Source organism: Algoriphagus aquaeductus (assembly GCF_003253485.1).
Classification (GTDB): Bacteria; Bacteroidota; Bacteroidia; order Cytophagales; family Cyclobacteriaceae; genus Algoriphagus; species Algoriphagus aquaeductus.
In genome coordinates this window covers 1-57,671 of the sequence record NZ_QKTX01000012.1, presented here as the reverse complement: position 1 = coordinate 57,671, position 57,671 = coordinate 1, and the positions used below count along the sequence as shown (strand labels likewise).

At 43.6% G+C, this 57,671-nt stretch carries 54 protein-coding genes and 2 tRNA genes (1 of these 56 running past the window's edge); 16 read left to right on the top strand and 40 right to left on the bottom strand.

Annotated features, from left to right (window positions below):
* The 6 genes from CLV31_RS15680 to CLV31_RS15655 all read left to right on the top strand — a co-directional run.
* On the top strand, positions 1-325 hold the 3' portion of the coding sequence (locus CLV31_RS15680) for a TolC family protein (RefSeq protein WP_181452650.1). Its footprint begins 1,190 nt before the window's first position; 325 of the gene's 1,515 nt are visible here — the last part of the coding sequence; its start codon lies beyond the left edge, outside the window; the stop codon is at positions 323-325.
* A 6-nt stretch (positions 326-331) separates the two neighbouring features.
* On the top strand, positions 332-2,101 hold the full coding sequence (locus tag CLV31_RS15675) for an efflux RND transporter periplasmic adaptor subunit (RefSeq protein WP_111393855.1): 1,770 nt from the start codon (positions 332-334) through the stop codon (positions 2,099-2,101).
* A gap of 146 nt (positions 2,102-2,247) precedes the next feature.
* Positions 2,248-2,823: a DUF3347 domain-containing protein gene (locus CLV31_RS15670; protein ID WP_111393854.1), complete on the top strand. Its 576-nt coding sequence runs from the start codon at positions 2,248-2,250 to the stop codon at positions 2,821-2,823.
* A 54-nt stretch (positions 2,824-2,877) separates the two neighbouring features.
* Positions 2,878-3,324: a CHY zinc finger protein gene (locus CLV31_RS15665; RefSeq protein WP_111393853.1), complete on the top strand. Its 447-nt coding sequence runs from the start codon at positions 2,878-2,880 to the stop codon at positions 3,322-3,324.
* 24 nt (positions 3,325-3,348) lie between these two features.
* On the top strand, positions 3,349-3,930 hold the full coding sequence (locus tag CLV31_RS15660) for a DUF2911 domain-containing protein (protein ID WP_111393852.1): 582 nt from the start codon (positions 3,349-3,351) through the stop codon (positions 3,928-3,930).
* A gap of 18 nt (positions 3,931-3,948) precedes the next feature.
* A complete protein-coding gene (locus tag CLV31_RS15655; protein ID WP_111393851.1) occupies positions 3,949-4,635 on the top strand; it encodes a PepSY domain-containing protein in 687 nt (228 codons plus the stop codon).
* Positions 4,636-4,712: 77 nt separating this feature from the next.
* On the opposite strand, the gene CLV31_RS15650 is transcribed toward CLV31_RS15655, so the two are convergent.
* Together CLV31_RS15650 and CLV31_RS15645 are read right to left on the bottom strand one after the other, a co-directional pair.
* Positions 4,713-5,729: an alkaline phosphatase D family protein gene (locus tag CLV31_RS15650; protein WP_111393850.1), complete on the bottom strand. Its 1,017-nt coding sequence runs from the start codon at positions 5,727-5,729 to the stop codon at positions 4,713-4,715.
* A gap of 142 nt (positions 5,730-5,871) precedes the next feature.
* Complete coding sequence (locus CLV31_RS15645) at positions 5,872-6,843, bottom strand: tryptophan 2,3-dioxygenase family protein (RefSeq protein WP_111393849.1); 972 nt, start codon at positions 6,841-6,843, stop codon at positions 5,872-5,874.
* A gap of 116 nt (positions 6,844-6,959) precedes the next feature.
* On the opposite strand from CLV31_RS15645, the gene CLV31_RS15640 reads away from it, so the two are divergent.
* Positions 6,960-8,165, top strand: coding sequence for an acyl-CoA dehydrogenase family protein (locus CLV31_RS15640; protein ID WP_111393848.1), 1,206 nt, complete (start codon positions 6,960-6,962; stop codon positions 8,163-8,165).
* A gap of 55 nt (positions 8,166-8,220) precedes the next feature.
* Here CLV31_RS15640 and CLV31_RS15635 read toward each other — a convergent pair whose 3' ends face one another.
* The 4 genes from CLV31_RS15635 to CLV31_RS15620 are packed head-to-tail and all read right to left on the bottom strand — an operon-like array spanning position 8,221 to position 14,406.
* Positions 8,221-8,610: a hypothetical protein gene (locus CLV31_RS15635; protein WP_111393847.1), complete on the bottom strand. Its 390-nt coding sequence runs from the start codon at positions 8,608-8,610 to the stop codon at positions 8,221-8,223.
* Between the two features lie 48 nt (positions 8,611-8,658).
* The gene (locus tag CLV31_RS15630; RefSeq protein WP_111393846.1) at positions 8,659-9,540 is read right to left on the bottom strand and encodes a hypothetical protein; all 882 of its coding nucleotides are present in this window, start codon (positions 9,538-9,540) and stop codon (positions 8,659-8,661) included.
* 9 nt (positions 9,541-9,549) lie between these two features.
* Complete coding sequence (locus CLV31_RS15625) at positions 9,550-13,281, bottom strand: T9SS type A sorting domain-containing protein (RefSeq protein WP_111393845.1); 3,732 nt, start codon at positions 13,279-13,281, stop codon at positions 9,550-9,552.
* A gap of 42 nt (positions 13,282-13,323) precedes the next feature.
* Complete coding sequence (locus tag CLV31_RS15620; protein WP_111393844.1) at positions 13,324-14,406, bottom strand: DUF1573 domain-containing protein; 1,083 nt, start codon at positions 14,404-14,406, stop codon at positions 13,324-13,326.
* 70 nt (positions 14,407-14,476) lie between these two features.
* On the opposite strand from CLV31_RS15620, the gene trpS reads away from it, so the two are divergent.
* On the top strand, positions 14,477-15,454 hold the full coding sequence (gene trpS, locus CLV31_RS15615; protein WP_111393843.1) for a tryptophan--tRNA ligase: 978 nt from the start codon (positions 14,477-14,479) through the stop codon (positions 15,452-15,454).
* Positions 15,455-15,485: 31 nt separating this feature from the next.
* Here trpS and CLV31_RS15610 read toward each other — a convergent pair whose 3' ends face one another.
* The 4 genes from CLV31_RS15610 to CLV31_RS15595 form a co-directional block, all read right to left on the bottom strand.
* Positions 15,486-16,340, bottom strand: coding sequence for a PIG-L deacetylase family protein (locus tag CLV31_RS15610; RefSeq protein WP_111393842.1), 855 nt, complete (start codon positions 16,338-16,340; stop codon positions 15,486-15,488).
* Entirely contained in the window at positions 16,337-19,750 is a 3,414-nt protein-coding gene (locus tag CLV31_RS15605; RefSeq protein ID WP_111393841.1) for a HEAT repeat domain-containing protein, read from the bottom strand. The genes CLV31_RS15610 and CLV31_RS15605 overlap by 4 nt, the downstream gene beginning before the upstream one ends.
* A 181-nt stretch (positions 19,751-19,931) precedes the next feature.
* A tRNA-Glu gene (locus CLV31_RS15600) sits at positions 19,932-20,003 on the bottom strand.
* 54 nt (positions 20,004-20,057) lie between these two features.
* Positions 20,058-20,129: transfer RNA gene (locus CLV31_RS15595), tRNA-Glu, on the bottom strand.
* Between the two features lie 202 nt (positions 20,130-20,331).
* Between CLV31_RS15595 and gap the strand changes: the two genes are divergently transcribed.
* Entirely contained in the window at positions 20,332-21,327 is a 996-nt protein-coding gene (gene gap, locus CLV31_RS15590; protein ID WP_181452649.1) for a type I glyceraldehyde-3-phosphate dehydrogenase, read from the top strand.
* Here gap and CLV31_RS15585 read toward each other — a convergent pair.
* From CLV31_RS15585 to CLV31_RS15570, 4 genes are all read right to left on the bottom strand, one after another.
* A complete protein-coding gene (locus CLV31_RS15585) occupies positions 21,324-22,382 on the bottom strand; it encodes a VOC family protein (RefSeq protein ID WP_111393840.1) in 1,059 nt (352 codons plus the stop codon). The genes gap and CLV31_RS15585 overlap by 4 nt on opposite strands.
* Positions 22,375-23,079: a TIGR04283 family arsenosugar biosynthesis glycosyltransferase gene (locus CLV31_RS15580; RefSeq protein ID WP_111393839.1), complete on the bottom strand. Its 705-nt coding sequence runs from the start codon at positions 23,077-23,079 to the stop codon at positions 22,375-22,377. The genes CLV31_RS15585 and CLV31_RS15580 overlap by 8 nt, the downstream gene beginning before the upstream one ends.
* Positions 23,076-23,621, bottom strand: a complete 546-nt coding sequence (locus CLV31_RS15575) for a DUF6134 family protein (RefSeq protein ID WP_146250909.1) — start codon at positions 23,619-23,621, stop codon at positions 23,076-23,078. The genes CLV31_RS15580 and CLV31_RS15575 overlap by 4 nt, the downstream gene beginning before the upstream one ends.
* 91 nt (positions 23,622-23,712) lie before the next feature.
* Positions 23,713-24,345 carry a TIGR04282 family arsenosugar biosynthesis glycosyltransferase gene (locus tag CLV31_RS15570; RefSeq protein WP_111393837.1) on the bottom strand — a complete coding sequence of 211 codons (633 nt, stop codon included), beginning with the start codon at positions 24,343-24,345 and terminating at the stop codon, positions 23,713-23,715.
* A gap of 267 nt (positions 24,346-24,612) precedes the next feature.
* Between CLV31_RS15570 and CLV31_RS15565 the strand changes: the two genes are divergently transcribed.
* Positions 24,613-25,248, top strand: coding sequence for a peroxiredoxin (locus CLV31_RS15565; RefSeq protein WP_111393836.1), 636 nt, complete (start codon positions 24,613-24,615; stop codon positions 25,246-25,248).
* A 32-nt stretch (positions 25,249-25,280) separates the two neighbouring features.
* Here the strand turns inward: CLV31_RS15565 and CLV31_RS15560 are convergent, their stop codons facing one another.
* From CLV31_RS15560 to CLV31_RS15540, 5 genes are read right to left on the bottom strand one after another with little or no spacing between them, the layout of a single operon-like run.
* Entirely contained in the window at positions 25,281-26,579 is a 1,299-nt protein-coding gene (locus tag CLV31_RS15560; protein ID WP_111393835.1) for a TRAP transporter large permease, read from the bottom strand.
* A gap of 2 nt (positions 26,580-26,581) precedes the next feature.
* A complete protein-coding gene (locus CLV31_RS15555) occupies positions 26,582-27,055 on the bottom strand; it encodes a TRAP transporter small permease (RefSeq protein ID WP_111393834.1) in 474 nt (157 codons plus the stop codon).
* A complete protein-coding gene (locus CLV31_RS15550; protein ID WP_111393833.1) occupies positions 27,055-28,035 on the bottom strand; it encodes a TRAP transporter substrate-binding protein in 981 nt (326 codons plus the stop codon). Before CLV31_RS15550 ends, CLV31_RS15555 begins: the two co-directional genes overlap by 1 nt.
* Positions 28,036-28,037: 2 nt before the next feature.
* Positions 28,038-28,706, bottom strand: coding sequence for a beta/alpha barrel domain-containing protein (locus CLV31_RS15545; protein WP_181452648.1), 669 nt, complete (start codon positions 28,704-28,706; stop codon positions 28,038-28,040).
* The gene (locus CLV31_RS15540; protein WP_111393832.1) at positions 28,706-29,698 is read right to left on the bottom strand and encodes a sugar kinase; all 993 of its coding nucleotides are present in this window, start codon (positions 29,696-29,698) and stop codon (positions 28,706-28,708) included. Before CLV31_RS15540 ends, CLV31_RS15545 begins: the two co-directional genes overlap by 1 nt.
* Before the next feature lie 48 nt (positions 29,699-29,746).
* Here CLV31_RS15540 and CLV31_RS15535 point away from each other — a divergent pair, with 48 nt between their 5' ends.
* The gene (locus CLV31_RS15535) at positions 29,747-31,375 is read left to right on the top strand and encodes a UxaA family hydrolase (RefSeq protein ID WP_111393831.1); all 1,629 of its coding nucleotides are present in this window, start codon (positions 29,747-29,749) and stop codon (positions 31,373-31,375) included.
* 56 nt (positions 31,376-31,431) lie between these two features.
* On the opposite strand, the gene CLV31_RS15530 is transcribed toward CLV31_RS15535, so the two are convergent.
* Together CLV31_RS15530 and CLV31_RS15525 are read right to left on the bottom strand one after the other, a co-directional pair.
* A complete protein-coding gene (locus tag CLV31_RS15530; RefSeq protein WP_146250908.1) occupies positions 31,432-32,085 on the bottom strand; it encodes a hypothetical protein in 654 nt (217 codons plus the stop codon).
* Between the two features lie 140 nt (positions 32,086-32,225).
* Positions 32,226-32,507 carry a DUF1330 domain-containing protein gene (locus CLV31_RS15525; RefSeq protein ID WP_111393829.1) on the bottom strand — a complete coding sequence of 94 codons (282 nt, stop codon included), beginning with the start codon at positions 32,505-32,507 and terminating at the stop codon, positions 32,226-32,228.
* 44 nt (positions 32,508-32,551) lie between these two features.
* Here CLV31_RS15525 and CLV31_RS15520 point away from each other — a divergent pair, with 44 nt between their 5' ends.
* Positions 32,552-33,862, top strand: coding sequence for a tagaturonate reductase (locus tag CLV31_RS15520; protein ID WP_146250907.1), 1,311 nt, complete (start codon positions 32,552-32,554; stop codon positions 33,860-33,862).
* Between the two features lie 6 nt (positions 33,863-33,868).
* Here CLV31_RS15520 and CLV31_RS15515 read toward each other — a convergent pair whose 3' ends face one another.
* The 6 genes from CLV31_RS15515 to CLV31_RS15490 all read right to left on the bottom strand — a co-directional run bounded on the left by CLV31_RS15515 (position 33,869) and on the right by CLV31_RS15490 (position 39,844).
* Positions 33,869-35,263 carry a TolC family protein gene (locus CLV31_RS15515; RefSeq protein ID WP_111393827.1) on the bottom strand — a complete coding sequence of 465 codons (1,395 nt, stop codon included), beginning with the start codon at positions 35,261-35,263 and terminating at the stop codon, positions 33,869-33,871.
* The gene (locus CLV31_RS15510) at positions 35,260-36,615 is read right to left on the bottom strand and encodes an HlyD family secretion protein (protein WP_111393826.1); all 1,356 of its coding nucleotides are present in this window, start codon (positions 36,613-36,615) and stop codon (positions 35,260-35,262) included. Before CLV31_RS15510 ends, CLV31_RS15515 begins: the two co-directional genes overlap by 4 nt.
* Before the next feature lie 6 nt (positions 36,616-36,621).
* Positions 36,622-38,319: a peptidase domain-containing ABC transporter gene (locus tag CLV31_RS15505; protein WP_111393825.1), complete on the bottom strand. Its 1,698-nt coding sequence runs from the start codon at positions 38,317-38,319 to the stop codon at positions 36,622-36,624.
* Positions 38,319-38,990: a TetR/AcrR family transcriptional regulator gene (locus CLV31_RS15500; protein WP_111393824.1), complete on the bottom strand. Its 672-nt coding sequence runs from the start codon at positions 38,988-38,990 to the stop codon at positions 38,319-38,321. The genes CLV31_RS15505 and CLV31_RS15500 overlap by 1 nt, the downstream gene beginning before the upstream one ends.
* 96 nt (positions 38,991-39,086) lie before the next feature.
* A complete protein-coding gene (locus tag CLV31_RS15495) occupies positions 39,087-39,455 on the bottom strand; it encodes a DUF2237 family protein (RefSeq protein WP_111393823.1) in 369 nt (122 codons plus the stop codon).
* Positions 39,452-39,844: a DoxX family protein gene (locus CLV31_RS15490; RefSeq protein ID WP_111393924.1), complete on the bottom strand. Its 393-nt coding sequence runs from the start codon at positions 39,842-39,844 to the stop codon at positions 39,452-39,454. The genes CLV31_RS15495 and CLV31_RS15490 overlap by 4 nt, the downstream gene beginning before the upstream one ends.
* A 413-nt stretch (positions 39,845-40,257) precedes the next feature.
* Between CLV31_RS15490 and CLV31_RS15480 the strand changes: the two genes are divergently transcribed.
* On the top strand, positions 40,258-40,659 hold the full coding sequence (locus CLV31_RS15480) for a hypothetical protein (protein ID WP_111393821.1): 402 nt from the start codon (positions 40,258-40,260) through the stop codon (positions 40,657-40,659).
* 38 nt (positions 40,660-40,697) lie between these two features.
* A complete protein-coding gene (locus tag CLV31_RS15475) occupies positions 40,698-41,582 on the top strand; it encodes an HAEPLYID family protein (protein ID WP_111393820.1) in 885 nt (294 codons plus the stop codon).
* Positions 41,583-41,742: 160 nt separating this feature from the next.
* On the opposite strand, the gene CLV31_RS15470 is transcribed toward CLV31_RS15475, so the two are convergent.
* Positions 41,743-41,946: a hypothetical protein gene (locus CLV31_RS15470; RefSeq protein ID WP_111393819.1), complete on the bottom strand. Its 204-nt coding sequence runs from the start codon at positions 41,944-41,946 to the stop codon at positions 41,743-41,745.
* 3 nt (positions 41,947-41,949) lie between these two features.
* Positions 41,950-42,465 carry a DUF4920 domain-containing protein gene (locus tag CLV31_RS15465; RefSeq protein ID WP_111393818.1) on the bottom strand — a complete coding sequence of 172 codons (516 nt, stop codon included), beginning with the start codon at positions 42,463-42,465 and terminating at the stop codon, positions 41,950-41,952.
* Positions 42,466-42,682: 217 nt separating this feature from the next.
* Here CLV31_RS15465 and serA point away from each other — a divergent pair, with 217 nt between their 5' ends.
* Positions 42,683-44,575 carry a phosphoglycerate dehydrogenase gene (gene serA, locus CLV31_RS15460; protein WP_111393817.1) on the top strand — a complete coding sequence of 631 codons (1,893 nt, stop codon included), beginning with the start codon at positions 42,683-42,685 and terminating at the stop codon, positions 44,573-44,575.
* 55 nt (positions 44,576-44,630) lie between these two features.
* On the opposite strand, the gene rfbB is transcribed toward serA, so the two are convergent.
* The 6 genes from rfbB to CLV31_RS15430 form a co-directional block, all read right to left on the bottom strand.
* A complete protein-coding gene (rfbB, locus tag CLV31_RS15455; protein WP_111393816.1) occupies positions 44,631-45,686 on the bottom strand; it encodes a dTDP-glucose 4,6-dehydratase in 1,056 nt (351 codons plus the stop codon).
* Complete coding sequence (locus CLV31_RS15450) at positions 45,679-46,740, bottom strand: NAD-dependent epimerase (RefSeq protein WP_111393815.1); 1,062 nt, start codon at positions 46,738-46,740, stop codon at positions 45,679-45,681. Before CLV31_RS15450 ends, rfbB begins: the two co-directional genes overlap by 8 nt.
* Positions 46,741-46,779: 39 nt before the next feature.
* Positions 46,780-47,946: a glycosyltransferase family 4 protein gene (locus CLV31_RS15445; RefSeq protein ID WP_111393814.1), complete on the bottom strand. Its 1,167-nt coding sequence runs from the start codon at positions 47,944-47,946 to the stop codon at positions 46,780-46,782.
* Positions 47,947-48,056: 110 nt separating this feature from the next.
* Positions 48,057-48,257 carry a helix-turn-helix transcriptional regulator gene (locus tag CLV31_RS15440; protein WP_111393813.1) on the bottom strand — a complete coding sequence of 67 codons (201 nt, stop codon included), beginning with the start codon at positions 48,255-48,257 and terminating at the stop codon, positions 48,057-48,059.
* Positions 48,258-48,260: 3 nt separating this feature from the next.
* The gene (locus CLV31_RS15435) at positions 48,261-48,707 is read right to left on the bottom strand and encodes a hypothetical protein (RefSeq protein ID WP_111393812.1); all 447 of its coding nucleotides are present in this window, start codon (positions 48,705-48,707) and stop codon (positions 48,261-48,263) included.
* 12 nt (positions 48,708-48,719) lie between these two features.
* Positions 48,720-49,139, bottom strand: a complete 420-nt coding sequence (locus tag CLV31_RS15430) for a hypothetical protein (protein ID WP_111393811.1) — start codon at positions 49,137-49,139, stop codon at positions 48,720-48,722.
* A 182-nt stretch (positions 49,140-49,321) separates the two neighbouring features.
* Between CLV31_RS15430 and proC the strand changes: the two genes are divergently transcribed.
* Complete coding sequence (gene proC / locus CLV31_RS15425) at positions 49,322-50,122, top strand: pyrroline-5-carboxylate reductase (RefSeq protein WP_111393810.1); 801 nt, start codon at positions 49,322-49,324, stop codon at positions 50,120-50,122.
* 382 nt (positions 50,123-50,504) lie between these two features.
* Here proC and CLV31_RS15420 read toward each other — a convergent pair whose 3' ends face one another.
* The 5 genes from CLV31_RS15420 to CLV31_RS15400 form a co-directional block, all read right to left on the bottom strand.
* Positions 50,505-51,617 carry a TlpA disulfide reductase family protein gene (locus CLV31_RS15420; RefSeq protein WP_111393809.1) on the bottom strand — a complete coding sequence of 371 codons (1,113 nt, stop codon included), beginning with the start codon at positions 51,615-51,617 and terminating at the stop codon, positions 50,505-50,507.
* Between the two features lie 4 nt (positions 51,618-51,621).
* Complete coding sequence (gene gatB / locus CLV31_RS15415) at positions 51,622-53,082, bottom strand: Asp-tRNA(Asn)/Glu-tRNA(Gln) amidotransferase subunit GatB (RefSeq protein WP_111393808.1); 1,461 nt, start codon at positions 53,080-53,082, stop codon at positions 51,622-51,624.
* 18 nt (positions 53,083-53,100) lie between these two features.
* Positions 53,101-55,725, bottom strand: a complete 2,625-nt coding sequence (alaS, locus tag CLV31_RS15410) for an alanine--tRNA ligase (RefSeq protein ID WP_111393923.1) — start codon at positions 55,723-55,725, stop codon at positions 53,101-53,103.
* A gap of 190 nt (positions 55,726-55,915) precedes the next feature.
* A complete protein-coding gene (locus tag CLV31_RS15405) occupies positions 55,916-56,878 on the bottom strand; it encodes an MlaD family protein (RefSeq protein ID WP_111393807.1) in 963 nt (320 codons plus the stop codon).
* Positions 56,875-57,600, bottom strand: coding sequence for an ABC transporter ATP-binding protein (locus tag CLV31_RS15400; protein WP_111393806.1), 726 nt, complete (start codon positions 57,598-57,600; stop codon positions 56,875-56,877). The genes CLV31_RS15405 and CLV31_RS15400 overlap by 4 nt, the downstream gene beginning before the upstream one ends.
* Between the last annotated feature and the right edge of the window lie 71 nt (positions 57,601-57,671).

Here is a 57,671-nt window from a genome sequence, read left to right as displayed (position 1 = left end):
GGAATACCTCAAAGAATCAGCCCAATTGGATCGCCAAAAAACGGAAAATCTCCTCGCAATGGAATGGGCAAATGCCTTCAGGACTTGGGAGGAAAGCGAGCGAAATTTTCGACTTTACGAGGACCAAATCCAGCTGGTCAATCAGCAAATACGGCTTTTGGAGACTTCCTTTATCAGCAATGCCACCGGTCTCGAAGAGGTGCTTCGGGCTAATCAGCAGCTTTTGGACTATCAGCAAAAGCGTATCAACGCACTTAATCAACAGCAGCAAAGTCTTGCCCAACTGGAAGCTTTGGCAGCTACTTCACTCACCTTTCAACCGTGAATTGAAATGAAAAAAATACTTGAAAATAAATTAGCCCTGATCCTCGTGACCTTGGTCGTCGGAGGATTGATTGGATGGATACTCAAACCATCCTCCTCTGAATCCCATGAAGGACATGCCCATGAAAATGAATCCGGTGTTCCTACACTTTGGACCTGTTCCATGCACCCGCAGATTAAGTTGGGCGAACCGGGAGACTGTCCGATTTGCGGGATGGATTTGATTCCTGCCTCCCAAGCAAGTTCGGGAAGTGACAATCCAATGGTCTTTGAAATGACTCCTGAAGCAGTGGCTTTGGCACAAATCCATACCACCAAAATCGGAGGAACCAATGGATCCGGAGAACTTTTCCTTACCGGAAAAATTCAGGCTGACGAACGTGAAAATGCAGCCATAACGGCTAAATTTCCAGGTCGAATCGAAAAACTCTTCGTGACCTTCACTGGAGAGAAAGTCAAAGCAGGTCAGCGGCTTGCTACGATCTATTCCCCGGAATTGCTCACTGCACAGCGGGAATTGCTGGAAGCAGTAAAGTCCAAAGCCTCATTCCCTCAACTCTATGCTGCTGCCAAGGAAAAACTCAAACTCTGGAAATTGACCGATGGTCAGATCACGGAAATCGAGCAAAGCGGAACGGTTCGGGAACAATTTGACATCCTTGCCGATCAATCCGGTGTAGTGACTCAGCGAAATATCGCGGTGGGAGATTATGTGAGTACGGGTTCGGTCTTGTTTAATGTGGTCAATCTCAACAAGCTTTGGGTGCTCTTGGATGCCTATGAGTCAGATTTGCCGCTTCTTTCCACCGGAAATGAAATCAGTTTTACCGTGGCCGGAATGCCGGAGGAAAATTTCAAAGCAAAAATCTCCTTTATCGATCCGCTTCTGAATGCCAATACCCGTGCAGCCTCTGTGCGGGCGGAAATCACCAATTCGGGTGGAAAGCTAAAACCGGAAATGTTTGTCACCGCCAAAATCCAAACTGCAAAGAAACCAAGTTCGGCAGGTGTTACAATACCCCGAACAGCCGTTTTATGGTCAGGAAAGCGCTCCGTGGTGTATGTTAAAGTCCCCAATTCTGAAATGCCGGGATTTGAGATGCGCGAGGTGACCTTGGGTAACCGTATGGGAGACAATTACCTGATCGAATCCGGTCTTCAGGCGGGTGAAGAGATCGTGACCAACGGAGTTTTTGCCATCGATGCCGCTGCTCAGCTTTCAGGACAATACAGCATGATGAAGCGTCCGCAAACCAAATCCTTGGAGGTTTCGGAGGAATTCAGAAATCAAATCACGGCAGTGGCGGATGCCTATTTTCAGGTAAAAAATGGTTTGGTGAAAGATAAGCTAGATGAATCACAAAAGGCTCTTGCAGCAATCGAACAAAGCCTTTCCAAAGTAAATATGGGTTTGGTGAAAGACCAGGCCCATGATAAATGGATGGAGATCCTAAATGGAATGAAAGATGCCCGGGCAAAAATGGCTTCGGCAAAAGATATCGAAGAGGCCCGAAAGCATTTTTCCATGCTTTCCTTTCATGTCTTGGAAATGACTGAGACCTTTGGCATCAACAAGGATGTGGTGTATAAAGATTATTGCCCGATGGCTTTCGGAGATCAGGGTGCGTATTGGCTGAGCGAGCAAAAGGATATCACCAATCCTTATTTCGGAGCCTCCATGTTAGCCTGTGGAGAAGTGAAACAAACCTATCTGAAAGGCCAGCCGGTAATGGATCTTTCAGGCACTTCTTCAGCTCCTGCAACACATAAACATTGATTTACCTATCCAGACCTGTCAGATTTTCAAAAACGTGGCAGATCTGAATTTAAAAATGTCGCCCCTGTGAGTGCCTGCCTGTCCAGAAGGCAGGTCCCCACTCACAGGTTGAAAAAGAAAATTCAAAAAACAATATCTATAAACTCATGAAAAAGACCCTTTTATTTGCTTCTCTCATTTCTCTCGCCCTTTTCTCCTGCGGAGAAAAATCAACCAACTCAGAAACTCAAACCGAAACTCACGCATCTGGTGATGCCTCATCTGCCAGTTCGGTTTCGGTAAATAGCTCCAAATCTACCAGCGGAATTATCGATGCTTATTTGGCTGTGAAAGATGCCTTGGTCGCAGATGATGCTGCCACGGCAGCTGCAAAAAGTGCTGACTTGGTGTCAGCCCTGAAGACTTATGATATTGCCGGTTCCCAAGCCAATGATCCAGAGGAATTGGAAAGACTGCAAGTGGAAGCCACAGATTTTGCCGAAAAACTTGCCACAGCTGACATCGCAGCCCAGCGGGAAAGTTTCCAGGCCTTGAGTGTAGTAATGAAAGACATGCTGAAAATTGCAGGAACTGACCGCACGCTTTACCATCAATATTGCCCGATGTACAAAGGAAACACCGGTGGGATGTGGCTGAGCGCCAACGAGGAAATCAAAAACCCGCTGTTTGGCAGCTCCATGTTGACTTGTGGTCGAGTGGAAGAAACTTTGGCATTGAACTGATTTCATTTCAAAGGCGGGTACTAACTTGTACTCGCCTTTTGATTTATACACCAAATGAGAAAATACTTTCTATTCACCCTTAGCCTTCTTCTGCTTTTCTCCACGAATTCATTTTCCCAAGAAAAAGTATTGGAACCGCTCAAAGTATCCCAAATCCGTGGAATCAATGTGTTTGGAAAGCCGGTGGACAACCAAACCCGCTGCGTGCATTGGCATTCCGAATTGGATATCATTGCCATCAAATTCAAGTGTTGCGACAAGTATTATCCCTGTTTTTCCTGTCATGAGGAAGAAGCAGACCATAAGCATCAGGTTTGGCCTAAAGCCGAATTCGATCAAAAAGCCATACTGTGTGGGGTATGCGGCAACGAACTGAGCATCAAAGATTACATGGCCTCCAACAATACCTGTCCGCATTGCAAATCAGGTTTTAACCCCGGTTGCAGTAAGCACTATCATCTGTATTTTGAGACGGAGGAAAAAAAAGAATTCCCGAAATAACCCAAAACCTTATATCACCCAGAAATGAAAAAGTTTATCTACACCCTTTTGATCCCCATTTTCATCTCCAGCTGTACGGGGAAATCCGAAAATCAAACCTCAACTACCGAAGACCACAGTCAACATCAGCCTGCCGAAACTTCACCCGCAGCGTCAAAAAGCCCCCGAACTTCTGCCATGGCCCTAGTGGATGGGAACCACATTCATATTGATTACTCCTCTCCCAGCGTAAGAGGAAGGCAAATATTTGGAGGCTTGGTTGCTTTTGGAGAAGTATGGGTTACTGGCGCACACAAGGCTACCTCCATTCAGTTTGACAAGGCCGTGAAAATCGGTGAAAAAGAAATCCCTGCCGGGAAATATGGGCTGTTTACCATCCCCGGAGAAACGGAATGGACCTTGATTATCAACCAAGTTTGGGATATGCATTTGGCAGATGACTATGATGCGGGTAAAGATTTGGTCCGGATATCCCTGACTCCAGAAGCCTTGCAAGAAACGGTCGAATCACTTACCTACACGGTTGAAGAAACCTCAAAAGGAACTGCCCTAATCTCTATAGCTTGGGATAAAACCAAGATCAAATTTGAAGTGAAGAACCTCTAAGTCCCCCCACCCAGCCTTATGAGAAAAAACAATCAATATTACACCCGGAGAATCCATCGGTTTCTGGGTGTATTTATAGGAATCCAGTTTCTGTTTTGGACGGTTTCGGGCCTTTACTTTTCTTGGACCGATATCGATGAGATTCACGGAGATCATTTTCATCAGGATCACATGATGCACTTGACTGCCAACAATCTGGTGGATCCATCCAGCTTGGATTCGACCTTGGAAGTGGCCAACCTGGAACTTCGATTCGTCAACCATCAGCCCTATTATTGGATCAATCAGGAGAAACTATTCCATGCCCAAACCGGCGAAGCCCGGGGAGAAATCACCGAGGAAGAAGCTAAGCAAATTGCCATGATCTATATCAAAGGAGATTTTGGGATCGAGTCAGCGGAATACTTGACCGAAACAGGTTCGCACCATGAATATCGTGGACGTCCCCTACCTGCTTGGGCCATTCACTTTGACCATCCCGAAAAACTGACCGCCTACATCGATGCGAAAAGCGGGAATTTCGAGCGTGTTCGCCATCGCAACTGGCGCTGGTTTGACTTTCTCTGGATGTTTCACACCATGGACTATGCCGGCCGGGACAATTTCAACAATCTGCTGCTGAGAGCTTTTTCGCTCTTTGGCTTGGCTACGATCGTTTCTGGTTTTACGCTGTTTTTTATGACTACGAAAAAGTCCAAAAAATAATTTCAGATCTAAGCAGCTCCCCAATGTGGAAGCTGCTTAGATCTGATCTCACTTAGTATCTTGTGGAATACTTTAAATCATTGTATTTCAATGGATTGACCTGCATACAAAACTCCATTCTCTCCTTTAATTTGAAAGGTAACCCGGCTATTTTTCCAGTCAAACTTTGCTACTCCGTAATTAAGTTTAGCAATCAACTCATTAATTCTGAATCGGTTAGGCTCTTCTTGGATCGTTTTCCAAGTATGAGTCAATCCACTGGAGGTGATTTCATAAAGTCCATTGGGAAATCTTTCGTCCTCGAGTTTCATTATTTCGGCTATATGTCGATCCCCGCTAAGAAGAATCGGAGTTTTGGCACCCGAGATCGCAATCACATTCAGTAGTTTTTCCCGCTCTTTTGGAAAATTTGCCCACTTTTCATGAGGATGTTCAGTAGGGAGCATTTGAATACCGGATATAATCAAATTTACCTTTGCCGAACTTGAACGTAATTCATTTTCGAGCCAGGTCCATTGAGTTTCTCCTAAAATTACACCGGTTTCATTAGGCAGATAAACGCGATCGGCCCGAATCAAAGTATCCCTAAAGTACCGGGCATCTAACAAAATCACTTTGACCAAATTCTCCCCGCTCCCAAATATATGGGAAGAGTAAGCGCCTTCTCTTGCTCTCTCTTGTGCGCTATCGGGAACGCCTAAAAAGTCAAACATGAGGTCTCTGGAAGCTTTTTTCTGGGCATAATTTTTACCTCCGTCATTGATTCCATAATCATGGTCATCCCAAATCCCAATAATTGGAGTAGAAGCTTTAAGTTTTTGGTATCCTGGATTGGCATTTTGGCGGGCATATTTAGCGCTCAAGGTATCCATGACAGGAGAATCCCCATAAATATTGTCTCCCATCCAGATCCATAAGTCTGGGTTCTCGGAAACAATCGGATCCCAAAGCGGCTGAGGCAAATCTTGTCTGTTGCAGGAACCAAAGGCAATGACTTGAATGGAGTCAGAATCAATTGTTACTTCTTCTTTTTTGCAAGAAGCCAAAAGGACTAGCGATAGGAATGAAAAACTGAAAATGGTTTGAAATTTCATGTTCGATTTTTTTGCAACAAAAATGCAAAAGCAAGACAAATTGAAAACACCCACTGATCAAACTTATCAATTTCTTCATATTGGAAAGGAAATAGAGCGGGGATTAAAATCAAAACCAAAAAGTCAACTCTTTTGCCAGAACTTACCCTTTTTGAATTTCATCACCAAAAATTTCCTTGACCACCCAGCCTTTGCCCCATTCCTCCATCTCTTTTTCCGTCCAGAGTTCGGGGAAAAAGATCACTTTCTGAAAACGGGGAGGAAGGTATTTTTGCCAATTCGTGCCCCCTGTAGCAGCAATATCCACCGGATCTCTCTGAAGATAACGGACAGCAGATTTATAATGCGCCAATGGCCAAAACACATTGGCTTTCAAATCAAATAAGCGCATCAACTCCGTCATTTCCCCGGAAGGGTTTTCCAACTCCATGTACTTCTGCCAAAGATTTTTACGGCGGTAATCTTCGATCAATTCGATGAGTCTTTTTCCGTATTTGGCTTCGAAATTTTTCAGTGTCAAGGTTTTTTGACCTGTGGCAAGCTCGATGGCCCCCTGTTGCCAATACAAATGAGCGAAAAGATCATCAGCAGGACTGTGGTAATCGAATTCAGCTCTTTTGCTCAGTGTAATCAGGTGAAATGCATCAGTAGCCATCAATTCAATCTCTCTAAACTGAGCACTTTGAAACCCAGAGGATGGAAGAAGAGACATTCTAAATTTAAGAAACTGCTCTTTTTCCATTCCTTTCCACATCATGGCAAAAGAACTGATCAAATGATCAAAGTACATCAGAATCCGCTCCAACCGTGCACGGAAAAAATCCTCTGAAACGGGGTTCTGATCAGCGATCTGTTCCATCTCAGAGATAATCAGTTTGAAATACAACTCCGTGATCTGATGGTAGATGATAAAAATCTTTTCATCCTTGAAACTGGTTTTGGGCTGCTGTAAAGACAGCAGCGTATCCAGGTTGATGTATTCCCAATATGTAAGGTAGTCCGCATACAGCAGGCCTTCCAGGTAAGAAAGCATATCCTGACCAGAAGCTTTAAATTTTTCCTGAAGCTGATGGATTTTGTCTAATATCTTTGGATCAAATTGGGATTCGTGCATGGGAATTTTTAGTCAAAAAGGTAGTTTTTTCAGCGCCTTTCTCCTTAATTTCGGGCGGCTGTCGGCTTTTCTTCGCGGCAAAAATGACTGATTCCCAAAAATAAACCAAATATATCATGGAGGCTGTTGAAATTCAGAAATCCCTAAAACAGGATCTTTTTGAAGGAGTGGATTTTCTAGACTTGGACGATTTGCTTACCGAGGAGCAGAAACTGATCCGATCTTCAATCCGGGATTTTGTAAAAAAAGAAATCTCTCCCTACATCGAGGACTGGGCTCAAAAGGCGCATTTCCCTTATGAAATAGTCAAGAAATTCGGGGAAGTGGGTGCTTTTGGTCCTCAGCTTCCGGTAGAATACGGTTGTGGGGGATTGGATTACATCTCTTATGGATTGATCATGCAGGAGATTGAGCGGGGAGATTCAGGAATGAGATCTACGGCTTCTGTACAGGGATCCTTGGTGATGTATCCTATTTACAAGTTTGGAACCGAAGAGCAGCGCCTAAAGTACCTTCCCAGACTTGCCTCCGGTGAATTGCTCGGTTGCTTCGGGTTGACCGAGCCAGACCACGGTTCCAATCCCAGCGGGATGGTGACCAATTTTAAGGATATGGGCGATCACTACTTGCTCAATGGAGCCAAAATGTGGATTTCCAATTCTCCCAAAGCCGATATCGCTGTCGTGTGGGCAAAAAATGAAGAAGGAAGAATTCAGGGACTGATCGTGGAGCGGGGAATGGAAGGCTTCTCTACTCCTGAAACACACAACAAATGGTCGCTTAGGGCCTCTTGTACCGGCGAGCTGGTTTTTGACAATGTGAAAGTGCCGAAAGAAAACCTACTTCCGGGCAAAACCGGTTTGGGTGCTCCGATGATGTGTCTGGATTCAGCAAGATTCGGCATTGCTTGGGGAGCAATCGGTGCGGCTATGGATTGCTACGAATCGGCACGTCGCTATGCCGCTGAGCGTATCCAGTTTGGAAAACCAATTGGTGGCTTTCAGCTGACGCAAAAGAAACTAGCAGAAATGCTCACCGAAATCACCAAAGCCCAGCTTTTGGCTTGGAAAGTCGGTAAAATGATGAACGAGGGAAAAGCCAAAACAGTGCACATCTCCATGGCCAAGCGCAACAATGTGGAAATGGCGCTGAATATCGCCCGAGAAGCCAGACAAATTCACGGAGGAATGGGTATCACCGGCGAGTATCCTATTATGAGACACATGATGAACTTGGAGTCTGTGATCACCTACGAAGGTACTCACGACATTCACCTGTTGATTTTGGGTAATGAGATCACTGGCATCCAAGCGTTCAAATAAATAAAAAGTTAATCCCGGTTTAGGCCGGGATTTTTTTTGACTTGAGCTTCCGAGTTCAGCAGGGACTTTCACTCCAAAAAGTGGCCACTTTGGTTGGGACCGGAAAAGGGGCAAAAATTGCCTGGCAAATCGTGGCATACTGATTAGCTAGCTGTTCATCCCTCGTTGGATCAAATTCTCTGAGTTGGATAAAAGCCTTGCCAGAGCTTGAAATTGTAACTTCGGAATAAATTCTAATTACATTGGAATAAGTATTCCCGTCAAAATAGCGAATGGTATTTCCAATCATCTTCTTGCTTTTCACCGAGACGATGGTTCCCAAGGTACATTGCTCGGGACCTAGAATCTCTACTTCGAGGCATGAGGGTTCACTTTCGTTCTGGCAACTTACTAATGCCAAAACCACAAGAAGAAACACCAGATTTGCAGAAATTAAGTTTCTCATAACTGGGTAACGAAACCACCCTGTAACCCGCTACATAAAATTGGGGGGCTATTTGAACTTCCCGGGGTTTTCTAAAATTTCTCTGACATCCTCAGGACTCGTTTTTTGCTTTCCTGTAAGTAGGTAAATGATCATTCCTGCATCCGACGGGTCAAACTCCTCCCCTTTTTGGGCCGCTTCCAGTCTACTGTAAAGCCAATCCCAAGATCCTTTTTGGAAAGGTTTGGCATCTTTTCTAGGCGAAGTTTTGATCCAGTCATATTTGGATTTATCCGCTTTAAGTCCTTCATAATCTGTGCCCCCGTTTTGATCCAGGATATGGTCCATCTTGAGTCCTTTGGATTCAAAATTTTCTCTGATTTTTTCCCATGTCCAGCCCTGATGGGTTTCCCATTCGTAAGGCTTGTCGGCATGCTCGTCATTCCAGGTTGAATGCGAGATTAGTCTTACAAATTGCAATTTATCCGCCTTAGCTTCATTCAAAGCCGTCCCGATAATTTCCATGGGACCTGCCGCTATGATAGTCAAGGGATTTTTGGCAGAACTTTGATTGATCTGAAGGGTCAATTCGATGATGGCATAATTTGGCGCTGCTACCCCTTCAATAAATTTGGTCTTCTTGAAGCCAAACTGCTTTGCTCCAATGAAGGCACTTTCTCTCATTTGAGCATCAGCTCCCGGTTTCTCTTTGTTTGAGCCCCACGTGTGATCACTAAATACATACACCGCTACTTTATCCTGCAATCCATAGGACGAAAGCAATGCCAAGGAAAGTGGGGTTGCTGCCCAATCGTCCTCATCATGTTCATTACCGTCTGCACTGATGATGATTCGGCCGGTAGAAAAGGGAATAGTTTGCCCGAAGGTTGGCTCAAAAGAGAACAAGGCACCAATCAGAATCAGAGATAAATAAAATGGGGTAATCTTCATGGATAAAATTTATTTCACAATGACAAATTTTCCTAAATAGGAATTTTGAGAGTCTCCAATAATCCAAACTAAATAGGCGCCCGAAGCTAGGGAAGATATAGACAACTCGGCTTGGCGTTCGGAAACTTTAACCTTTGACACCAACTCAGAGACTTTTTTTCCTTCCATATTATAAATCTGAATTGCCGAAACATCAATATCCGTATCACCGGGAAGTTCGATATAAACTTTGGAAGAGGCCGGATTGGGGAAAATCTTCAGTTCTATCGGTTTTTTCACCCAACTGCTTCCTAGCCCAGAAATAGTCAGCGTAACGGGTGCTAACTTACTGGTACACCCAGCCTGAGAAGTCATTTCGACGGCATATTCCCCCATCAGGTCCACGGTCAACACCCGATTGGTCGCCCCATTGATTTTTTCTCCATTTCTGAACCATTGATAGGTAAAATCTCCCGCAGGAGCCCGAAGAATATTTCCATCCACTTCGATTTGTCCAGATGGAAGAGGATTGACTTTGACTTCAAACTCTACTGTCTCCGAGAGGCAAGCCCCTGGGTAACGAATAACCGCATGGTATTTTCCGGGTTCGGATACTTCGAGTGTTTTACCGGTCTGACCCGATACTTCTACCCCATTTCTTCTCCATCTGACCACTTCAAATGCTTGGGAAGAAGTTAAAGTCAATATTCCTTTTTGGCCTTGACAAAGTTGATCTGTCCCTGAAATCGTCACCTTTTGATTTTCTACCCGATTGACTGTAAGCTTGGAAGTTGCCTCAGAGACATTGCCTGAAGCATCCACAGCCCGGATGGCGATGGAAAACTCTTTCCCCAAGTCCTCACAGGAAATACTTGTCTTAGAGATGGTTAGCTCCTTTACGGAGCAATTATCACTGAAAGCAGTCAGAAAATCCTCCGGCTTGAGGGAAATGGAACCTTGAGTAATATCATAATTAACTTCCAGGTTTTTAGAGGTCAAAAGTGGGGCTGTATTATCCTGAATTTTAACAAAGGTTTTTTCTTCCCAAGTCTGTCCTGACTGATTTTTTATAGTCACGACCACTTGCTTTTCTCCCAAGTCCGAGCAGGCAAATTCCGACTGGCTCAATTTGATATCCAAATTGGGATCAGCAGGTGGCCAAGAGGAAAAGAGATCCTGAGGCTGAGTGGTAGCTTTTCCGGAAGTATTAAGGGAAACCTCAATACTTGATTTTAGAGGTGGAAAAGGTTTTTCAGAAAAAGTAACCGCTACTTTTTTCGTCTCCACCTCACATCCTCCATTGGGGACAACTTTAGCCCAATAAGTTCCTGATTGGGTTACTAAAATAGATTTCCCTTTTTGGTTTGCTATGGGCTGTCCATCCCGAATCCAGGAATCAACAGTGTAGGGAAACTCTTCCCCTAACTTTATCTCCAAAGATTCCCCTACCCTTCCCTGAAAAGATTCAGAAGGATAAATGGAGATTGTCTTGGACTCAATGGGATTGAGCGTGACCTTGCTGGATTTTGTACTTACATTTCCTGACCGATCGGTAACTGAAATTTTCACCTCTATAGGTTGATTTGTCAAATCGGCGCAAGTCAGCACCTTTTTATCCAATTCAATGGTAAATGCCCCGAAACCTTGACAATTATCGAGAATCGATTCCTGGCTAACTGAAAAAGTCTGTGGAGTCAATTCCAATTTTCCAGATACCTTATCAAAGGTCAACACCACGTCTTTGGGCTCAAAAACTGGAGGCCTTTTATCCAAAACCCTAACTATGACCACCTTTGTCCAGGAATTCCCCTTAGAGTCAGTTACTTTCAATTCGTTCTCAGTTCCATCCAAGTCGGCACAAGTGTATTCGTTGCTTCGAGAATAGTCTACCTTCCAATCTTGTTGCACCTCATTTTGCAGATAATCCTGGAGTTTTGTCAAAATTTTTCCTGTTTGATCAAGTTCGACAGCCAGTTCGCTTTTAAAAATAGGGGCTACAACCGCATCAGCCAGTTCGACCATGATCCTCAGCGGATCATTGTATACCCTTCTTTCCACTCGCTGTAACTGATATTGGGAATTCATCACCGGGAACGCGTAAACCGGCTCAAAATCAATCTGAGCAAAAGTTTTGTTTCCATCCTTGACTTTTTTCACATTGATTTCAAGGTGCCCATAATGCTTTCCTCCATCCAAAAGGACAGGATTCGAACCTGAATTATCCCAAACTTCTATGGAGTTTTGATCCGCTGTCCATTTGGAAAAAGAGTTATAATTCAGGGTTTGAAGGGGAGATGAAATCCAATTTCGCTTGACTCCTCTCATCCCATCTCCTGCCACCCCAACATCATAATAATGCACGCCTTTACCATCCCCATCCTCATCCACAAAACTCCGCTCAAACAACTCATCATGACCGGCAAATACTGCAATCACACCAAACTTCTCAAACAAAGGATTCAAAATCCGCATGGGAACCCCTCCTTGCCCTGTAGCCAATTCATGATTGATCGGAACACCATGCTCACCAGAACTGTAGGGAATGTGGTGGAATTGAACGAATACCAGTCTTCCTTGTGATTGAGCAAGCTCTAGATTTTTCTCAAGCCATTGGTATTGTGGACTTCCCGGTCCAAACCCCGATAGATCAGATCCGCCGGCCGAATTATACTCTGCTTGGGTATAATTTTCCTGAGTATCTGTTCCAATCTCTGTCATCTCTTTGTTTTTCACCTTCTGAGAATCAGAGAAATCCGAACGTTTTTGATCGGGAGTTCCATTAGAGGAGTCTAAAGTCAGAATAGTCACCGGACCGTAGTCTGTCCTATAATAGCTTTGCCGGTGTTTTTGGTCCTGATCTTCTGACGGAAATTCAAAAAAACGATGAAATCTCAATCTGCCCAAAACAGGATTGAATACTCCCCGCTCATTGAAACCATAGCTGCCATTTACTCCACCAAAGGCCTCCCAGTTTCCCAGAGCAGGTATAATAGGAAACCTATCGAAAATTTGATCCAATTGACCGGACGTATGTCTCCAAAATTCATCCCATCCCGGCATATAGGCACCACCCTGAACCAAATCCCCTGGCATCAATACAAAGTCAGGATTTCTGGACTTCAGGATTTTAAGATTCTCAGCAAATCCCTTTTCCTCTGAAAGCATGTAATTGGGAAGTTCAAATCCCTCTTCAACCGTAGTTCCAAATGCGGACTTCCAAGCAGAAGGAACCGGAAAAAGGCGAATCAGGGGGTTGCCTGGATACCAAGCTCGATTGGTCACACGACCTCGGGGCTCTGTCTCAGAATCCGAAAGCGCGATGAATCGAACTGATTCCCAATCAGATAGACTAGGAGCTGTTTTGAAACTTGATGAAAAATTCTGTCCGCCCAAGTTGACCGTATATTGGTAGGATTTGCCGGCTTGGAGAGAAATTACTTTTTCATACTTAAAATAGGTGTCTGCACCGATCCAACTTTGGTTGGCCAATCCTGAGATACCCTGGTTCTTTTCCGCTTGAGTATAATAAAACTCTGGCACCTCCACCGCCGAAATGGCACCCGAAAATACAACCGACCCGGAATTGTCCTTTATTTCCAAAGTGGAGGGTAGGTTTTCAGATCCAAACCATCGGATTTGGACCTTTTGCTGATTCACTTGTAGGTAAGGGAAAATCCTAAAACTAGATTGTGAAAACCCATTAATCTGACAGAAAAAAAACACAAAAATCATCAAAACCATCAGTCGACCAAAGATTTTCATAGTACTAGCCGTTTTATCCATTCATTAAAAAACCTATTTCAGTTACTCAATCCTACTTTTCATCACAATCAACTGAACTGGATTCAATGGATCATTGGTGAAAATATAAATATTTCGTTGATCAATTCCTTTTCTGCCAATCGGATCAAACACCAAGCGGAGGTCCATGCTTTCTCCAGGTTCCAACGTTGATTTTGAAGCTTCGATGGTCAGGCATTCGCAATTTCCTTGAATCTTTCTGATTTCAAGTGGCTTTTTTCCTCGATTTGAAATCGTCACAGTCCTTCTTACTATGGATTTAGCGCTAATTTCTCTCAAATCCACTTCTTTTTGTTGAATATACAATTGGGCTACTTCATTCAATTGATCTTTGGGTATGGGAGGAAAATAATTAAACAAGTCAGCCATTACTTCAAGGGTGATAGCCTTAGCAGCCGATTCTTCCCATCCGATCGTAACACTATCCTCAAAAAATCCCAGATCTTTTCTGGGTCTGGAGTCATAAATTAACTTCAAAAGCCCCCGCTCATTCGGACGGACAAACTCCTGCACTTGCTCAAGTTGAATAAAAGAAGGCGCATCTACTGAAAGCTTTCTTTTTTCAAGCAATTCGTCCCCAAAATTGAAAAACTCAATGAATTTGACTTTGGGCTCATTATCAAACACGTCTCCCATATTTACTTTTCTCATCCTAAAACCAAGGTTTCCTATTTTCACAGGATAGGCTCGGGGCAAGTTAGAGGGATAAGGAATTGCTGTTCCATCCAAAAACAAAGAGTCAAGAACACCTGGTCCCCGTACAACAATCAGTTTGGAGAAAAACCCTGCCGCAGAAGAGGGATCAAAGGAAATCTTTACTTGGCCACTTTCTCCCATTTTCAATGTATCCTTGGTATACTCAAAGGAAGTACATCCGCATTCGGGGATGATTTCTTGAATAAAAAATACTGAATCCTGATTATAGGTAAATTCAAAAGCCACAGTTTGGATGCCTTGCTCCTCCAATACAGTACCGATATCAATCCGGTTTATTTTCCAAACAATTTTAGGTACAGGAGTCTCCTGAGCCCGAGCGAAATAGCCCGATACGGTAAGAAAACAAAGGAAAGAAAGCATTTTATTCATACTTGCAATTAACACATAATTTAGCCACGATTATACCCTGTTTTAGTTAATTTGCGCCAAAATTGAGCAAATGGCAAGAGTATTAACAGGAATCCAAAGTTCCGGAAGACCCCACTTGGGAAACATTTTGGGCGCTATCGTGCCGGCAATCCAATTAATCGAACAAAACAGTCAGGAGGAGTCCTTTATTTTTATCGCAGACCTTCACTCCCTGACCACTCAAAAAGACGGAGAAATCAGAAAAGCCAACACCTTGGCAGTTGCCGCGGCATGGCTGGCGTTTGGATTGGATATCCAAAAAACGGTTTTCTACCGACAGTCTCGAATCCCGGAGGTAGCCGAGTTGACTTGGTATCTCAATTGCTTCACCCCATTTCCCATGCTGGCCAATGCACACAGCTTCAAGGATAAATCTTCCCGTCTGGCAGATGTCAATGCAGGCTTGTTCACTTATCCGGTCCTGATGGCCTCAGATATTTTGCTGTATTCTGCCGATTTGGTTCCGGTCGGAAAAGACCAACTCCAACATTTGGAAATGACCCGTGATATTGCCAGTACTTTTAACCGAGTGATGGAAGAAGAAATTTTGACAATTCCTGAAGCAAGAATCAGCGAAGAGGTAATGACTGTGCCCGGTACAGATGGACAAAAAATGAGCAAATCCTATCAAAACATCATTGATATCTTCCTATCAGACAAGGAATTGAAAAAGAATGTCAATGGGATCATCACGGATAGTACGCCTTTGGAAGAACCAAAAGATCCGGATACTTGCACGGTTTTCAAACTGTACAGCTTACTGGCATCTGAAGCCCAAACAAAAGAAATGAGAGCGAAATATCTTGGGGGAAATTATGGCTATGGCCACGCCAAAAAAGAATTGCTAGACCTGATTTTAACCAAATACAGCAAAGAAAGAGAGCTCTTCAATTTTTACATGACTCATCCGGAAGAAATAGAAAAAAGGTTGGTGGAAGGGGAAGAAAAAGCAAAAAAAGTCGCCTATCCCTTACTTCAAAAAGTACGGTCTAAGTTGGGGTTCAACTAAGCAAAATGGTGCGGTTTTCCCGGACCATTTTTTATTTCACTTCACGGAAATACTCCCGATCAAAAACCCTGGAATAAATCCAGGCTGGAACCTTATCATGAAAGGGCATCAAATCTTCCAAGACCTTTTGCTGGGTTTCATGTGCCTGCATGACTTGAAGGATCTGGGAGAAATAAGGTCGTGTGGGAATTGAAAAATCCGGTTCAGGCAAGCCCATTTCAGGATTTTCAGGATAGTTTCTCTGAAATCCCGAGGAAAGTTTCATGGCTACATCAACTTGTTTTTTACGCAGCGTAACTTGGTACAAACTTCTGGGTTGAAAACCTTCTTTTCCTTTATGGTGCAAAAAAACTTTTTCTACTGCTTTTCCTGTCAGGCGGTGATCGGGATGGCCATAAAGACCAACTTTGGAATCGTAAGAAATTAAAATATCAGGCTCAAGGGCAGTGATCAATTCCAAGACAACTTTCTTGAGACTATCCATCCCCAAATCCTCTATTCCACTGTCAGGTAAATCTGAAATAATCAATTGATCCACTCCGATCAAATCCGCACTCTTCTCCATTTCGGATGTTCTCAACCTAGCCAATTCTACCTCATCTTGAATCCCAGAAGATTTCCCTTTTTCTCCCCTGGTAAGGCAAGCCAGAGAGATCATATGACCTTGTTTTTTGAGTTTCATCAGGGTTCCGGCCACTGTGACCTCATCATCCGGATGGGGAAAGATCGCCAAAACCTTTTGCCCGGGAGAATCGGGAATCAATTGTTCCCTTTGGGGAATATCATGATCATGCAACTTATTTCTACCTACTAGGATTAAAACCCAAGGCAAAGCAAGTAGGATCACCACTATAATCCCCAAAGAAACAATCAGTAATTTTTTCATTCCCTCCTCCTCAATACAGATAAATAACTTACCAAATCACGTATCTCACGCTTAGTCAGAAGTGTACCCATCGGAGGCATACTGGAAGGAGCGATTTGAGATGTTTTAATGTCTTTTCTCGGGAAAATTTTCTCTTCTGCTCCCACTTTTACCTTAACCGATTCTTTACCATCATCCATTAAAGTCCCGGTGACCTTTTCACCCGAGTTAAGCTCGATCGAAATCGTCCCATATCCCGGAGCAAGTCGCTTGCTGGGTTCCACCAACGCAATCAAAAGTTCTTCTTTCGAAAGCGTATTTCCGATGCCATCAAGTGCCGGTCCGGCATTTCCTCCCATGTCGTCGTAGGCGTGACAGCGAATACACTGGGCTGTTTGGTTTTCAAAGAAAATCGTCCTTCCTCTTCGCACACTTCCATCAGCTAAAGCTCCGGCATATTTTCGCCATTCTTCTCCACCTGCTTTCTTAGCCAACAGATCAGCAAACTCGGCTTTTAATTCAGGAGAACCCGTGGCTTCTATCGCCTCTTCCAATTCGATCCAAGTCCCTTCAGGAAGTTTTCCTTTTTCAAATTCTCCCAGTACCATTTTCCAAACAGGAAGATCTTTGGATGCCTCCAAAGTCGCCAGGGTGGTAATGGCAGTTTGCTTTTCGGGTACGGTTCGTTTTTGAATAATCTCAGTCAATAGGGTCACTTTTTGGTCTTTGGGAAGATTGGTTTGGGCCAATAACCCCAGGCCTGCCACTCGCACGGATTGACTGTTGTCCCCCATGGCCTGAGTAATGGCCTCGCTCAGGTTTGCCGAATTCATGGCCACCAGGGAATTGAGAGCCTGGATTTTGACCGGATCCGCCGGATCAGACTTCAATTTGGCCAACAGCAAATCAGCAGCATCTTGGATCTCCAATTTGCCGATCGCTTTGATCGCTTCCGCTCGAATCTGCTCCCCGCGATCCGATACTGCTGCGATCAAAACAAGCTTGACTTTATCTCTGATCAAAGCCGCATCCCGCTGGACTTCTCCTCTGTATCGACCATCTACGCGGTCTACCAGGGAAGGCTTTGCCCAAGTCCCAATCGCACCCAAAGCTTCTTTTCGGAGAATTTCCGGCGTATTGGATTTGCCCAAATAGACCAAAAGATGATTGAGGTTTTCATCTTTTCCAACCCGCTGATTAGCACTGATGGCCCTACGGATCAAGGGTTCATTCTGAAAGGAAGTAGTTGCCAAAAGAGCTCCCAAAGCGGGCAAAGCTGCCTCAACCGAAAAATCATCATGAATAGCTCGGGCAACCTCAGTTACGATATATTCATCCGAATCTTGAAGAAATTTAGATAGTTCCGGGGATTCGAGCCTTCGAAGCGCCAATACGGCTCCTAAACGAACCGCATTTGATGGATGGCTCGACAAGGCGGCCAAAGGCTCTACTTGCCCGATCTGGGAAAGTGCATAAGTCACTCCATGCCGCAGGTAAGCGTCTTGATCATTATTTGCCTCCAAAAGAGCGATCAAGGGCTGAATCGCCTCTTTTGCTTTAGATCGACCCAGGGCTTCAGCACTGAAAAATTGCACCCGGGCATTAGAATGCTTGAGATTAGCAATCAAATCCGGATTTGCTTTCTCATAACGAATATCACCCAGCCACTTAGCGGCTTGCGCAACAATCTCGGGGTCTTGATCTTTCAAAAGAGGAACAATCGCATCGGCATAGGCTCTTTTTTCCATTCTTGCCAGCTGAGTCAGTCCCACAATGCCATGTACTCTGGCAACCGGATTGCTTTGATCCTGAATCACTTCCTCAAATACTGAAGCTCCCTTCTGCCCCCTTTTGGCCAATTCAAATTGAGCTTTTCTCCTAATCCGCATATCCTCAAAGTACAGCCTTGACTTTAGGTCAGATTCAGTGAGTTTTTTGTAGTCAGCTTTGATTTCCTCGGCAGTTTGCTTTTGCAAAGCCCATCCGGCAGCCGTTTCATCAGTCAATTTCCAGATACGGCCGTAATATTTATCTTCCCATCCATTCACCCAATCTGCTGCATATAACGCTCCATCCGGTCCAAAATCAATTCCTGTAGGCAGAAAGCTTCCAACAATCTTTTCGGTTTTGGTCATTTCGAACGAAGCTCCCTTGGGCTGCAACTGGAAAGCGTGAATTCCTGAGCTTGCTGCACTTCCAACAAACTCCACCACAAAAAAGTGATCTTTCCACCTTGGGCCTAGTCCTGCACCGGGGTTAAAAACCATTCCGGTCGGGCCACTGACATAATTCATCAACGGTGGAGTAATATAGGCGGCTTGACCTTCCCAACGAGGCAGATAAAGCTTTTCATCCATCCATACTTTATACGTGTTATTGTCCGGATCACGATACTTTCCAAACTGCCAATTGATCCTCCAGCCCGAATCAGAACCCCTGGTCAAGTAAACCAATCGTTCTTTTTCGCCGGCATGATCTCCGTCATTATCCACAGAAATCAGGTTGGTGAATTGATCAAAAACAAACTCATGGGTATTTCTGACTCCCATGGCAAAAATTTCAAAGTCACTTCCATCCGGATTTGACCGGGCGATTACACCCCGATTGGGGTACTTGTATTCGGTGCCGTCATCTCCTTTTCCATTGAATCCGATATCTCCGATACCCCAATAGATCCGTCCGTCTGGGCCCATTTCCACTCCCGACATCCCATGCCCACCAAAGCCAATATGGATTCCATATCCATGGGACAGGGATTGTTTTTCATCCATGATACCATCTCCGTTTTTATCCATCAATCGCCACATATCAGGACCTGCAGCAACATAAAGTGCGTCTTCGGTTTTCAACAATCCACCTGCCACATCGACCACTTCATCATAAAAGTCGTTGACTTGACGCTGGGCCCAATCAGCCAATCCGTCTCCATCCGTGTCTTTGATTTTGAAGATTTCATTCCGCTCTACGGTCATATCTCTCCAATCATGGGAACCATCACCATTGAGGTCAGCTAGCCAAGTATTTTCGGATGATCTCTCCGGAGAAAGCTCAGTACGAAGAAAATTCCGCTTGTCTTCAATGGTCTGAAGCGCAATGGAGCGAATTTCCCAAGACTGATGACCACGAATATCGAATTCGGAGTTGCTCCTACGGGGAGACCGGGTGTAGTAGATAGATCCGTCATCATAGACCTGGATGGCAATAGGATCTTTGACTAAAGAATCTACCGCCCAGAGATCCATTTTGAGCCCTTCGGCCATGACTGGATTGATGGAATTTCGGGCTGCCTCTGCCTGAGGAGCTATTTCTTCAGGAGTAAGGGTAATAATCTGAAGATCTACAGGTTCTGCTTTTTTACAGGAAAAAAACATTCCCAAGGAGAAAAAAGCAAGTGAACTAAGAAGGATAGGTTTGAAATTGGGTTTGAGCATTTTTTAAACAATTTGATCCCAGAAAATTAGAAAAAATGGTCTTGGGCTGCATACCGTTGATATAAAACTCCCAAAAACAAAAATCCCAGCCAGAAGCTGGGATTTTGTTCACTTTAACCACTAACAACCATAAAACAAAAATAAATTAAGACTTCTGAGATCGATAACTCTAAAGTCCTAGTAGTCCGTACGGGAATCGAACCCGTGTTTTATCCGTGAAAGGGATACGTCCTAACCCCTAGACGAACGGACCGGAAGGGGAATCAGTTAGTTATTGCAACAACTAACTGATTGACAAGATGTTAAGTAGTCCGTACGGGAATCGAACCCGTGTTTTATCCGTGAAAGGGATACGTCCTAACCCCTAGACGAACGGACCATTTTTTATTGAAAAACTTGCTTTTTCAAAAGGTTGTGCAAATATAGAGGGTTGAATTTACAAAGCAAAAAGCCCTTCCAAAATTTCTTTGGAATAAGCGTTAAAAAGCTGAATCAAAGGAATAAAATTTTCCCTACTGAAGGAATAATTCGAATTGGCTAACTTCGTCTCGAAAACCAACTCGAACTACCCGACTATCCCCATGACACGAATTGCAATCAATGGTTTTGGACGAATTGGCCGGTATACCGCCAAATTGATATTACAAGAACCCCACTTACAGCTTGCCGCAATCAATGATTTGGCGGACAATTCAGCCATTGCACATCTGCTGAAGTATGATTCCATTCATGGCAAGTTTGAAACTTCCGTCCATCTCCAGCAAGAAACCCTTTGGGTGAAAGATCAAAAAATCAGACTTTTTTCCAAGTCAAACCCTGAAGAGCTTCCTTGGGAGGAACTACAAATCGATGTGGTGATTGAATGCACCGGAAGGTTTACCAGTCGGGAAGGGGCTATGAAACACCTTCATGCCGGAGCGAAAAAAGTAATCATTTCTGCCCCTGTTCAGGATGCAAACATTCCTATGATTGTCTTAGGTGTAAATGACCAAATCCTCAAGGGACATGAACGCATCATTTCCAATGCCTCCTGTACGACCAATTGCCTAGCTCCCATGATAAAGGTACTCGATGATAATTTTGGAGTAATCAAAGGGTTTGCCTCTACCGTGCATTCGTATACCAATGATCAGAATCTTCACGACGCTCCCCATCGAGACCTAAGAAGGGCTCGAGCAGCAGCCTATTCTATCATCCCTACCACCACAAATGCCGGAAAAGCTCTGGACAGCGTGTTACCCGAATTGGCCGGAAAAATTGAAGCCTCAGCCATGAGAGTACCGGTACCGGATGGATCACTTACCGACTTGATCGTAGAATTGAACCAAGAAGTGACCGCACAGGAAGTCAATATAGCCTACCAACAAGCCAGCCAAAACGAATTGAAGGGCTTTTTGCAAGTGGAATCTGATCCGATTGTTTCAATGGATATCATCGGCAATCCCCATTCATGTATTATTGACGAGGCACTGACCTCGGCCAAAGGAAACCTTGTCAAGGTGGTTGGATGGTATGACAACGAATCCGGCTATGCCAATAGATTGGTTGACTTGGTAAAAAAACTCAATGGCAATTAATCCCTGACCCTGTTGAGGGCCAGCATTTTAACCATAAATCCCGGGAGATTTTTCCTGGGATTCCTTTTTCTTAGATCCAAAAACCAATTTAATTTTTCCAAAATAGGGACTTTGTGCGTTTCAACCATTTCAATCAAGGTCCCATCAGAGTCTTCCAGGTAACAAAACCTTCCAGCAGCTTTTCCCATATCAAAACTCTCCTGACTGTCTACAGTAAATGGATAACCTATGGACTGCGCCATAGCCTTCAATCCATCCATTCCATTGACATCCAAACAGCAATGGATAAATCCCAGGTCTCCCCAGTATCGATTTTCAAAAAGTCTTTTGGGTGTTTGGTCCACGACTTGGACCAGTTCGATTTGGGCTTGACAAAGCAATGCCCCAAAAGCTCCCGGGTTATTTCCTTTCATGGATAGCAGAACTCGCTTTACCGGAATTTTTTTACCCGACCAATCCTCAATTTCATTTGCTTCTTCAAATTTGACCTGATCAAACCCCAAAACTTCAGAATAAAGTTTTTTGGCCTTTTCCAAATCAGAAACTCCAATACATACCCCCAAAACACCTCCTAAAGGATGGTTATTCTCTGAAAACCAAGAATCACACTCCCGGACCTCAAACACATTTTGAAAAGGGTCTTCTACAAAAAAACGGGCTTTGCCGTCTGGCTGTAAACTAGGTGGAGTAAGTATTTGTGCTCCTTCGGCTTTCAACCAAGCTAAGGACTCTGAAATATTCCTTGTTCTGATTTTTGCTGCAAAAATTCCCAAATCCCCAAATCGGATTTGAGGTGGTTGTGATGAAGGTGTTCGGCTGGTAAACTGCCATATTTCAAATCCTCCCCCACCCTGCATATTCATGGCAAGGACGGCATGGCGGGAATGAACTCGGTCACCGGTATATTTTTTCATCAACACCGCTTCTGCCTTATCCTGAAATACCGGCACATCCATCCCAAAGGCTTTTCTATACCACTTCCAGGCCATCTCTAAATCACTGACTCCGATCCCGATTTGTTGAATCCCATTGAGTTGGAAGTGTGAATTAGTCATAGTGAAGGTGTTTTAAGTAAATAGATTTGAGCTCCTGTGGAGAGGTACCTAAATGAAACTTGAGAAAGACATAAAGATTAACCAACTGAACACGAAGCCAGGAGTTGTGTTCATATTTTCGGGCTGAGACCCGTATGGATTTTGGAATGATATAAAAAGAAGTTTTCTTTTTAATGCGCCTGACTAATTCAAAATCTTCCATCAGGCAGTAACTTGAATCAAAGCCACCAAGAGCGTCAAAGAATTTCTTGGAAATAAACAGCGTTTGATCCCCACCTCCTGAGAAAAGACCATTAAATCGGGTAGCCCAACCATTCAAGCGTAATAAAGGGTTACTGGATTCAAATTGATAGCGGTAACAGCCCGCCTTATATTTTCTTAACCTAGCAATCTGGATATCTTCAGCAAAGCTAGGAAGTGGCCGGGTATCTGCATGGACAAAAAAAAGTGTATTTCCGGTAGCCTTTGAGGCCCCAAGATTCATTTGCTTGGCTCTCGAACCTTCTTTTAGCTCGAATACTTGAGCTCCTAGTTGACTTGCTGTCTCTACACTCCCATCAGTACTTCCTCCGTCGACGACAATCAAATTCTCTAAAAAATCGCCTCCGTGTCTTTTAAGCAAGGGGAGAAGCTCCTTGAGGTTTTGACTTTCATTTAAAACAGGGATTATTACTGATAACCGTAAAATATCGTTCATTGCACACGTCTTACTTGATAGTTTTTGATTGGGTTCTCAAGTACGATTTTTTCAAGCCTACCGGATTTATAATAATATCGATTAGTATTTCCTTCCACATTAATTTCGTAGACACCGGCCTCAATTTGACGGATCTCCTGTGCAGTCCCATATACCTCAGAAAGAAAAACATCTCCAGCTTTGGGTTCTTGAAAAAACATTTTATTGCTGCACCAGCTTAACGGATTTTTGATCGGGATATCGTTTTTATATTTGTAGGTGGATGCATTTACCTGATAATGATCTCCTTTCCAGGCAATTTTGGACAGATAATCTCCACGATTCGTTTTGGATTCGGATTTAGTTTTTACAATTCTGTCTTTCAAAAATTTGGAAACTGTCAAAAACTTTAAATCCACATTTCCAAAAAACCAAAATTTAACCTGACTTTTCACTTCATAAAGAAGCGTATCTGATTTACCTGCATATTTTTCGGCAGTCATGTCTCCGATTTTTAATCCCAATACCACGATTTCATATCTCAAACTTTCTCGATCCCCCATAGATTGGGAAAAAATCGGGGTAAAGGAAAAGCAAAAAACGAAAAACATAAGAGCAAGAAGGGAGTTTCTCCACACCAATTTGGGCGTATTTTCACTTCTTTGTAACCTCAGATTCGGATAAATAAGCATATTCTGGATATTGGGAGACAAACTTATTAAGTTCATCAATGGTATCAATGTCGTAGAATTCTGGTAAAAAACTAACTGAAAGTTGATGTTTTTGAGCGACCTCTATAGTTTGTGCTAAAACCTGATCTGTGCTCCAAGCTATCTGATCAAAAAGCTCTGGACAAAATTTTCGCATTCCCAATAAATAATACCCCCCATCGATAGCCGGTCCAATCACCACATCCGAAGAATCCAACTTACGACTGGCCAAATCCAATACCTCAACAGTTACTTCTGGACAGTCCGTTCCAATTATCAGAACTTTTTCCATACCTGATCCAAATGTATCCTGAAAGGCACCCCTCATTCGTTCTCCCAAATCCTTCCCTTTTTGAATACGCTGAACCCAATAATCCTCCGCTTCCAAATCAGGAATAAAATCTGAATAATATACCAGAATCTGGGCATTAAAGGTTTTTGCATTGGCTTTGGTCAGATCAACTAAAGCTTGATAAACCGAAAGAGCTGCCTCATCACCGATGGTTTTGGCGAGTCGGGTTTTCACTTTTCCCAACACGGGATTTTTCTGAAAAATGATTAATCCTTTGGTATTCATTTATTATATCGCGGCTTGGTGAATTACTAACTTTTTTGAATCCGGGATAGTTTTCACCCAATCGAAAAGCAAAAAGGAGAAATCATATCTTGCCTGGAAGTTTTCAACCCTAGTTACGAATTAAGATTGAAAAAGGGATTAAGCTGAAAAGAGGAAATTCATCTAATTTACCGAAGATCTTTTCAATAATCTAAACTCTTTTTGACTTCAAATCGTTGAGGATTCATATTTACCTACTTATTCTATAGACTTTAAATATTTAACACTATGTCACTACGATTGGGAGATGTGGCGCCGGATTTCACGGCCCAAAGCACCGAAGGCACGATTAATTTCCATGAATTTCTCGGCGACAGCTGGGGAGTTCTTTTTTCTCACCCGGCTGATTACACGCCAGTTTGTACTACAGAGCTTGGGGCGGTAGCTAAGCTTCGGGAAGAATTTGCCAAGCGAAATGTGAAGGTCATCGCCCTGAGTGTAGACGGGCTCGAAAGCCACAAAGGCTGGATCGGGGACATCAACGAAACCCAAAACACCACCGTCAACTTTCCGATCATTGCCGATGAAGACAAAAAAGTATCAGCGCTCTATGATATGATTCATCCCAATGCCAATGAGAGTTTTACCGTTCGGTCAGTATTTGTGATTGGTCCAGACAAGAAGATCAAATTGACCATCACCTATCCGGCGAGTACAGGAAGAAATTTTGACGAATTGCTGAGGGTCATCGATTCACTCCAGCTGACAGCCAACTACTCTGTAGCCACTCCAGCCAACTGGAAAGAGGGCGAAGAGGTAGTGGTAGCCCCGGCTATAAAGACGGAAGATATTCCCGCCCGATTCCCCAAAGGTCATCGGGTCATCAAACCCTATCTACGAATGACCCCACAGCCAAATAAATAGGCAAAAAGCCCCAAATGGGGCTTTTTTCATTTTCACATTAAATCAAACAGCCTTGGTAAAAACAAGGTGATATCAGGGAATATCATAATCAGCGCTAAAGCAATAATCATTGCAATAAAGAATGGCAAAAGCGGTTTGATGACTTGAGTCAAGGAGATTTTCGCAATGGAAACCCCAACAAAAAGCAGTGATCCCACAGGAGGTGTACACAATCCAATGCAAAGATTGACCACCATCATGATCCCAAAATGAACCGGGTCTACTCCTACCCGAGTCACCACAGGAAGGAAAATCGGAGTGAAAATCAATACTGCAGGAGTAATGTCCATAAATATCCCCACGCCCAGCAAAATGAGATTGATCAGAATCAAAATCACCCACTTGTTATCACTCACATTGAGCATAAAGTCACTGATCATTTGAGGAATATCCTCTGCTGACATCACCCATGACATACTCATGGATGTACCAATGAGCAACAACACCACCGCGGTAGTTTCGGAGGCTCGGACCAATATTCCCGGCAATTCACTCAACTTCAATTCCCGATACGCAAACGAAAGCACCAACGTGTACACTACTGCAATAGCGGAAGCTTCGGTCGCAGTAAAAACTCCAGCTACAATTCCTCCAATCACCACGAAAAGCAAAAACAAACTGGGTATGGCTCTCCAAAACGATTTACCCAGAAAACTAAGGGTCACACGTTCACCGGCGGGAAGATTGTTTTTCTTGATAAAGATTGCCGCACAGGCCATCAGCACCAAGCCCAGCAACAGTCCCGGAAGATATCCAGCCACAAACAATGCTGCGATGGAAACTCCCCCACTTGCCAATGAGTAAATGATCAAAACATTGGAGGGAGGAATGATCAGGCCAGTAGTGGAAGAAGTGATGTTGACAGCCGCACCGAGGGTTTTCGGGTAGCCTTCTTCATCCATCCTTTTTCCCAGAATACTCCCCAAGGCAGATGCCGCCGCAGCAGCCGATCCTGCTATGGCCCCAAACAACATCGAGGCTATAACATTGACATACAAAAGGCCTCCGGGAAGTCTACCCGTTAATCCCTTTGCGAAATCAATAAGCCGATTGGCAATGCCTCCTTTGTTCATGATTTCCCCAGCCAATACAAAGAAGGGTATGGCCAAAAGTGCGAAACTATCCAGACCAGTGGCCATTCGCTGAGCAATCGTCGTGGCCGATGGCAAAGCAGCCACAGTGATAATCAAGGTGAAAAAGCTTGAAAGTCCCAAACTCCAAGCCACAGGCACCCCTAAAACCAAAAGGGTCACAAAGCTGAGTACCAAAATCAATATACTGATCCACTCCATGACTATTCTTGATTTTTAAAGAGTTGTACAATATGAAACACGTGGTAATAGACCACCAAAATCCCTGAAATAGGAACTATTCCGTAAATCCATGAAAGAGGGATTTGGAGTGTTGCGGATTTTTGCTGGAGAATTTGGGTGATATAAACCAAATTTCCTCCTCCCCACACCATAATGACCGCGCCGAAAAAGATCACCATGGAATGGATAAAAAGCTGAAGCAGAAGCAATTTTTTCCCCTTTAGTTTTTCCGGAAGAATATCGATTGCCAGGTGGCCATTTTTACCGGAAACATAGGCTGCCCCTGCCAAGCCCAACCAAATCATACTGTACCGGGAAAGTTCATCAGTAAAGGAACTTGGATCCCCCATGACATATCTGGAGAATACCTGCCAAGTCACATTGAGAACCATCATCCCCATCAACACTGCGATTAGCAGACTGATGGATTTGTCAAGTGTTTCCTTAAACTTCATTATCGGGTATTTTGGATTCTTTCGATTAAACCCGCGAGTTGGGGCTGTTCTTTTTTCACTTGGTCATAGACAGATTGGACCTGGTTCAAAAAAGGTTCCTTGGAGGGATAGCTGATCTGAACACCTGCCTTTTCGACTTCCCTCATCGATTCTTCAACCGATTCTTTCCAAAGTTTGGCTTGGTAAACAGCCGACTCATCAGCAGCTTCTTGTAGCCATTGCTGTTCTTCAGCAGTCAAATCATCCCAAACTACCGTACTGACCAAAACTACGTCAGGAATAGCCGTATGCTCATCAATTGAATAAAATTTGCATACTTCATAGTGGCGGGAATTATAAAAGCTTGGAGGATTATTTTCTGCTGCATCTACAATTCCCTGTTGAAGAGCAGTATAAAGTTCTCCATAGGCAACTGGTGTGGGCGACCCTCCCATTCCACGAATCATGTTGATGGCCATTTTGGATTCTTGAACTCGGATTTTCAATCCAGTAAGGTCTGCAGGGGTTTCTATGGGTTTGGTTTTGCTGTAAAAGCTTCTTTTTCCGGCATCGTAAAAACAAAGGCCTCTTAGCCAAAACTTTTCAGAGCTCAGCAGAAGTTCAGTACCAATTTCCCCATTGAGTACCCGGTCAATATGCTGGTCATCTCTAAAGAGAAAAGGTAAACCCAGAACACTGATTTCAGGAGAAAAAGCTTCCAAAGATGCTGCGGACACCTTGGTCATCCCCAGACTTCCGATTTGCAAAAGCTCCAAAAGCTCCCGCTCGGTACCCAGTTGCTGATTGGGATAAACTTTGACTTTGATCCGGCCTTTAGATTTTTCCTCAAGGCGCTCAGCCAGATATACCATCGCATTGTGTACCGGATGAGCGGTGACTTGAGCATGGCCCATCTTGATGACTTTGATTCGGGAATCGGATTGGCATCCTCCATAAAGGAGGACAATAACCAATCCAAGGAGGAGTTTGAAATGACGCATTTTCAGGGTTTATTGTCTCGAATGGAGGCGATGATTTGCATGGCATTTTTAACTGATTCCTGAATTTCCGTAAAAGCCCGTTTGGCGATCAGATCCTTTCGGAAAAGCTGAGAACCCATTCCCACACAAAGTACTCCGGCATCAAACCATGCCTTCATGCTATTTTCCGTAGGTTCGACTCCGCCGGTTGGGATGATTTCTATTTTGGGCATTACTGCATGGACAGCTGGTACAAATTCAGGTGTCAGAATGTTGGCAGGATAGATCTTTACCAGCTCAGAACCAAGTTCCTGGGCAAAAAAAACTTCGGAAACGGTTCCGCATCCAGGAATCCAGGGCACCTCTACTTTAGCGCAATACTCGCCCAATTTTGGGTTCATTACAGGTGCCACAATAAACTCTGCTCCCATGTCGATAAACTCCTCCGCTTCATGCGGATGGTAGATGGTCCCGGCGCCTAGGTACAAACCCGGCATCCGGTCGGCAGCTTCCCTGATTTTTGGAAATATAGATCTTGCTTCTTTTCCCCGATTCACCATTTCAATCACCCTAACCCCGCCCTCATAGGCGGAAAACAGGAGATCTAGACAGACTTGCTCATCCGGGTGAAAGAAAATCGGCATCATGCCTCCGGCATGCATCCGTTGAATAAAAGGACTAGGGTTTCTCATTATCGTTTGATTTTTCCACCGCCTTCTCCTGCGGCAAGTTCTTTCACTTCTTGAAGGGAGCATAATAAAATATCTCCAGGGACGCTGTGTTTGATTGCTCCTGCTGCCATGGCAAACTCGATGGCATCCTTTGGCTTCATATGCAGGAGACCGTAGATCAGCCCCCCTCCAAATGCATCCCCAGTGCCTACCCGATCCACTATATGCGTCAACTCGTACGATCGGGATGAAAAGGTTTTCTTTTTACCGAACAGTGTCGCTGAAATAGTATTGTTGGAGGAGCTATGTGATATCCTGTCCGTTTTCACTATGTAGTCCAATTGAGGAAATCGCTCAAAGGCCATGTTTCTCACCTCCGTAAAACTCTTGTAGTCTTCATTTAGACATTGCTTAAAATCCCGGGTGCCTGCAATTATCACATGGGTCAATTCCATAAGCTTTGGCATGATGTCGTGAGGAGCTTTTCCAAACTGCCAAAGGTTGCTTCGGTAATTGAGGTCTCCGCTGACTTTGACTCCCTTTTCTTTAGCTTTCTGCAAAGCGGTCAAAGTCAAGTCCGCGCAATTCTGAGATAAGGCCGGGGTGATTCCTGACCAATGCAACCAATCTGCACCCTCCAAAATAGCATCCCAATCCAATTTGGATGGTTCCAAATTGGCAAACGCAGAGCCTGCCCGATCATAGATCACCTGAGAACTCCGCTGCATGGCACCCTGCTCCAAGTAGTACACGCCCATTCTTCCAGAAACATGGGGAATAAAGCGAGTATCGATTCCGTTTTTGCGAAGTTGTCCTGCGGCAGCCCAGCCTATTTCATGATCCGGGAAAGCCGTGATATGTGCCACGTCCATTCCCCAATACGCTAGGGCTGCTCCCACATTAGCTTCTGAACCCCCGAATTCTACATCAAAGGAGTGAGTCTGGAAAAAACGTTGATTTCCGGGAGGAGAAAGTCTCAACATGACCTCTCCTAGGGTGACAATTTTCTTCATGGAAGAATATTTTTTTCTCTAATTTGACCAAAATAAGGAATAAAAACGATGAACAACACCTCGCTTCTTTTGGATTCTTCGGACAATGTGGGCGTAGCCCTTTCTGACCTTGTGTCCGGAGAAAAAGTCAAAATCAGCCAAGTAGATATTGATATTCAAGAATTTGTACCCGCAAAACATAAGTTTGCATTGCGCGATTTCATCCCGGGAGATGACATCATCATGTATGGTACGGTAGTAGGTGAAGCCACCCGGCCAATCCGCCAAGGACATGCCATCACCCTTCAAAATATCAAGCATAAAACCCGTTCCTACGAGCTGAAATCCGGTCAATATGTATGGAAAGCACCTGATATAGCCGCCTGGAAAAGCCGGACTTTTATGGGTTACAAAAGAGCTGATAATCAGGTTGGAACAGCCAATTATTGGCTGGTTTTGCCTATGGTTTTTTGTGAAAATACCAATGTAAAATTACTTCAGGAAGCCTTCGAAAATGCTTTGGGATTTTCTCAACCCAACCCTTACGAAGTCCAGATCAAAAACCTGATTTTAGGGCTTCAGGGAGAAAAATTTACGGAAACGGTTGCGCAAAAAGTGGCATCTGGAAGGTCTAAAATCTTCCCCAATCTCGATGGCATCCGATTTCTCACCCACTCTCTGGGATGTGGCGGAACCCGACAGGATGCGGATTCGCTTTGCGGATTATTGGCGGGATACATTCATCATCCCAATGTGGCCGGTGCCACAGTGCTCAGCCTGGGCTGTCAAAATGCAGAGGTGAGAATTTTAAAAGAAAAACTGGCCAAACTCAACTGCACCAAACCTTTGGTGGTCGTGGAGCAACAGCAGGAAGGAACCACCGATGCACTGATCACAAAGGCCATCCAAGAGACTTTTGAGGGCTTGGTCCTGGCAAGTCAAAGCCAACGAGAACCGGTATCGCTCGACAAGCTGGTTATCGGACTGGAATGTGGAGGTTCAGATGGTTTTTCGGGTATTTCTGCCAACCCTACGCTTGGACGAGTATCGGATTTGATAGTTGCCTTAGGAGGGATTACCATCCTGTCCGAATTTCCCGAACTCTGTGGGGCGGAGCAAAATCTCATCAACAGATGCGAGACGGCAGAATTGGCTAATAAATTTGTCCACCTGATGGAAACCTACAATGAAGCGGCCAAACGGGTCGGCAGCGGATTTGATATGAATCCCAGTCCGGGAAATATCAAAGATGGACTGTTGACCGATGCCATCAAATCCTGTGGGGCTGCAAAAAAAGGAGGAACTGCGCCGATTTCTGATGTATTGGACTATACCGAATATGCAAAAACTCCTGGACTCAATCTGCTCTGCACCCCTGGAAATGACGTAGAGAGCACGACCGGGCTCGCGGGCAGCGGTGCAAATATCATTCTCTTCACCACCGGATTGGGTACTCCGACCGGAAACCCGATCAGCCCGGTGATCAAAGTTTCCACCAATACCAAAATGGCAACCAAAATGCCTGATATCATTGATTTCAATACTGGTACCATAATCACCGGAGAGGACACTATCGAAACTTCCGGAGATAAACTTCTCGATTATATCATCGAAGTGGCAAGTGGTCGAGTGAAAACCAAGGCTGAAGAAAAACGGAACTTTGATTTTATCCCCTGGAAAAGAGGGGTATCCCTATAAAGGAAAAGAGCGGCCTTGGTGACAAGTGCCGCTCTTTCTACTTCAACTAAGGGTGATTAAAAGACAATGTTTGCTCTCAGGGTAGTTTCTCCTTTTCCATTTAACGGATTAAAGAATCCATTTACTTGGCCTTTTCCTTTGGCAGTTGCGAAGATTCCTGTTCCTCCGATGATTTCCACTTCCGCCACGAAATTGATTCGGGTATCCGAGACCGGAGAGGTCACATTCAAAATGTTTTTGAAATAAACCGTATTTCCTTTTCCATCTGTCGTGAGCGAACTTACTTCATCCGGAAGGTCTGTGATTCCCAACTCAGCCAATTCTTCGGAGAAAAACATCGAGACTGGAGCGCCAACAGTCACTGGACCGGTCTCCCCAATAAATGCACGTTGATTAATAAATGAATAAGCTTTACCGATGTAGGTAGCATTTCCTACCCCAGTACCAGGATAATAGGCAGGAAAAGGAATATCCTGTGTAAATCCACCTTCCAAATCAGGGACAAAACCGATTTGATTAGTAAACTTCTCCTGATAAGCCACCCCGTTGGGGTTCTTTCTCAGATTTTCTATGCTGATTTCTGAAGAAACAGTAGAATTAAGTTGCAAATTCTCTGCTATTGCAGGTGCTTCTGTCTCCTGCATGCAGGAACCTAGAAACAAAGCTCCAAGAATACTTAGGCTTGACCATTTTGAGTAAATCTTTTTCATTGAATTTTTTGGATTGGATGATTGATTTTTTTTGACAATTATTTCACAAAACAAAGAAGCTTTTACCGGGGTGATGATAAGCAACTTTTGCTCAGCTCTACATTTTTTTGTATTTCATACCAATAAAAATGCCAAAAACACTATCCTACCAGAAAAAAGTTTGCCGAAGAAGCATTTTCTCGAATTTTCTTAGCTTTTTGATAATTCTCAGAATTGTACCATTCCAAGGCTTTTTCTCTATTGGGAAATTCCAATAAGACCAATCGATCATGGTTCCATTTCCCTTCTAATGCCTCAACAGGCAGACCACGAATCACAAACTTCCCCCCGAATGGTTCAAGGCTGACAGGTGTCAATTTTTTGTATTCTTCATAAACTTCCATATTGTGGATATCAATTTCCACCAGGCAATAAGCGGGCATAGTTGTTAAAGATTAGTTTCTCCAATCTGAATAATAATTCTGAAATGAAAAAAAACGGTATTCAAATTCTTCAATTCGGTACAGGAAACTTCCTGCGGGCATTTATCGAACCGATGGTCCAAGACTTAAACCAACAAGATATCTCCCTGAATGTATGCATGATACAAAGCACAGGGGGATCAAATCTTGAACAATTGAAAAAACAAAATTATGAGTATCACGTGCTGGTGGCGGGGTTGGAAAATGGAAAAAAAGTCGAACAGCTCAGAAAAATCACCTGTATAAAAGACGGGTTGGATCTACCACTTGAGTCTGAAAGATTCTTACAGTTTGCCTCAGATCCAGAGGTAAAATGGATCATCTCCAATGTAACTGAGGCTGGAATGGTTTGGAAAGAAGAAGAGGATTTCAAAGAATTTGCGAAATCCTTTGCGGGAAGAATTACCCAATGGTTGTTTAGGAGATTTCAAACCTTGCCTCAAGCCGAAACAATACTTCTTCCCTGCGAACTGCTGCAGGAAAACGGAAAAACATTGAAAAATCTTGTGGAAACACATGCTAAAAGATGGAAATTACAAGAGGAGTTTTTCATCTGGATGGACTCATCTTGTAAATTTTTTAATTCCCTGGTAGACAGAATTGTACCTGGCTTTCCTTCACACCTGAGTTTACCTGAAAAAGAGAAGGACAAATTTTTGGTGCAGACCGAACCGTATTGTTTTTGGGCCATAGAAGGCAAGGGTTCGGACGAGGCTTACCTCCCCTTTTTAAACAGTTTCTCAGAAGTGATCCTACAAAATTCAATTCAAATTTATTCTCTTCGAAAAATCAGGATTCTCAATGGCTTGCACACCTTTATGACTGGAAAGGGGTTGCTTCAGGGATTTGAAACTGTGGGCCAATATGTAGACGACCCAAGAAATTTGGAAGAATTGGAAATGCTTCTGAAGCAGGAGATTTTCCCAACCCTTGACATCCCATCCCAAGAATTGGAAAAATATGCCCGGCAGGTAATGGACCGCTTTCGCAATCCCTTTGTTGCTCACAGACTTGCTGATATTTCGCTCAATGCCACAGCAAAGTTTAAAAGCCGGCTTTTTCCAATTTTTGAATGGCATCAACAAAATCACCATTCAGTTCCTCCTATCGCTGTCACGGGCTTAGTGGCACAGATCCTATTCAACCTCCGAAATCCTGAAAAAATAAAGGATACTTCAGAGGTAAAAAACGTTTATTCCACACTACCTCCGCTCTATTCGGAATTCGAACAGGTGATTTTTATTACAAAATCCTTGTTCGGGCTTGAAGACCACGAGGGAATCAAAAAAGCCTATGAAACTCTTCTTTCGAAATAGGCCCCATCAATCACCTTCAAACCCAAGGCCGGCAGCAAATCGTGTTTTCGCATAGGAAGTGCGGAGCTTGGAGGCAAGTTCATTGAGCGTCAACCTGGAATCAAACACCGCAACCTCCCGCGCATTCACAAGGAATAAGCTGCTTTCCCCAATTTCAAACCTTCTCATTTCCCCGGTCAAGAGAGCCTGAAGACTGGTTACATTCTGTGAAATTGTACTCACCTGTTGATTTAATACCGTCCAATTATTTAACTCAGCCTCAAGCTTATTGATCAACTGCAATTCTTTTAAATCCCGGGATGTTTGCTTCATTTCAATTTTAGCATTGGCCAAGCCCACGGCCCCTCTGGTTTTCCTCAGCAATAAGGGCGTATAAAATGTCACCCCCCATTTGTAATTATTCTCAAAAAATGGAGATGGGCTCATTCCTGAAACACTTTCGGAAAGAAAATTATATTTCAATTTAACCACCGGCAAAAGCTGCTGGGTTTTCAGTCTTCTTTCCACATCCAAACTGGCCAATTCATAATCTGTCAGTCGGAGTTCGGGATGCCTTAAGACCACCATTCGAAACTCTTCAAAATCTGGCGCCCAATTAAAATCCTCAAAGAGACCTTGGGGAATGACACCCTGGGTAAGTACCATCGGCTCTCCATTTTCATCCCAAAGAAACGTGTTAAGCTCCTGAGTAGCTTCAAAGAATGAATTTTCAGCGATCTGGAGCCGGTATTGTCTATTGAGCAGCTGAGTAAATGCCTCGACGGTATCAATTGCTGCCTGATCTCCTTGTTCAAAAAATCTTTTCACAGCAGCAAAGCGGAATTTGGCAAGTTCCACTCCTTCCTTGAGCACTTCCCTATTTTCATACGCCAATGACCACCTCCAATACATGTCTGCCGCTTGGAGATTCAGAGAGTTCAACAAATTGATACGCTCTACCTCCGTCGCCTCTTGGTAAATCTGAGCCTGTCTTAAAGCGGCCCTGCGGTCATCCAAGATCAGTCCTTGCCCTACATTGACAGAAGCACCTGCTGAAAGCAATCCTGCATTAGGCACCGTACTTTCGGCATTGAGATACCTGCCCGAATTCTGTTCGAAGGTCCCATTCAATTCTACACCCATCCAAGTCGGAACCACAATTCCAGCCTCTCGCTTATCATAATAGAGGGATTCCTTGTATTCCTTCTTATCCAGATTGCCATATACCAAGGGGTCAAAGCCACCCCTCGCCTGCCTCACCTCCATTTGTCCCATCCTCAAGTTGATTTCTGCCTGTATGGAGATGGGATGGTACAACCTAACCCACTCCATATACTGCTCAAAGTCCAACTTCAGGTTTTCTTGGGCTCGAAGAGACAAGGAAATCAGCCCAAGCCAAATGATTAAAATGCCTTTTTTCATTTTTTCGTGGAAGCTCCTTTGTCTTTTTCCTCTTGAGAATAATAATCGGCCGGGAATCCATTGAGCTGTCGCCAGATTTCATACCATACGGGTACATCGTTGAGCAAGGCAATCCCATCAGCTCCGGATCCGATTCGAAGCAATTCTGGCCAAGGTTCTTCTTCGGGATCCGCGGTCACCAATACCCGGTACTGATTATTGGGACCGGCAAACTGATCCATCGCCACCACTACTCCTCCAAAGGTCCCATTGGAAATCTGAGGCCATCCGGAGAAAACAATTGCCGGCCAACCGTCGAAAATAAAGCGAACCTTATTGCCAACCTTGATCAAAGGCAAATCCACTGGCTGTACATACATCTCCACGGCCAACTCGGCTTCAGCAGGGACAATATTGACAATTTCTGCTCCCTCCTTGATTGTCTCGCCAATACCCACCTGGATGGCTTTGGCGATATAGCCGTTTTGTGGAGCCAAAACGTATCGATAGCGGGTGCGCTGCTCATAATTGGAATATTGGTTTTCCAATTTGGTCACAGTCGCCTCTGCATCAAACTGGGAAGACATTGCAGTAAACATGTCAGACTGTGCTTTGGCTAGCTTATCCTTAAACTCATTGTCAATAGCATCCAAGTCGATTCGAGCAGTGATGAGCTCATTTTTACTGCTTAAGAGTTTATTTTCTGAGGAAATCAATTTGGCTTGGACCTCCTGAAATTTCAGTCTTCTTCCTTCCAAAACTGTCAGCGAGTTGAGCCCTTCTTTGAATAGCTGCTCTCCACGATCCAGCTGGTATTTGCCGATATCGTAATTGACTTTCGCTTGCTCAAACTCAATACTGTCAGATTGAACTTTCAGCTGGGCAATTCTGAGTTTATTATCTGCTTGTTGAAGTTTCAGGATATTATTTCTCCTCAAAGCAGCTATCTGATCTTGAAGAGCCAACACCTTGTCCCCATAGGACCTCGCGGATTGAGACTTTGCGTCTACCTGTTGCTGAGTTCTGGGCAAGAGTAGGGAATCAAAATATTCATCTTTGACTTCCGAAATCCTTAAAATCGTATCCCCTGCCGCAACGTAATCTCCCTCGGCCACATACCACTTCTCGATTCTACCCGCAATGATCGAATGAACAGTTTGAGGCCTTTGGTCAGGCCGTAAAGCAGTTACATACCCCTTGGACCTGATATTTTGAGTCCAGGGTAAAAAGAGCATAATAAAAAGGGTGATCAATACTCCTGTCAGAATTCTAAGTCTCTTCTGACTCTCCTTTCTCGGGAGCGTCATCACCAGGCTTTTGGCACCGCTGAACGGAATGGTGTCCTTGATCGAATTAGAAGATATATTCAACATCGCCTTTTAATTTTTAAATCTTTTATATTCTTCAAAACTACCCTGGAAGAGCAACCTACCTTTATCCAAAAGAATCACCTCGTCTGCCAATTGCTGGACCTCCTCTTCATCTGATACCATCACCAGGGTCCATTGTCCTTTCATGATGTAATCGATCACCTTCTCCTTGATCTGTGGGTCTACGTATTGAAATACATTTTCCATGATCAAGGCCTTCGGTTGACCCACAAACCCTCTTGCCAAAATAATCTGATGGGCCAAGGTCTTGGACAATCCCTTCCCTTCGGGTTGCAGCATGGTGTCCAATCCAGCAGGCTGCTGATACACATAATCATTGAGCCCTACCAAATTGAGAATATATTCTACTTGGCTTTGGTCATAATCTCTGCCCATCAGGATATTCTCTTTGATGGTACCATGGAATATTTGCTGCAATTCATGGAAATCACCGACCATGGCCCTGAATTTTTCCAGATTGATGTATTCCAAAGACAAATCATTCACCAATACTTTTCCTTCATATTCCTCATAAAGCCCCGAAAACAAAGCCATCATGGCACTTTTTCCGCTTCCGCTTTTCCCAGTCACCACCACTTTTTTCCCGGGATGGATAGACAAGGTAACCCCCTTCAACAACGGCTCAGGAGAGTCCAAAGGTTGAAAAACCACATTCTCAAGTCCAAACTTCAAGCCTTCCGGCTTAGATTGAATGATTTTCTCGTTAGGACCGTGATGTTCGAGTTCCAGATCCATCACATGGCCTAATTTTTCTACAGCCACTAAGGTATCATAAACCGTTTCCAACGAAAGAATCAACTTTTCTACGGAATTGACAACCAACACGATGATCACTTCAGCTGCCACAAACTGTCCAATTGAGATCTGATCATTGATCAACAGCAAACTACCCGCAAGCAGCAAACTAGTCACAATCAATACCTTAAACACGATCATGACCTTATATTGAAAAATCAAGACATTGAAGTGCTTTGCCCGAAATTCAACATATTTCTGAATCAACTTATCCGCCCGAAGGATTGGCAGCCTCGTGTTTCCCACCAACTTGAACGAGTTAAGTGTCCTTCCAACCTCTTCCAGCCAATAGGCAGTTTGGTACTTATACGAAGACTCTTTAAGCGCAGTCTCCATTCCACGAGGGGCAGTGAAGTAAAAAATCAGCGTCAGTATACCGATCAAAACCAATCCAAAAAGGATAAAACTAGGATGGTACACTGAAAGGAGCAAAAGGCCGAAAATCACCTGAAGCAAGGCCGCAGAAAAATCAATCAGAATCTTAGCCAATCCCTTTTGAAGATTGACTGTGTCAAAGAATCGATTGACGATTTCAGGCCCGTACTCTCCATGAAGGATTTCAGTTTTTACCTTGGGCAAGCGATAGGCTATGGAAAGTCCGGACTTTGAAAAAATCCGCTGTTGCAACTTTTCCATTATCTGCAATTGTGAAATCTGCAAGAATCCGCCAAAAATGACTCCAAGAGCCACGATTACTACTAATATTACCCAAGAAGTCGTAATCCTTCCCCCCAAAATAAAATTCAAAATGGCTTGAATTCCCAATGGTAGCGAAAGGGTAATCAACCCATTCAAAATGGCATAAAAGTAAATGGCATACACCTGATTTTTCTCTTCCTTCAGAAGTCCGAAAAACCTTTTGGCCGGAGTTAACCCTGATGTGCTTTGCATTATGTTATGGCTTTTGTCACAAGTTGATGAAAGAAGGTATATCGATCTCCTCCGGTAGGCTTGGCTTCCGTCATGCCTGGAAGATGCTGGGAATTGAATGATTGAAGTAAACTAGATTCCATTATCGTAGAAACCAATGTTTTTGGAAAAAGATAATTGGGATTGATTTCTTTAATGATGAACGCAATCCGTTCGCTGAATTTGTAAACCTGGGTAAAAATGCCAGATTCATGCTCATCATCGACCTCTTTGGTCAGATAGCCTTTCAAAGATTCATTGACGACGATATTTCGGAGCGACACGGGATCCAGAAAATCATTCTGCCTATAGATCGGTCCATCCACCATCAGTCGCAGGGCCACTGACAAGCGCTCTTCCGGATTGTTAAGGTTGGCCGTCGCAAATACCAGATTATGTTCCATCCATGCCCAATACCAAGCGTTTAGATATAGTAAAAGTTTGTGCTTGTTTTCAAAATAACGATAAATTGCCGCCTCTGTGCTCCCGATTTGGTTGGCGAGTTTTTTAAATGTAAAGTGCTCCATTCCGAGCTCCTGTATCATTTTCAAACCTTCGCGGACTATCGAAACCCCCAATTCTGAACTGAAGGGCTCCTTAATGTAGAGGTTGGAACTTACCTCTACCCTAATTTTCTTAAGTATGGATTCCATGGACCAGGATCTACAAAACAACCCATTAACGGCCTGAACTTTCAAAAAGTTTGCTAATCTTTCATTTTTGTTAGTAATAATAACAATAAGTTAATTTTAATCTCTGCTCTTCCACGCATAGCCGATCAGATCATAAATGGAAACATAAGCAAGTGTAGCTTCATGAGTGGCCTCAAGAACTACCGGAGGTGCGCATCCTGCCTCACAAGCTTCCATCCAGCGCAGCACGCAGAGACACCAACGGTCTCCAGGCTTCAATCCCGGGAATCCATAATGTGCTACAGGTGTCATCAAATCATTTCCTCGGGAAAAAGAAAAATTCAAAAACTCTTCGGTCATAATAGCACAAACTGTGTGAGTTCCCTGATCCTCGGGTCCGGTTTCACAGCATCCGGTCCGGAAAAATCCCGTTATGGGTTCTACACTGCATGGTATCAATTCCTCGCCAAAGACATTTTTATTCATGAGAGGCCTGTTTGTCTTGAAACCCAAAAAGCCCAGTAAATCAACATGGGATGAATGACCAGCAAGCGGATCCATCCAATGAACGCAGGAACACATAATCCGTCCTGAATACAGGAGCCTATCTGCAAAAAATACCAATGCGAGGGGATAAATGCCAGCAACATGAGTACTATGCCCCAGGCGGCAAATTTTCGAGTAGGGAAAAAGAAAACCCCAAGTCCAAGTAGTATTTCAAAAATTCCCGCAGTCACATTGATAAAATCCGGATTGGGAAAAACAGGGGGTATCAAAGGAATATAAAATGAAGGTGAAATAAAATGATTGATTCCGGCCAAAGTGTAAAATACACCTAAGCCTAGAATGACCGCCTTTTTTTGCCATGTTTTCATTTTTTCCCTCTTGCCTAAAGCCATCTATTCTTCCACATCTATTCTGTTCTCATTCTTTCAAGAAAAGAAATTGGCGCCCAATGCCCCCTTTACTTTTGGTTGTTTCTTCCTGAGAAGGCCAGGTCCGGTTTTTGATCTTGGCAAATCCTGGCAGCGTCTCAGGTAATGACTTGAAATACCTTGCGTACCATATAGATCCCAAAAAACCGACTATTGTTTTGAAATCCTGACAGCTGGTCTGTTTCCGGAATTTATTTCTCTTGATCATTGGTCCAAAAAGGGATGAAATAGCCAGAAAAAAATGAAACGTTTGGGGTTAACTATAGACTAACTCTATGGGAATCACGATTACCTATTTGTAAAGATTTCTTAAGACCCTTCGCGATTCGATTTTCAATTGATAGTTTTGAACGGTGAACCAATCTCGTCCATATCCTATCCTTCGATGGGTCAGGCATCAGTACCTGACTAAGGGATTACTTTGGCTGATCGTGTTCAATTTCATCAATCTTTCTGTCAACTTCCAAGAGTCCAATATAAACTTACACCAAGTAGTGGACATGGATGATCCGATAGATACTTTGGGCGAATTGGTCTACGAATGGGCATTGGATGGGGATTGTGATGTAATTCCCGACAACGGAACCGAGCAAGAGGATAAATCCTTAAAAAAAGGAAAGGTTTGGGGAATTGCCTTTGATATCCTTGCTCCCGTATTTTATAACCAGCTAAAAAGGGAAATGGCTTTTTCAGCTCCATTTATTTTACCTTCCCGAACCTTCTTTAAAGATAGCCCTCCTCCTGATCTAAGTTGATTTTTCCGGTTTACATCTTTTAAAAATCAACTACAACAATGAAAAAACTCTTGATTCTGACCCTTTTGGGGCTTCAGAGCTTAGGATTATTGGCTCAAGAAGCCATAGATACCCTCAAAATCCAGCGTACGATTCTGGACAGCTTATTTATCGATGAAATCGAAAATGTTCCGGGATCTATTCGGCCAAAAGTCCTACATGCCGAGCCATTATACATTGATCTAATTCGGGATTTGGGTGCCCGAAAAGGAGAAAAAGAATGGAATGTGGCCATGGGAATGCAGGACAAAAGGAGATACGACGAATTTCACGCCTTAATCGAATACGAATGGGCTCCTGTAGATCGATTGGGATTCGAGGTTGAGCTCCCAATGAGTATCTACTCCTTCCGCAACGGAGGCCGAGAAGGCACCATTCCCGCCAACCGACTGGAATCACTCAAGCTGGCCTCTCAGTACACCTTTTTGGTTTCTGAGAAAAGAAATGTCTCCATGGCCTTGGGATATATTCATGAATTTGAACTGGCGGATCTCAATCGTCTCGGAAAGGACCGGGCATGGAAGGGAAACATCTATAATCCATTCTTTGTCGCTGCCAAGCGATGGGGAACCAATTATCACACCCTTGTCTATACTGGACCTAGAATACTCAGAGAATTTGACAGAGGAACGGATTTCACCTATGAAATCAATCTTAATTTTCACTACATGGTCACAGGTACCCGTAATTTTATAGGGATGGAAGTCAACCAGGAAATCCATGCGGGAACCTTGACCACAACACTAAGGCCTCAAATGCGTCTGGGGCTTGCTGAGAATCTAATGGTCGGTATTGTCTCTGCCATACCTATCGGTCAACCCGATGCAGGTTTGGGTTCTTTCGTTCGAATCATTTATGAACCTGGTTTTCGGACATTTCATTAAAAAAGGGGCGAATCGCCCCTTTTTTAATTTGATTATTGTTTGATTTTCATTTGCCACATAGCCTGTCCCGATCTTTCATCGGGAGAATGCCCTGGATAATCATTTACCTCCCGATCCGCCGCGGCGGACGTGACAAGTTGAAGCCATTCTCATGGGAATTTCATCTAATCTCTTCCAGATCATAATCTTTTCCTTTTCCCCACTGAAGGAGTTCATAAAGCGTATAATGCTCTAAAGTATCCAAATCTTTTACTTTAAAATTTTCTCCGGAAATCCGGGACATGACTTCGATTTTTCGGACTTCGCCCTGATTGACCAATTTATACACTCGCCCCACTCTCAAGTTGTCCAATGCCAAAGCCATACATTATGCTTTAGATTTGATCACAACCCCGGTTGCCTCAAAGGTAATTTCCTTTTTGGGCTCTGTAATCGCATCAACCTCTTCCTTGGACTTACCTTGATCCTCTGCAAAGTGTCTCAGCGTCTCCACATCTGTTTCAGAAAGAGTGGCTACCCCCTGAAGGACAATAGGAAAACCCTGGGAATTGGTTGGTATAAAAAACCCGTAATCTTTGAAAGTTACCCTCATCGATTGTCCATTCGGAAGCTCCATAGCAAACCAACATCCTTTTTTGGTGCACACTTCTTTGATTTCTCCACTAATCTTACCGTCAAATGTACCTTCGGCTTCTACCTTGGAAACCATTTCAGAAAGATTGCTGACATTTTTTTCTTCTATGACATCACCATAATTGCCCGGAACTATCTCGGCCTCCCCTACTACTTCATAGGTTGTTTTGGGAGAGTCAGTTGCTTGATTTTTGCAGGAAAAAATACCCAGGGTCACAGTCAGGGCGATTGGAATCAGTGTCTTTTTCATAAATAGTAGCGTTTGAAAGTCAAAAATAAACCAATTCTCAAAGGGAAAAAATTATTCAAAGCCCAACCCTAGAATTTCGAAACCTTCGAATGAAAAGGGCATCGATTTTTATTTTTTTAACGAGAAAAAACTTTTCGATTAATTCTGTCAACAAAACTTCAGATTTTTTAACAATCCTGTAATTTTACAGACTCAACGACCTATTGACCCTGCACTTATGCCTTACACCAAAAAGTTCATTATTGATTTTGACAGTACCTTTACCCAAGTAGAAGCTTTGGATATTTTAGGAGAAATAAGCCTCAAAAACGATCCCGATCAGGATTCCAAGCTTCAAGCCATCAAAGAGATCACCGATAAAGGAATGGAGGGAACCATCACCTTCCGGGAAAGTCTAGAACAACGACTGGCGATCCTTCAAGCCAATAGATCACAGATTGCTGAACTGATCGAGCGGCTAAGGCTGAAAGTCTCCAAATCCTTTGAACGGAATAAAGAATGGCTGAAAGACAACGGAAAGGATGTTTTTATCATCTCGAATGGATTTAAAGATTTCATTATTCCGATAGTGAGCGAATATGGCATTCAACGAGAAAATGTATTTGCCAATGATTTTGTCTACGATGAGAACGGAAAAATCATTGATTTCAACCGGGATAATCCGCTTTCCAAAAACAACGGAAAGGCGGAAACCATCCGTAACGTAAATTTAGAAGGTGAAATTTACGTAATTGGTGACGGATACACCGATTATGAAATCAAAGCCTCAGGCCTTGCCAATAAGTTTTACGCGTTCACAGAAAACGTCCACAGACCCAGAGTTACCAGCCAGGCAGACCATATTGCACCCAGTTTTGACGAAATTTTATACATCAACAAATTGAATACTAAATTTTCTTATCCCAAAAGCCGGATTAAAGTCCTTTTACTCGAAAATGTCCATCCTATTGGTGTAGAATTACTCAAAGAGGAAGGCTATCAGGTAGAGGTGGCCACGGGCGCCATGAGCGAGGAGGAACTCTGTGAAAAAATTAAAAATGTTTCCATCTTGGGGATTCGGTCTAAGACCAATGTAACCAAAAAAGTCCTGGACAATGCCAACCGACTCCTGGCCGTCGGAGCCTTTTGTATCGGTACCAATCAGATCGATTTGGAAGAGTGCCAAAGAAAGGGAATTGCCGTCTTCAATGCCCCATACTCCAATACCCGATCCGTGGTAGAAATGGCGATCGCGGAAATTATCTTTCTGATGAGAAGATTCCAGGACAAATCTGTAGGGATGCACCAAGGCAAGTGGGACAAATCGGCTACCGGATCATTCGAAATTCGTGGTAAAAAACTGGGAATCGTGGGATATGGAAATATCGGTGCACAGCTTTCGGTATTGGCAGAAAACCTCGGTATGAATGTGTTTTATTACGATGTGATCGAAAAATTGGCCTTGGGGAATGCCACCAAACTCAGTACCCTAGATGAACTTTTGGAAACTTGTGATGTCATTTCCCTTCACGTAGATGGCAGAAAAGACAACAAATGCCTAATCGATCAGGAGAAAATCAAAAAAATGAAGCCCGGGGCAATTTTGGTCAATCTCAGCCGGGGACATGTGGTGGATATTCCAGCACTCAGGGACGCCATCCTATCCGGTCATTTGGCCGGCTGTGCGGTAGATGTGTTTCCAGAAGAGCCAAAAAACAATAAGGAACCGTTTGAATCAGAACTGAAAGGATTGCCTAATACGATTCTTACTCCTCATATCGGAGGAAGCACTTTGGAAGCCCAGGAAAACATCGCCCGATTTGTCCCAGGAAAAATTATGGAGTACATCAATACCGGAAACACCTACAATTCGGTCAACTTCCCAAACATCCAGCTTCCCTTCTTAAAAGATGCCCACCGCTTGATTCATATCCACCACAACGAACCCGGAGTATTGGCAAAAATCAACCAGGTTTTGGCAGGATATAATATCAACATTGTCGGGCAATACCTGAAAACCAACGAGAAAATCGGATATGTAATCACGGATATCGACAAGGTCTATGAAGCAGATGCCATTGAGGCCCTCAAAAATATTCCGGGGACCATCCGGTTCAGAACGCTTTATTAACTTATTAACCTCCTAAAATGAAAGCCCCGGGATGACTCTCGGGGCTTTTGATTTTCTATCTGCCTTCGTACAACTCTTTGTAATACTCCTGATAGGAACCACTGGTTACATGATCCAGCCAATCCTGATTGGCCAAGTACCAGTCGATAGTCAGGTCTATCCCTTCCTCGAATTGCAGGCTGGGCTCCCATCCCAATTCTTTTTGGATTTTGGTTGCATCTATCGCATAGCGATGGTCATGGCCGGCACGATCTTGAACGAAAGTGATCAGCTTTTCGGATGTTCCTTTCTCTCGTCCGAGTTTTTCATCCATCTTTTTACATAGGAGTCGGACGATATCGATATTTTTCCACTCGTTGAACCCTCCGATGTTATACGTTTCTCCCGGCTTTCCCTGATGAAATACAGTATCGATCGCTCTTGCGTGATCTTTGACAAATAGCCAATCACGGACATTTTCCCCTTTGCCATAGACAGGAAGTGGCTTCAAGTTTTTGATATTGTTGATACAAAGGGGAATCAGTTTTTCCGGAAAATGATTGGGGCCGTAGTTATTGGAGCAATTGGAAACTACAGTTTTCATTTTATAGGTATTGGCGTAGGCTCTGACAAAGTGATCCGAGGCCGCTTTGGAAGCTGAGTAAGGGGATTGCGGATCATATGGCGTAGTTTCCAGAAAAAACCCTCCATCGTGGAGCGAACCATACACTTCATCAGTGGACACATGATAAAACAAGTGTAAGCCCAATTCTCCTTCCCAAGCTTTCTTGGCAGCGTTGAGCAGATTGACCGTTCCAAAGACATTTGTTTTGACAAAAGCCAATGGATCGGAGATCGACCGATCTACGTGAGATTCCGCAGCAAGATGAATAACATCTGAGATTCCATGCCTGTCAAAAACCTCTTCCAGGGCATCGGAATCTTGGATATCTACTTTTTCAAAAAAGTAATTGGGCTCGTGCTGTACTTCCTTGAGGTTTTCCAAGTTGCCCGCATAGGTCAACGCATCGAGATTCACGATTTTATAGTGAGGATATTTCTCGACAAAAAGTTTGACCACATGACTGCCGATAAAACCGGCTCCGCCTGTAATTAAAATTGATTTAGACATTTGTTGTTTTGTAATAGCTTAAATACCAATCAGTGAACGCCTTCACTCCTTTTTCAATGGAAGTGGAAGGCTTATACCCCGTATCTCTTACCAGATCTTCTACATCTGCATGAGATGCAGGGACGTCACCGGGCTGAAGCGGAAGCAATTCCATTTTTGCTTCTTTATTCAGCCCTTTTTCGATCGCATGAATGTAATCCATCAATAATACCGGAGAAGAATTGCCAATATTGTAAATTTTGTAGGGAACCCTGGAGCTTCCTGGATCCGGATTTTGACCGTCAAAATCAGGATTGGGTCTGGCAGGTCGATCTGCGACCTTGACCACACCCTGAACAATGTCTTCGATATAGGTAAAATCCCGTTTCATCTTTCCATAGTTGAATACTTGTATCGGCTCACCTTTTAAAATTGCCTCCGTAAACAGAAAAAGGGCCATATCGGGTCTTCCCCAAGGGCCATATACAGTGAAAAACCGCAAGCCTGTAGTGGGAATTCCAAACAGATGGCTGTAAGTATGGGCCATCAGCTCGTTGGATTTTTTGGATGCAGCGTAAAGAGAAATGGGATGATCTACACTGTGAGAAGTGGAGAACGGCATTTTTTCATTGGCTCCATATACTGAGCTGGAACTTGCATAAACCAAATGCTTGACCGGATAGAATCGGCAACATTCCAGAATATTCAAAAAGGCCATGATATTGCTCTGAATATAGACCTCCGGATGAGTCAGGGAATACCTTACTCCGGCCTGGGCCGCGAGGTGGATGACCATATCAAATTTTTCTTCCTTAAACAGGTCCATTAAAGGTTCCTTTTCCACTAGATCCAATTGAATAAACCGGTACTTGGGATTGGTCTCTGATTGGACAAGTTTGCCTTTTTGGATTTTATCCTTTGAAATCCCCCGATACTCTAATCTGGAATACTTGAGGTTGATATCGTAATAATCATTGATCACATCCAGTCCAACTACTTCATCTCCCCGATCGATAAGAAATTGGGCCACATGGAACCCGATAAATCCGGCTGTGCCGGTTACGAGAAATTTCATAAAGAAAACTTCAACATTTGGTTTGAGGCCAAATATACGCTATTCCCCCATTTCGGCAGCTTTTAAAAGCCGCTGATAGTTGTTAAAAATTTCTTGATGGACGCGACTTCTTTCGAAGTTGGACAACACATAGTGGTAGAGGTTTTCCGCATATTGTGCCATTTTATCCCTTTTTACGAAAGCAAATTCCAAAGCTTCTCTTAAAACAGCTGCATCTTTCACCGGAAAAATCAGACCTGTTTTTTGTTGGGTAATGAGATCTGTGTTGCCGATAATGTCCGAGCAAATGACAGGAACTTGCATGGCCCCGGCCTCCAATAACACATTGGGAAATCCCTCTCGATGAGAGGCATGAACCAAGACATCTGCCAAAGCCAAATAATGTGGTACATGATCCGTCCAATCAATCTGGATGATTTTTGGATGTTCCCGAATGGTCTGAATAGTCTCTTGGGAAATCGGATTCAATTGCTGTTCAAATTCACCCAAGAGCACCAATTTTGACATTCCTACGATCTTTGAATTAGTAAATGCAGAGACCAGTTCTTCGATTCCTTTGTCCTTAACCAATCTCCCTACGGCTAAAATGATAAAATCATCCTCACCGGGCATAATCCTCATGGTAGCTGCTACCAAGTGGTTTTCTTTGAGCGAAGCACGGTTGAATTTGGTCAGATCAACACCGTTTGAGGAGCCTTGTCCGATCAATTTTAGTTTGAGTTCATTGGTCAAGCCCTGTTTCAATACAAATTTGAACAAGCCTTGGGAGTTGGGCCACACTTCGGTCGCATTGGCATAGGTCCACTTTTCGACGTTTTCTAACAGCCCTTTTTTACGCCCCTCGGCAGCCATTGCGGGAATTCCTGCCAAGGTATGCAGCCGAATTTTGACTCCAGCAAGATTTGCAGCAACCATCCCCAACAATCCTGCTTTGGGGGTGTGGGTGTGAACAATATCCGGTTTTTCGCTTCTGAAAAGTTGATAGAGCCTCCATAGGCATTTTAAGTCATTCCAGGGAGTAATCATCCTGGTGAAGGGTACCACTTCGTGCCTGACCCCCTCACTCTTGACTACTTGAGAAATCTCCCTTCCATCCGCACTTACCATGATCACTTCCCAACCTTGTGCTTTCATAAACTTCATCTGTCCTGTCAGTAGAAGTTTGAGGGAAAGGGGAACGGTGGTGATTCGAATCAGCTTGGGCATCTAACAAAAATTAGGATTGCAAATGTATGGCTTTTGAGGCAAAGCTAGCTTTCAATTTGCAATCCACAGGCCAAAACCTATTTTACGTTAGGAATTTGCCTTTTTAAAACTTAATCCCCTTCCTCCAATTCGAAAATATCCTCCAGCCTAGCCCCAAATTCCCGGGCAATTTTCAAGGCCAACACGGTCGAGGGCACATATTTCCCTGCCTCAATGGAATTAATGGTTTGTCGGCTGACTTGCACTTTTTCCGCCAAGTCCTGCTGGGTCATATCTTTCTTGGCCCGTTCTACTTTTATGGAATTTTTCATCGGTTAAGCCAATTTCAAGGATTTACGGTCCCGATTCAAAACCCAGCGAAACCGAGCAATAAAGATCAATTGAATGGTAAACATATTGTAACCCATGAATTCCAGATATCCAAACCCATAAAAAATCAAGGTTCCAATGATTAATATAAAAGTGTTGGCATAACAAGCGATCAAAAGAGAATCCAATCGGATTTTCTGGATGTATTCATCTTCTTCTTTTTCCCGGGAAAATGCAATCAAGAAAAGGGAAATAAATACTCCCATCAAAGCCAACTCATTGGTGAAATTTTCTTTGGAGTCCTCAAAAAGAGCCCCTTCCCGAAACTCCAATTCCAACCAGGCAAAATTGAAGTCAAAGTAATTGTTGGCGAAAAGCAAGGCAGCAAAAGGTAGAATAAAAATCCAACCCAATAGCTGATAGCGGTGCGGCAGTAGAATCTTGGTAAGCATGGCAGTTTAGGTTTAGTCTTCTTTGTTGGATAGGTATTTCTGATATTGAAATGCTCCATAGATATAGCAATTGAGCAGAAAAAGAATCAGGTAGGCAGTGAACATCTCTGAAGTGATCCGGTCAAACCTCAGGTAATTGATTATCATAAGTGCCCCAATACCCCAAATCAGCCAAAAAAAGCCTGTCTGAAATGCCTGAAGTCTGAAACTCCGGATCATCTCATCCTCCACTTTTTCTCTGGTAAGGTTCAATATTCCAAAACCAATCGCCCAGAACGCATAAATAACCTGTGCGGAATCATTGGGGTCAATAGTTGGATTGACAAAGGCCATCCCGATCACCATAAAGACCGGTAAGGGAAAAAACACATCGCCCAGCTTTTTCCATCCGGGAGAAAGCAGGGGAACATTTAAAATTGAATTCTTTTCCATAAGTAATGTTTGTTTTCCTAAATGTAAAACAAACTTTACTTTATGTCAAAATATTTTTGCAATTTTTTTCATTAATTACTCGGCCTATTCAGTGAATGAACAATTTGATGGCCTTTCAATCTGTCAAAAGGCTGTTGATTTGATTACCTTTAATCAATCAAACCTGTTTAAAATCGATTTTCATGATATCCAAAGTAAAAATTGCCATTATCGGATGCGGAAACCTAGGTGCTTCGATAGCCAATGGACTGCTGATGAGAGGTGACTTTGATCCAAAAAACCTCACCCTTACCAAGCGAAATACTTCAAGCCTTTCGGAATTTGAAGCAAAAGGAGTGCACGTCCATACCGATAATGTTGCTGCGGCAAAGTACTCCGACCTGATTTTGCTGGGTGTTAAACCCTTCAATGTGACTCACATTTTGAAGGAGATAAACCCCGTATTGAATCCTGATAAACAGGTGATCATCTCTCTTGCAACCGGAGTTTCTTTAAAAGAAATGTATGAAGTTCTGGACTCGAAAACGGTCGTTTTCCGAGCAATGCCAAACATTGCCGCAGATATTCAGGAATCCATCACCTGCATTTGCCACGAACAGGCGAATCCCTATCAAGTAGAAATGATCAAAGAATTGTTTGATTCCATCGGGTTTACCATTTCCATTGATGAAAACCTGATGGAGGCAGCGACCGTGTTGGGAGCCTGTGGCATAGCATATGTCCTAAGATTTATGCGTGCCATGATTCAGGGAGGTATTCAAATAGGATTTGATTCAGTTACGGCAAGTAAAATTGTGAATCAAACAGTCAAAGGAGCAGCCGAATTGATGATTCAAAAAAACATTCACCCAGAGGCCGCCATTGACAAGGTGACTACTCCAAAAGGATGTACCATCGTAGGATTAAATGAGATGGAACACCAGGGATTCAGCTCGGCTATGGTCCGAGGAGTAATCGCCAGTTATGAAAAAATTGGAAAATAACTACAAAATCACCCCTATTCAGATGCCTGCTCGAAATGAGCAGGCTTTTTTTTTATTTTTTTTTTCAGACCAAAAACCCGCATCCTGAAGCCTAAAAACGATTTCGAAAATAACCACATCAATAAAATCTATCTTTATATTAAAATATTACAATAAGATAAAAAAAGAATAAATTTAGAATTGTTTTTCTTTTGAATCTTTTCATTAGTTTTGTCTCGGGTGATAAACAACTTTTGCTAATTCTTTTTCAAAGAAGCGACTTTTAAAGGAAGGACTGTTTGGTAACTTTTTCTCCTTCCTTTTCTCTTGAATTAATTTTCTGCTCATAAAAAAAGCCTTCTGAAAAAATCAGAAGGCTTTTGATTGATCAGACCAAACGATTTCAATCAAACAGTTCTGCCAGTTTATTTTCCAGACTTGGACCTCTCAAATCCTTGGCAATAATTTTCCCATCAGGGTCAATCATGTAAGTGGCTGGAATGGCCTCAATTTTATAAAGCTCAGCCGCAGCAGAGTTGAAATACTTCAGATCCGAAACATGAGTCCAAGTCAGTTGATCATCAGCGATGGCTTTCACCCAATCCTCCTTGGTTCGGTCGAGAGACACCCCAAAGACCTCAAATCCTTTGCTTTTGTACTGATTGTACAATCTTACCACATTGGGATTTTCTTGACGACAAGGCTTACACCAAGCTGCCCAAAAATCAATCAGCACATATTTTCCTCTTAAATCCGATAGCTTAACCATATTTCCATTGGGATCGGGAAGCTCAATATCCGGGGCCACCTGACCCACAGAAAGAGCCCTCATTTCATCCAATTGCTGTTTCATCTGCATAATGGATGTGGTACCGGGATAATTTTCATTAAGTCTGGAAACCAATTCATCGATAAATGGAAAGTCATTTTTTGGATTGAGTAACCCGATAGCTGCCAGAGATGCAAAAGAATCTCCCATGCTGTTAATCATTTCTTTGACTTTTTCGGCTTGCTGAGATTCCAGAGTCATCGCCTCCATCTGTATCCGTTTGATTGATTCCGTATCGTTTTTGCTCATGGCTTCATAATACTGCTCATTTAACGCGTTCACGGTTAGCTGGTACTCTTCCATAAGTTTTTCGAGCTTCAGCATCTCTTTGGAATCTGAAGATCCTTCGATTTTCAAGCTGCCTGGGTCGGAGAAATTAAAATTCACCTCCACATTTTCCTTAAAAAGCGCCAACTTCACCGCACGCTGACCATAAAGATTCAACTCATAAAAGGTCGGTGTATTCACCTCCAAATCATAAGTAAACTCTCCTTTTCCATTAACCTCCAAGGTGTCTAATACCTTTGGCCTGCTGTCGGTATACTGAGTCAAAATGACCAATCCCTGAGGGGCATTTTCGATTTTTCCGGTGATCAGAACTTTGCCTTCTGTGGCAGTTTCACTTCCTCCACAGGAGAAAAAAGCCGTAACGGCCAAGACCCATACTCCTATCATAGATTTTTTCATAAGATTACTTTTCCAATAACTCGGTTAATATTTTCGTGGCCACTTTAGGGTCTGCTTTTCCATGAGATTTTTTCATCACTTCTCCCATAAACATTCCGATCAGGCCTTTCTTTCCTGATTTATATTCGGCAACCTTCTTGGTGTTTTCACTCAAAACCTGTTCAACGATTGGTTTGAGTGAATCCGCATCGCTTTCCTGAATCAAGTTGAGGCGTTTGGCAACCTCCAAGGGCGACTCTGAGGCGGATTTGACCAATTCGGGATAAATCTTTTGGGAAGCCGCAGTAAACGAAACCTTTCCTTCATCAATCAAGTCAATCAGGTCCGCCAAAGTTTGGGGTTTAATTGGGAAATCATTGATATGAAGCGCATATTCGTTCAGCAATGACTTGATGGGACCCATTACCCAGTTAGAAGCCGCTTTATAGTTAGTCGTTTTTAAACAAAGCTCTTCAAACCAAAGCGCAATTTCCTTCGCCTCAGTCAGAAAACTTGCATCATAAGAAGGCAGTCCATACACATCCATGAATTTATGATACAATTCCTTGGGAAGAGCAGGCATTTGACTTTTGATCGAATGGAGCCACTCTTCGGAAATTACCACCGGACTCAGATCTGGTTCCGGGAAGTATCGATAATCGTTCAGATCCTCTTTAGTTCGCATGCTCGTGGAAGTACCAGTCGTAGGATCATAGGTTCGGGTTTCAGAAACAATTGGCTCACCGGCCTCGATCAATTCCACTTGCCTCTCAAACTCATGATCGATCGCACGGGCCACATTTCGAAAGGAATTCATGTTTTTGATTTCCACTTTCTTTCCATATTCCGAAGCCCCCTTGAGCATGATGGATACGTTGGCATCGCATCGCAAAGACCCCTCTTCCATATTTCCGTCACAGATATCGAGGTACTTGACGAGTTTTTTGATCTCTGCCAAAAACGCATAGGCTTCCTCAGAAGTGCGAATATCAGGCTCCGTTACAATCTCAACCAACGGAGTACCTGCCCGGTTAAAATCGACCAAGGTATCCGTTTCTCCCGCGAGATGAATCGATTTCCCGGCATCTTCTTCCATGTGGACCCGATTGAGTCTGATTTCCTTTTCGGTCCCATCCGGCAAAATGATCGGAACCACACCTCCCACACAGATCGGACCCTTGTCTTGCGTGATCTGATAACCTTTGGGAAGATCGGGATAGAAGTAATTTTTTCGTGAAAAAATGTTGGTTCTGGTAATCTCCGAATTACAGGCCAAGCCCATTTTTACGGCATACTCAATGACCTTTTTGTTTAATTTGGGCAAGGTGCCGGGATGTCCCAATGTAATCACAGAAACCTGCCTATTGGGTAGATTCCCAAACTCTGTTGAGTCTGAGGCAAATATTTTACTCGCAGTCAATAGCTGGGCATGAACTTCCAGTCCGACTACCAACTGATATTTACTCTTGATTTCTTCGCTTAACATTGCATGGACTTTCAGCGATTATAAAAACATTTCTTTAGCCTTCAAGACCACTTTCTCCAAACCGGCCAAATCCTTTCCACCTGCGGTAGCAAAGAAAGCCTGACCTCCTCCTCCACCTTGGATTTCTTTGGCCAAATCCCTAACCAACTGACCTGCATTCCAACCTTTTGAAACGACCAGGCCGTCTTCCAAGATCACGGCAATCTGCGGTTTATCTTCAATCTTGGCGGCCAACACTACCAAAGCATTCGTCACTTCATTTTTTAACTCATAGGCCAATTTTTTCAAGGAATCGGCATTCGGAAGCTCCACCTGTGCAATCAGAATATTCACTCCCTCTTTTTCTACAAACTGATTCAATAATTGGTTTTTCACTCCAGAAGCCTTCTCCAAATGGAAGCTTTCGATTTCCTTTTTCAGTTCATTTCGCTCCAGAATCAGCGACTCCACCGCCTTTTTCAAGTCTCTTGGGTTTTTCAGCAATTCCTGAAGTTCCTTCAACAAGGCCTCTTGCTCACGCAAATACGTCTCGGCTGCTTTGGAAGTAATCGCCTCAATTCTTCTGACTCCTGATGAAATTGAGCCTTCGGATGTAATCTTGAAAAGTCCGATCTGACCCGTAGACGGCACATGGGTACCTCCACAAAGCTCAACGGAAAAATCTTTATCAAAGGTAATGACACGGACAAAGTCACCGTATTTTTCACCGAAAAGTGCGGTAGCACCCATTTTTTTGGCTTCTTCGATCGGCACATTCCGCTGCTCTACCAGCGAAATATTCTCTCGAATCTTCGCATTGACGATATCCTCCACCTTTGAGATTTCTTCGTCTGTCATTTTACCAAAGTGAGAAAAGTCGAATCGAAGCAGGTTTTCATTGACCAAAGAACCCCGCTGCTGGATATGATCGCCCAATACAGCTTTCAAAGCAGATTGCAGCAAGTGGGTAGCCGTGTGGTTATTCATGGTCAGCTGTCGCTTTTCCCGGTCAACTTCGGCAGAAAATCGTTTCTCCGGGTTTGAAGGAAGCTTTTCCACAAAATGAACAATCAAGTCATTTTCTTTTTTGGTATCCATTACCCGAATCTTTTCTGAATCAGAAATCAACCAACCGGTATCCCCTACCTGCCCGCCGCTTTCGGCATAGAAAGGCGTCTTGTCCAATACCAATTGGTATCGATCTCCTTTTTTATCGGTGATGGTTCGGTGCTTGACGATATGGGAGTAGGTCTCTGTAAAATCGTAACCGATAAACTCCACGCCTGTATCTTCACTGACAAATACCCAATCCCCTGTCTCCTGTTCGGAAGCAGCCCGCGAGCGGGTCTTTTGCTTTTCCATCTCCTCTCCAAAGCCCTTTTCATCTACTGAGAATCCATTTTCTCTGGCGATCAAGGAGGTCAGATCCAAGGGGAAACCGTAGGTATCATACAGTTCAAAGGCAGTTTTGCCGGCTATCACCTGGTCACCTTTGGCATGGAGTTCTGCTTTGATAGACTCCAGCATCTTGAGGCCATTATCCAATGTCCTCAAGAAAGAAGCCTCTTCCTCCTGAATCACCTTGGAGATAAATTCCTGCTGAGCCCTAACCTCAGGGAAGACCTCTCCGAAATATTGCGCAATCAAAGGCGTCAGTTCATACAAAAACGGCTGATGGAAGCCTAAAAAAGTATAGCCATAGCGAACCGCTCTTCTCAGGATTCTCCGGATGACGTACCCGGCTTTATTGTTGGAAGGAATCTGACCGTCAGCGATGGTAAACGAAATCGCGCGGATATGATCCACAATCACCCGGAATGCGATATCAGTCGGCTCGTCTTTTCCATAGGTTTTGCCTGACTTCACTTCCAAAGCCTTGATAAAAGGACCGAAAAGATCGGTATCGTAGTTGGAAGATTTCATCTGGATTGCACGGACCAAACGCTCAAAGCCCATTCCGGTATCCACATGCTTGGCAGGAAGTTCTTTCAGACTTCCGTCAGCCAAGCGGTTAAATTGCATGAACACCAAATTCCAGATTTCGATCACTTGAGGATGGTCATTGTTGACCAAATCCCGACCGGGGACAGCAGCTCGCTCGGCTTCCGATCTCAGGTCCACGTGGATTTCAGAGCAAGGACCACAGGGTCCGGTATCGCCCATTTCCCAGAAATTATCCTTCTTGGAACCCATGATGATTCGATCCTCGGCGACAATTCCTTTCCAAAGGTCAAAGGCCTCCTGATCTTTTTCGAGCTTATCCCCTTCATCTCCTTGAAATACAGAAACATACAAACGGTCTTTTGGAAGTTTGTAGACTTCGGTCAGGAGTTCCCAAGCCCATTCGATGGCTTCTTTTTTGAAATAATCTCCAAAGGACCAGTTGCCCAACATTTCAAACATGGTGTGGTGATAGGTATCCACGCCGACCTCTTCCAGGTCGTTGTGCTTACCGCTGACGCGAAGGCATTTTTGTGAATTGGCTACTCGGGAATATTTGGCGATCTCGTTGCCGAGAAAAGCGTCTTTGAATTGATTCATCCCCGCGTTTGTAAACATGAGCGTCGGGTCGTTTTTGACCACGATGGGGGAAGAAGGAACGTACTGATGCTGTTTGGATTGGAAAAACTCGATGAAGGTACTCCGGATTTTCTTGGCTTCCATGGAAGGTCTGAGGTGCAGTTTAGGTAAAATCTTATTCCAGCCCATGATTTGGGCATTTTTTATCGGGTGACAAAATTAACAGAATTGGCGGGCTTATGAGCAAATGAATCAGGAATTTGAAGTCCGAGTCCAAACAGCTCCTGATCAGGCAAAATGATCAACAAGGAAGATATTTTAGAGTTTGATCGGGTTATTTTTCCTTTTCCTGCTTTTTGAAATACTTCCTGAAGAGAAAATTGCGCTTCAAGGCTTCCATATTTTGATTGAAATTGTAGGTGCTGCTTTCGACATTCTGCATGGTCCGCTGCATTTGAGCTTTGAATACCGAATCAGATAAAATCATCCCAGCCGTGCCCTGCCCGGATTCTACTTGAGCAAGTACCTCCCGAACACTTTTCATCACCAAGGCCGCATCCGCTCCGGCCTGTTCCAACTGCCTCAATGAATTATCAAGTCGGGCAGCGCTGACGGTATCAGTAAAAAGTTTGTTTACCATACCGTCTCCTTCCCTCAGCGTGCGGATCATATCTCGGCCTTCTTTCGCCAACTGAGAGGCATTAGCACCCGCGTTCCGAAATTCGACCACAGAAGATTTGATTTCCGAAGAAAGGGTTGGATCGGAGAGAAGATTCCAAAATGCCTCACTCTGATTCAGCTTTTCAGTGATTTCAGCTAGGTTAGCCAACGTTTTTTCCAAGTATTCTCCTGAGGTCTCCAGCTTACCCATCAAGGCCTCTGCGTTCATTTGTGGCAAAGAATACAGGATATCTCCTTTTTCAATTGGAGAGGAAGTTCCTTCCTGAGGATGGATTTGAATGATTTTATTGCCCATTAAGCCATCTGAGTTGATTGTGGTCAAGGCGTTTTTTTGGATGTAGGGCACCATGGATTTGTGGATCAGCATCCGCACATGTATAGTGGAGTCATTCCACATTTCGATATCCTTGACCGTTCCAATATCCATTCCTTTGAATCGGACGTTATTCCCCGGCAAAAGTCCGTTTACTTCCGTTACCTCGGCGATCACGATAAGGGATGAACCAAAGATGTTCTGATTTTTCCCGATCATATAAAGGGAAAAAACCAGGAAAATCAGACCCGCCATGACCATGGCTCCAAGCTTGGTATTGGCTATTTTTTTATCATCCTTCATAATCCTTCGAAAAACTCGCTGACTTTGGGATCTTCGAGTCGGGTTAATTTTTCAAATGTGTCACAGGCATAATTTTTCCCATCGATCAGCATGATGATTCGATTGGCAGTGAGCTTGATGCAGTTCATATCATGGGAAATAATGATCGCAGAGGATTTATATTTTTTCTGAATTTTCAGTATCAATTCGCTGATTTCCCTTCCGGTTATCGGGTCCAGGCCAGTGGTGGGTTCATCATACAGGATCACCTTGGGCTTGAGAATCAGTGTCCGGGCAAGAGCAATCCGCTTTCTCATTCCTCCCGAAAGTTCGGCGGGCATCATGTCAATCGTATGAGCCAAACCCACATCTTCCAATGCCTCTTTCACAGCCTCCTCTGCCCGCTCTTTTCTTTCCTCTTCAGTCCAATGTCTTCGTAGCGGAAACTCCAGATTTTGACGCACCGTCATGGAATCATACAGGGCATTGCTTTGAAAAAGAAAGCCTACATCCTTTCTGAGCAGGTCCATTTCATCTTGGTCTAAATCAGAAATATCTTTTCCCAGAACCACAATTTTTCCCGCATCAGGTTCGATCAGTCGGATGATACATTTGATCAATACCGATTTTCCCGAACCGGACTTTCCGAGAATCACCAAATTCTCCTCTTCCCGTAGAGAAAGAGAGAAGTCATTCAACACATGGTTTTTACCAAATGATTGTATCCCTCCGACCAATCCCATATTGCAGAAAAAGTGATTTTTATTTGGGGCGGTATTTGGGCCAGTTGGATGGCAGGAGTTGGTAGAGGTTT

Bases quoted from the DNA above. Each gene is read 5' to 3' on its own strand.
- CLV31_RS15535 (WP_111393831.1), top strand. From the start codon at position 29,747: ATGAACAACACCTCGCTTCTTTTGGATTCTTCGGACAATGTGGGCGTA.
- CLV31_RS15640 (WP_111393848.1), top strand. From the start codon at position 6,960: ATGGAGGCTGTTGAAATTCAGAAATCCCTAAAACAGGATCTTTTTGAA.
- CLV31_RS15435 (WP_111393812.1), bottom strand. From the start codon at position 48,707: ATGCTTACCAAGATTCTACTGCCGCACCGCTATCAGCTATTGGGTTGG.
- CLV31_RS15620 (WP_111393844.1), bottom strand. From the start codon at position 14,406: ATGAATAAAATGCTTTCTTTCCTTTGTTTTCTTACCGTATCGGGCTAT.
- serA (WP_111393817.1), top strand. From the start codon at position 42,683: ATGCCTTACACCAAAAAGTTCATTATTGATTTTGACAGTACCTTTACC.
- proC (WP_111393810.1), top strand. From the start codon at position 49,322: ATGATATCCAAAGTAAAAATTGCCATTATCGGATGCGGAAACCTAGGT.
- CLV31_RS15495 (WP_111393823.1), bottom strand. From the start codon at position 39,455: ATGAATAAAAATGTCTTTGGCGAGGAATTGATACCATGCAGTGTAGAA.
- CLV31_RS15660 (WP_111393852.1), top strand. From the start codon at position 3,349: ATGAAAAAGTTTATCTACACCCTTTTGATCCCCATTTTCATCTCCAGC.
- CLV31_RS15510 (WP_111393826.1), bottom strand. From the start codon at position 36,615: ATGTTGAATATATCTTCTAATTCGATCAAGGACACCATTCCGTTCAGC.
- CLV31_RS15465 (WP_111393818.1), bottom strand. From the start codon at position 42,465: ATGAAAAAGACACTGATTCCAATCGCCCTGACTGTGACCCTGGGTATT.
- CLV31_RS15430 (WP_111393811.1), bottom strand. From the start codon at position 49,139: ATGGAAAAGAATTCAATTTTAAATGTTCCCCTGCTTTCTCCCGGATGG.
- CLV31_RS15665 (WP_111393853.1), top strand. From the start codon at position 2,878: ATGAGAAAATACTTTCTATTCACCCTTAGCCTTCTTCTGCTTTTCTCC.
- CLV31_RS15650 (WP_111393850.1), bottom strand. From the start codon at position 5,729: ATGAAATTTCAAACCATTTTCAGTTTTTCATTCCTATCGCTAGTCCTT.
- CLV31_RS15575 (WP_146250909.1), bottom strand. From the start codon at position 23,621: ATGGGGGATCGAGAAAGTTTGAGATATGAAATCGTGGTATTGGGATTA.
- CLV31_RS15540 (WP_111393832.1), bottom strand. From the start codon at position 29,698: ATGAAGAAAATTGTCACCCTAGGAGAGGTCATGTTGAGACTTTCTCCT.
- CLV31_RS15655 (WP_111393851.1), top strand. From the start codon at position 3,949: ATGAGAAAAAACAATCAATATTACACCCGGAGAATCCATCGGTTTCTG.
- CLV31_RS15545 (WP_181452648.1), bottom strand. From the start codon at position 28,706: ATGAGAAACCCTAGTCCTTTTATTCAACGGATGCATGCCGGAGGCATG.
- CLV31_RS15585 (WP_111393840.1), bottom strand. From the start codon at position 22,382: ATGACTAATTCACACTTCCAACTCAATGGGATTCAACAAATCGGGATC.
- CLV31_RS15605 (WP_111393841.1), bottom strand. From the start codon at position 19,750: ATGCTCAAACCCAATTTCAAACCTATCCTTCTTAGTTCACTTGCTTTT.
- CLV31_RS15470 (WP_111393819.1), bottom strand. From the start codon at position 41,946: ATGGCTTTGGCATTGGACAACTTGAGAGTGGGGCGAGTGTATAAATTG.
- CLV31_RS15625 (WP_111393845.1), bottom strand. From the start codon at position 13,281: ATGAAAATCTTTGGTCGACTGATGGTTTTGATGATTTTTGTGTTTTTT.
- CLV31_RS15525 (WP_111393829.1), bottom strand. From the start codon at position 32,507: ATGCCCGCTTATTGCCTGGTGGAAATTGATATCCACAATATGGAAGTT.
- CLV31_RS15440 (WP_111393813.1), bottom strand. From the start codon at position 48,257: ATGAAAAATTCCATAAAAGTAGAACGGGCCAAGAAAGATATGACCCAG.
- gatB (WP_111393808.1), bottom strand. From the start codon at position 53,082: ATGTTAAGCGAAGAAATCAAGAGTAAATATCAGTTGGTAGTCGGACTG.
- CLV31_RS15520 (WP_146250907.1), top strand. From the start codon at position 32,552: ATGAAAAAAAACGGTATTCAAATTCTTCAATTCGGTACAGGAAACTTC.
- CLV31_RS15560 (WP_111393835.1), bottom strand. From the start codon at position 26,579: ATGGAGTGGATCAGTATATTGATTTTGGTACTCAGCTTTGTGACCCTT.
- trpS (WP_111393843.1), top strand. From the start codon at position 14,477: ATGGCAAGAGTATTAACAGGAATCCAAAGTTCCGGAAGACCCCACTTG.
- CLV31_RS15635 (WP_111393847.1), bottom strand. From the start codon at position 8,610: ATGAGAAACTTAATTTCTGCAAATCTGGTGTTTCTTCTTGTGGTTTTG.
- CLV31_RS15670 (WP_111393854.1), top strand. From the start codon at position 2,248: ATGAAAAAGACCCTTTTATTTGCTTCTCTCATTTCTCTCGCCCTTTTC.
- CLV31_RS15645 (WP_111393849.1), bottom strand. From the start codon at position 6,843: ATGCACGAATCCCAATTTGATCCAAAGATATTAGACAAAATCCATCAG.
- CLV31_RS15630 (WP_111393846.1), bottom strand. From the start codon at position 9,540: ATGAAGATTACCCCATTTTATTTATCTCTGATTCTGATTGGTGCCTTG.
- CLV31_RS15445 (WP_111393814.1), bottom strand. From the start codon at position 47,946: ATGCCCAAGCTGATTCGAATCACCACCGTTCCCCTTTCCCTCAAACTT.
- CLV31_RS15405 (WP_111393807.1), bottom strand. From the start codon at position 56,878: ATGAAGGATGATAAAAAAATAGCCAATACCAAGCTTGGAGCCATGGTC.
- CLV31_RS15505 (WP_111393825.1), bottom strand. From the start codon at position 38,319: ATGCAAAGCACATCAGGGTTAACTCCGGCCAAAAGGTTTTTCGGACTT.
- CLV31_RS15580 (WP_111393839.1), bottom strand. From the start codon at position 23,079: ATGAACGATATTTTACGGTTATCAGTAATAATCCCTGTTTTAAATGAA.
- CLV31_RS15550 (WP_111393833.1), bottom strand. From the start codon at position 28,035: ATGCGTCATTTCAAACTCCTCCTTGGATTGGTTATTGTCCTCCTTTAT.
- alaS (WP_111393923.1), bottom strand. From the start codon at position 55,725: ATGGAAGCCAAGAAAATCCGGAGTACCTTCATCGAGTTTTTCCAATCC.
- CLV31_RS15515 (WP_111393827.1), bottom strand. From the start codon at position 35,263: ATGAAAAAAGGCATTTTAATCATTTGGCTTGGGCTGATTTCCTTGTCT.
- CLV31_RS15420 (WP_111393809.1), bottom strand. From the start codon at position 51,617: ATGAAAAAATCTATGATAGGAGTATGGGTCTTGGCCGTTACGGCTTTT.
- CLV31_RS15450 (WP_111393815.1), bottom strand. From the start codon at position 46,740: ATGAAATTTCTCGTAACCGGCACAGCCGGATTTATCGGGTTCCATGTG.
- CLV31_RS15570 (WP_111393837.1), bottom strand. From the start codon at position 24,345: ATGAATACCAAAGGATTAATCATTTTTCAGAAAAATCCCGTGTTGGGA.
- CLV31_RS15475 (WP_111393820.1), top strand. From the start codon at position 40,698: ATGAAAAAACTCTTGATTCTGACCCTTTTGGGGCTTCAGAGCTTAGGA.
- rfbB (WP_111393816.1), bottom strand. From the start codon at position 45,686: ATGTCTAAATCAATTTTAATTACAGGCGGAGCCGGTTTTATCGGCAGT.
- CLV31_RS15565 (WP_111393836.1), top strand. From the start codon at position 24,613: ATGTCACTACGATTGGGAGATGTGGCGCCGGATTTCACGGCCCAAAGC.
- CLV31_RS15610 (WP_111393842.1), bottom strand. From the start codon at position 16,340: ATGAAAAAATTACTGATTGTTTCTTTGGGGATTATAGTGGTGATCCTA.
- gap (WP_181452649.1), top strand. From the start codon at position 20,332: ATGACACGAATTGCAATCAATGGTTTTGGACGAATTGGCCGGTATACC.
- CLV31_RS15530 (WP_146250908.1), bottom strand. From the start codon at position 32,085: ATGAAAAAGATTTACTCAAAATGGTCAAGCCTAAGTATTCTTGGAGCT.
- CLV31_RS15500 (WP_111393824.1), bottom strand. From the start codon at position 38,990: ATGGAATCCATACTTAAGAAAATTAGGGTAGAGGTAAGTTCCAACCTC.
- CLV31_RS15490 (WP_111393924.1), bottom strand. From the start codon at position 39,844: ATGAAAACATGGCAAAAAAAGGCGGTCATTCTAGGCTTAGGTGTATTT.
- CLV31_RS15555 (WP_111393834.1), bottom strand. From the start codon at position 27,055: ATGAAGTTTAAGGAAACACTTGACAAATCCATCAGTCTGCTAATCGCA.
- CLV31_RS15400 (WP_111393806.1), bottom strand. From the start codon at position 57,600: ATGGGATTGGTCGGAGGGATACAATCATTTGGTAAAAACCATGTGTTG.
- CLV31_RS15675 (WP_111393855.1), top strand. From the start codon at position 332: ATGAAAAAAATACTTGAAAATAAATTAGCCCTGATCCTCGTGACCTTG.